The sequence below is a fragment of the Thioalkalivibrio sp. ALJ16 genome (assembly GCF_000377345.1).
GTDB lineage: Bacteria > Pseudomonadota > Gammaproteobacteria > Ectothiorhodospirales > Ectothiorhodospiraceae > Thioalkalivibrio.
Genome location: NZ_KB898037.1, coordinates 111,342 through 167,420, shown reverse-complemented (window position 1 = coordinate 167,420; position 56,079 = coordinate 111,342). Strand labels below are relative to the sequence as shown.

Sequence of the window (56,079 nt, the reverse complement as noted above, 5' to 3'; positions counted from 1 at the left end):
CCGGGTGGGCCAGGGCGGGGCTGCTGGCGAGCGCAAGGAATGCGGGAATCAAGGGGCGCATCGACATCGTGGGTTCCTCCTGATTGAACCGTGAGTTTCACCATAACGTCCGGCGGGCGCCGCCGTCATGCCCGTCATCCCGTATCTCCGTCAGCACTCCATCGGGCGGTTTCCGCGATCCCTCAGCAGATGCGGGGCAACTGCTCACCGGCCGGCAGGATCACGCGGCGCTCCACGCCGGTCGCGAGGCGTCGGATCACCGCGGGCTCGCCCGCCTCGGCCTGGCCGATGGCGACGGCACCGGCCGTCTCCGGTCTTGACCGCAGCACGCTCAGGGCACGTTCGGCCGCGGGTTCCGGCACGGCGGCCAGGAAGCGCCCCTCCGAGGCGCTGTGCAGCGGGTCCAGCCCGAGGATCTCGCAGGCCCCGCGCACGTCCTCGCGCACCGGGATGGCCGCATCGTCCAGCACCAGGCGGAAGCCGGAGGCGTCGGCCAGTTCCTGCAGTGCAGCCACTGCGCCGCCGCGGGTGGGGTCGCGCAGGGCGTGTACGGGCACATCGGCCGCCAGCAGCTCGGCCACCGCCCCGGCGACCGGGGCGCTGTCGCTGGGGATCGGCGGGTTCAGCCCCAGTCCCTCGCGCGCGGCGAGGATGGCAACGCCATGCCGGCCCAGGTCACCGCTGGCCAGCAGCATGTCGCCCGGCCGGATCGCGTCCGGTGCGATCCGCACCCCCTCCGGCACGATGCCCACCCCGCTGGTGTTGAGGTAGGCCCCGTCGCCGCGCCCCGCCTCGACCACCTTGGTATCGCCGGCCACGACGCGGACGCCACATTCTTCGGCGGCCGCACGCACGGAGGCGAGGATGCGCCGCAGGTCCTCCAGGGGCAGCCCCTCCTCGAGGATCAGGCCCAGCGCCAGCCACAGCGGCCGCGCCCCGGCCATCGCCAGGTCGTTGACCGTGCCGTGTACCGCGAGGCGGCCGATGTCGCCGCCGGGGAAGAACAGGGGGCGCACCACGAAGCTGTCGGTGGTCATAGCCAGGCGCCCGTCCGGTGCGTCGAGCACGGCCGCATCGGGGGCGCCGCGGGCCGGGGTGCCCAGCGCCGGCAGGATCACCTCGTCCAGCAGCTTCGCCTGCAGCCGGCCGCCGCCGCCATGCGCGAGGCGGACCACCTCCGTGGTCATGCCCCGCCCCGGTAGTGCAGGTAGGCGGCGCAGGCCCCTTCGGAGGACACCATCGGTGCGCCCAGCGGGGTGTCCGGGGTGCACTCGCGGCCGAAGGCCGGGCAGTCGGTCGGCCGACGCAGCCCGCGCAGGACCTCGCCGGCAATGCAGGGCCCGTCCGCGCCGGTCGCGGGGGCCGCGATCCCGAAACGCGCGACCGCATCGAAGCGAGCGTAGGCCGGGCGCAGGCCCAGCCCGCTGGCGGGCAGGCGGCCCATGCCGCGCCACTCGCGCTCCACCGGCTCGAACACGCGGGCCACCGCATCGCGCGCGGCGGCGTTGCCGTCGTCGCGGGCGGCCCGGTCATAGCGGTTCTCGACCCGGGCCTCGCCGCGTTCCAGCTGCTCCACGCAGGCCCGAATCCCGGCCAGCAGGTCCACCGGCTCGAAGCCCGTCACCACGATGGGCACCCGGAAACGCTCGGCCATCGCCTGATAAGCCGCGGCCCCCTCCACGGTGCAGACATGCCCGGCGGCCAGAAAGCCCTGGATGCGGTGGGCCGGGTCCGTGAGCAGGGCTTCCATCGCCGGCGGCACCAGCGAGTGCGAGACTAGCAGCGACAGGTTGGACAGCCCCAGGGCCTCGGCCTGCAGTACCGCGATCGCGGCGGCCGGGGCGGTAGTCTCGAAGCCTACCGCCAGCAGCACCACCTCGCGCTGCGGGTGTTCGCGCGCCAAGGCGACCGCATCCAGCGGCGAGTAGATCACGCGCACATCGCCGCCGGCCGCGCGCGCGGCGTTCAGGTCGCCCAGCGCGCCGGGTACGCGCAGCATGTCGCCGAAGGTGCACAGCATCACCTCCGGGCGGCGGGTCAGGAGCACGGCCTGGTCCAGGGTCTCGGTCGGGGTCACGCAGACCGGGCAGCCGGGGCCGTGGAGCAGTTCGACTGCGTCCGCCAGCAGGTCGTCCAGCCCATGGCGCAGGATCGCGTGGGTCTGGCCGCCGCAGACCTCCATCAGCGTCCAGCGCCGGGTGCAGGCCGCCCGGATCGCGTCGACCTGTTGCAGGATCAGCGCCGGATCGCGGTATTCGTCCAGGTGCCTCACGGGCCCTCCGGGGTGCGCGGCTCGTGCTCGGGAATCGCGCGCAGCGCCGCCAGGGTGCGTTCGGCGGCGGCCTCGTCGATGGTGGCGATCGCGATGCCGGCATGTACCAGCACGTAGTCGCCCGGCCCGGCCTCCGGCGTGCAGGCCAGCGAGACCGTGCGGGTGACGCCGCCGAAGGCCACGCGCGCCTGGCGGAACAGCGGGTCGTCACCTTCCACGCTGTCGATACGGCCGGGGATCGCAAGGCACATGGGTCAGTCTCCTCCTTCCAGTCGGGCCGGGTGCGCGGCGCGGCGCGCGAGCGCCGCCTGGCCCAGGGCCAGTCCGCCATCGTTGGGCGGCACGGCCCGCGGCCACAGCGGGTGAAAGCCGGCGTCGCGCAGGGCCACCACGCAGCATTGCAGCAGATGCCGATTCTGGAAGCATCCGCCGGTCAATGCCACGGTCTTGCGGTCACCCACCCGGGCGGCGACGACCGCGAACCGCGCCAGCGCGACATGCAGCTGCGCGGCGATCCCCCCGGGGGATGCACCGGCCGCCTGCGCCGCCAGCAGGGCGGCGATCAGCGGGCCCCAGTTCGCCTGCCAGGGCATCGCGACATCCAGGACCAGGTCCGGGGCATCCACTACGCCGGGTTCGGCCTCCGCCGCCTGCTGCACGAGCATCGCGGCCTGCCCCTCGAAGCCGGCACTGGTGCGCAGCCCGGTCAGGGCGGCCACCGCATCGAACAGACGCCCGACGCTGCTGGTCCAGGGCGCGTTGACCCCGCGATCCAGGGCGCGGAGCAGCGCTGGCCACTCGGCGTCGTCAAACAGTGCCCTTGCCGGGCTGGCCGCCAGGGCCGCCGTATCGCCCGCGAAGTGCGCATGCAGCAGCCCCAGCAGCGCGCGGCGCGGCTCGCGGATTGCGGCCTCGCCCCCCGGCAGCCGGAACGGGCGCAGGTGACCCAGGCGCTGCCAGTCGCCATTGGCGGCCACGGTCAGGCACTCGCCCCCCCAGAGCGTCCCGTCGGTACCCAGCCCCGCGCCGTCCCAGACCAGCGCCAGGACCGGGGCCTGCACCCCGTGCTCGGCCAGAAAGGCCGCGGCATGGGCGTGGTGGTGCTGCACGGGGAAGACCGGCACGCCCGCGCCCTCGGCGAGCGTGGTGGAGGCATAGTCCGGGTGTCGGTCGCAGGTGATGCGCTCGATCTGCACGCCGCAGAGCCCGGCCAGCGCGCGGGCCTCGCTGTCGAGGCGGCGCAGGGCCGCATCGCTGTCGAGGTCGCCGACATGGGCGCCGACCACGACCTCGCGGTCCAGGGCCAGCGCCGGTGCCGCCTTCAATTGGCCGCCCAGCGCCAGCGTGACCGGGCCGGGCTGCGGCAGCGGGATGCGCAGGGGCAGGGCTCCCCGTCCCAGGCGCAGGCACTGCGGCCGCCCGGCCGCGATCTGGAACACGCTGTCGTCCAGCGGCCGCGCGATCGGCCGGTCGTGGTCGAGGATGGCATCCGCGATCGCGCCCAGCCGGGCCACCGCCTCCTCGCCGTCGATACAAAGCGGTTCGCCGCTGCGGTTGCCGGAGGTGCAGACCAGCGGGGTCGCGAATGCGTCCAGCAGCAGCTGGTGCAGCGGTGTGGCGGCCCGCATCAGCCCGAGGCGGTTCAGCCCCGGGGCGATGTTGTCGGCCAGCGGCGCGCCAATCTTGCGATCCACCAGCACGATCGGGGCCTCCGGGCTGTCCAGCAGTGCCCGTTCCGCATCGGAGATGTGCGCCAGACGCCCCAGCCAGTCGCCGTCCGGCAGCAGCACCGCCAGCGGCTTTTCCGGGCGCTGCTTGCGCGCGCGCAGGTGGGCGATGGTCTCCTCGTGGGTGGCGTCCGCCAGCAACTGGAACCCGCCCGCGCCCTTCAGGGCCAGGATCTGCCCCGCGCGCAGGGCCGCCACAGCGGCCTCCAGTGCCGCATCGCCGGTGGCCTGTTCGGTGCCGTCCGGCGCGCGCAGCAGGAGCCGGGGCCCGCAGTCCGGGCAGGCCATCGCCTCGGCATGGAAGCGCCGATCCCCGGGGTTCCCGAACTCCGCCTGACAGGCCGGGCACAGCGGGAAATTGCGAAGGGTGGTGCGGGCACGATCCCAGGGCAGTGCGGTCGTGATGCTCCAGCGCGGGCCGCAGGCCGTGCAGGCGGTGAACGGATAGCGATAGCGCCGCGCCGTCGGATCGCGGATCTCGGCCAGGCAGTCGGGACAGGGTGCGCGGTCCGGGGTCAGGGTCGGGGCGCCGCCTCGGTTCGGCCCCGTAGTGAGCCGGAAGCCGGCCGCGCCGGTGGGGGTTACGGGGCCGACGGAAATGCCATCGACGTGCGCGGCTGCCGGCGCCTCTTGCACCAGTGCCGAACGAAACGCATACAGGCGGGCCGCGTCGCCCTCGGCCTCGATCACCACGCCCTCGGGCGTGTTGCCGACCGTGCCGGCCAGCGCCAGCCGCTTTGCCAGCGCCGCGACGAAAGGGCGAAACCCCACGCCCTGCACCCGGCCGGTGACGACCAGGCGCCAGCGCTCCCGCGCCGGGGTGCGTGTCGCGGGCGTGTTCACGCCACGTCCAGGCTCCGCAGCAGGATCTGTTGCGCCTCGGGGTGGGTCTCGTCGTCGGAGGTCTCCACCTCCAGCTCGGCGCCCTCGGCCAGCGTGCCGCGGGTGCCGTCCTCGAAGTGCTCGCGAAAATGCTCCGGCGTGATGTGCGACAGCGCGCCCAGCCAGACCCGCACCCGGGTCACCCGCTCGGCGTTATTGTCCGCGGCCACCTGTTCGATCTTGCGCATCAGGTCGGCCATCAGCGAAAACTCGTGCATCTCGACTCCTTGGATTGGGTGCGCCATTGCAGTCGGTGTCAGTTACCAGCTTCCTCCAACCCGGGAGCGCGCTCAACCGCACCGGCGCGGATGAGACAACGCCGATCACCGAAACCCGACCGGCTTCTAGCCTTGGATCAGCATGTACCCGGCGATGACCACCAGCAAGACACCCACGATGCGCTGAAACAGCTCCCGCGGCAGGCGTTCGATGACCCGTTTGGACACCCAGGTACCCAGGATCATCGCGACACTCAGCACTGCGGCAAGAAGCCAGAATGCCCGGTCCAGCGTGATGTACTGCTGATAGACCACGGTCTTGACGCCATGCATCACCAGCGCCGTCATCGCCTCGCTGGCGATATAGGCCACCGGGGGCAGACCGAGGGAGAGGAAGATGGCTGCGCCGAGGGGCCCGGCACTGCCCACCAGCCCCGACAGGAACCCGACGACCCCGCCGCCGGCCACAAGAAGCACCGGGCCACCCTTGAACTTCACGATGCCGAAAACCTTCAGTGCGACGAACAGCAGGATGGCGGCGCCAATTGCCCGGGTAACCAGCTCCCGCGGCAGCTGAACGAATGACAGGGCCCCCAGAACGCTGAGCGGGACCGCCCCCAGCAGAAAAAGCCCGACGGGTTTCCAGTGGATCTGGCTGAAGCCGAAGCCCACACGGGAGAGGTTGCCCACCAATTGCGCGATGGTCAGCAGGGGAACGGCCTGTGTGACGCCAACGGTTGCGACCAGCAGGGGCAGGAGCAGCAGCGCACCCCCGAACCCGGCAGCCCCGGAAAGGGCCGCGGCGGCGAACGCAGCGGCAAACAGCACGATGTACTCAAGCATCGGGTGTGCCCCTTTAGGTCATGGGGAGACGCGTCGTCCGCAACGATAGCGCAAGGGGTCCGAAACCGCAGCCGGGCACCAACCCCAGTCGCAGCCCCTGCGAGGCCCTGCCGAGGCCACCGTCTTTCGATACCATGCAAGGTGCCTGCGTATGATGCGTGGGCGCCTGTAACCTTCGGCCGGTCGCGACGGCCCGCCCGTGATCCGCGGCCACGTTGCGACGCCGATGGCCAGCAGCGAACCATCCACTCAGCGAACAAGGGGAGCGATTGATGGGTCTGGGTGTGGGGCTCGTGGTGCTGGCGGCCTTCTTCTGGGGGCTGTCCGGCGGAATCGGCGGCATCCTGATGGCCGAGGGCTGGGACGCCTTCGTGGTCTCGTTCTACCGCGGCGCCATCGGCCTGCTGTTCGTGCTGATCTGGCTCGCCTGGCGCCCGGGTGGCAGCGGGCTGGGCAGCCCGCGGATGTGGTTCTGGTCGGCCGTGGCCGGCCTGGGTGTCGCCGGCAACTTCGCGTTCTACTTCCTCAGCATCGCGCATGGCAGTGTGGCGGTCGCCGCCACGCTGATGTACTGCGCCCCGGTGTTCGTCTACATCATCTCCTTCGCCCTGAAGCTGGAGACCCCCACCACACTCAAGCTGGTGGCCATCGCGATGGTCATGGTCGGCATCGTGCTGCTCACCCAGATCTACGACACCGGGGCAGGCGGCGTGACCCTGATCGGCGCCGGTGCCGGCCTGCTGGCGGGCCTGTCCTACGCGATCTTCATCTTCGGCTTCAAGTACGCCGGCCAGCACGGCAGCCCGCAGGCGATCCTCGCAATCGCCTTCGGCGTACTCGTCATCCTGCTGATGCTGCCGGGCGACAACACGCAGATGGCCACCGTGCTGACCACCACCGACTGGCCGCTGTTCCTGGCCCTCGGCATCTTCGGCGCCGGCCTGTCGTTCGCCTTCTACATCAACGGACTGCGGACCACAGCCCCCGCCGTGGCCTCGATCGTCGCGATGATCGAACCGGTCACCGCCACGCTGTTCGGCGTTGCGATCCTGAACGAGAGCCTGGCCCTGATTCAGATCATCGGCATGGCCCTCATACTGGTCACCGTCACCGCCCTCAGCGTGTCCTCGCGCGCCACCCCGCCCCCCGTCCCCGATCCGGTCCCGGACCGCGACCACAAGTAGTCCTCGGGTTCTTAAGCCAGGACCGCCGCTGCCGGGTCTTGGCAACTCGCGCCCCGGCACGACCCCTGACGGACTACATCGGTGCGAGAAGCCTGTGCGGCAGGGCCGCTGCGGCACGCTACTTGCGTTTACGGTCTGACGCGTAAAGATGGACCGGGGAGGTCGATGGTCCCTCCGTCGGCAAGGCGCACGGCGTGCAGGCTGTGGCGCTTGGGGCGGATGGAGCCAAACCAGTTCTGGATGCGGATGCTGTCCTCGCCGTTGCGGTGGACGAGGACCAGTTCGTGGCCTTCCACCTGGATATCGAGGTCTTCGGCGCGGATGCCCGGAGCCACTTCGATCACGCTACGGCCGCGGTCTCCGTACATCTCGATCAGGGTGTTGTGGCCACTGCCGAGGCCGAACCGGTAGGTGTTGTTGCCGGCTCCACCGTACAGGAAGTCATCACCGGGTCCGGGATGCAGGGTGTCGTCGCCCTCCCCGCCGAGCAGCCAGTCCCCGCCGGGTCCGGCCTTCAGCGTTGCGTCACCCTCATGCGCCACCACGATCTCGCGCGCGTCTGTGCCGTGACCGTCCATGCGCACCCCGTCCCAACCCAGCACCACCATTAGCGCGCTCCGTAGAGCTGGGTCGCTCCCCGCCTCGAGCAGCCAGTCGCGCATCAGGCGGTAGGGATCGAAGCCCATTGCCCGCAGCCGCTCGCCGCCAGCGCGTTCAAGCTCGAACAGGTCGGTCAGCCCCCGAGCCGGGTCACGCTCGAAGGTTTCCTGCAGGGTGTTTGTTGTGTCGGCAAAGTCGAAGCCGGGGCCGGACAGGTTCACGCGAAAGGCGATCGCATCGAAATAGGGCGCCAGGTGCGTCTGCCGCATGAGCTGGCTGTACATCTGCGTTTTCAGGATATCGAAGGCCTTGTGCAGCTCGGCCGCACCGCCGGGGCGCGGGTTCGGGCTCCCCTGCTGACGGAAGTCGCGGTCCAGAAAGGCCTCCAGAGTGGCCAGCTTGCGGCCATCGATGTTGGGCCCGCGGCCTTCCGGGTCGACGTCGGCGGCGCCGGCCCACTCGAACAGCAGGTTCTTCATGCGTGTCCGACGCGCCTGCACATCGAGCTCGTCTCGAAAGGCGTCGAGGTGTTCGCGCAAACGCCCGGTCTCGTCATGCTCCAGGGCTTTGCGAAGATCCGGCATTCGACCATAGCCCCGGAGATCCGGCTCGGCCGCGGCGGACTCTAGAAGACCCCGATCGGACCGATCGCCAAAGGGCAACGAATCCGGCTGCCGTTGAGAGTCCCCGGATGCAGGCTCCGGCGAGCCGTCACTCAAGAACCATCCCATCGAGAATGAGCGGCCTGTGGCCGCGTAGTACCCTCGCTCGAACCCGTCGGCAAACTCGACCGCAAACTGGTTCATGCCATTGCGAATATCGGGCACGTACGCGTACCCGGCGCCCATTCCGGCCACCACGAGCAATACCGTAACCAGGGCCAGCTTCATGCTGGCACCTTGCGAGCGACCCGGGCAGTAACAGCCCCGTTCACGTGCGCAGGGGTCGAGTGCGAGGCCCACCGGCCGAGGCTGCGGGGACGAGAAGCTTCAGGCGGGCCGTACGCGAGACACCCGAGCCCACGATAGCAGCCTGCCCATGAAAGGCTGGCGGGGCCTCCGTAGCAGGATTCTTGTCGAACTGCGGACACGCCATTCCGTGGCGGGGTCATGGACAATCCCTTTCCATGAGTAAGGCCCCGGATGCTGAATGGGCTTTCAGTCCGTGTCAATCAGCACCCGGCCCGCGCACAAGCCACCGCGGCCTCAGGTGGCGGCGGGCTCTGGCTGGGCCCGCTCGGTCCGGTTGCGCCCGTGGCGCTTGGCCTGGTAAAGCGCCTGGTCCGCTCGGGTAAAGGCCTCGCGCAGGTGGTTCTCCTCCAGGCTGAGCGCCGGGACCAGACCGATGGAGACCGTGCAGTCCGGCAACAAGTCGTGGGGTGCGGCAAAGCGTTCGCGGATAGTTTCCGCCTGCGCCAGGGGGTTGTCGCTGAAGCTGAGCAGGGCGAATTCCTCGCCACCCAGGCGGACCGGCAGGTCCTCGGGTCCCGCCGCGACCTGAATGGCCAGGGCCAGCCGCTTGAGGACCAGGTCGCCCACGTCATGTCCGTGGTGGTCATTCATCTGCTTGAAGTGGTCCAGATCGAACATCATCAGCGCAAACTGCCGGTTTTTCGCGGCCGGTGACTGCAGGATGGCCTGGACCCGGTTGCGAAAACCCAGCCGATTGAGAAGGCCGGTGAGCGGATCGATGCCGGCCGCAGTGCGCAGCTTGTGCACCACGTGATTGACCAGCAATGCCACGATCAGCATGACCAGAGTCAACAGGCCAATGACCTGGCCAAGAAACAGCGCCATGTGCGGCCAGTCGGGATCGAACACGCTGCGCGCCGGCAACCCGAGGCCGATGGCCACCAGAATGCGCCCGGCCGTCAGCGCCGCCATCGCGAACCCGACCACCGCCGCCACCCGGTACAGGACCTTGCTATACGCGCGGGACGCCACCCGCCAGAGCAGATACGCAAGCCCGGCTAGGGGCAGGAGCATCAGCAGGTTGACGGCCACGGTGCGAACGATGATGTCCGACTGGACCTGCGTAAACCAGTACCCCAGCAGGAGCATCAGGACCGGCAACGACCACCAGGCCCTGTGCAGCGCCTGATGGAAATGCCATTGATGCAGGCCCTGCCACAGCATCAGCATCGAGAGCACGCCCAGGGCATTGGCCACGACGAAGGACAGCAGGGGCGAGACCATGCCCTGGAGGACCACCAGGAAGATGCAGAGGGCACCAGCCAGGGCCCCGACCTGCAGCGACCGGAAGCCCGGCTCGCGATCCAGTCGCTGGATCACCACCGCCAGCAGCAGATAGGTCAGCGCCAGTGCGATGACCACACCCAGAGTGAATGCTCGAAAATCCATTGCGTCTGCAGTGTACGTCAACCGCCGGCCAGCAGGCCCCGGGGGCTCAGGACATGGAGCCTGGCGCGACCACCGCGAGATCGTCCTGGATTCGGGTGACGGCCTGACCAATCACGGCCCGGATCGCGGGCGAGAGGCCGGCGCCATCTTCGAGGCGGGCGGGCTCGATGCCGTGGACGATGAGGGTGTCCGGGAGCTCGCCCAGCGAGCGGGCGAGTTCGACGGCCTCGGCGAGGCCGATGCCGTGGGATGAGTAGCGGGCGCCGCGCGGCAGCGGCTCGCGGGCGTCCAGGCGGTGGAGGGTGCCGGGGGCGGCGCCGGTGACGATGGCATCGACGAGGATCACGGGGTCGTGGCCCTGCCACAGCTCCATCAGCTCAGCGGGCTCGCCCTGGCTTTTCGCGGTGGCGAGGCCCGGGGTGTCGGCCAGTGCATCCACCACGGCGTGGCCGATGCCGTCATCGCCGCGCCAGGGGTTGCCAATGCCGATCACCAACGGCCCTTTGCCGGTGATTGGCATGGCGGGAACCGTAGCCAATACCTTTTGCGGGCGTTTCCGGGCTCCGGGGGTGTTTCGTGCCGCCTGGACAATTGCTTCGCGGCGCTCGTCGCTCAAATCCGATTGCAACGCGTCGGTCGCGAAGGCCGCAGACAGCCGTTGTTGCTGAGGGTTCTGTCCGAATGGTCGTGCCACGGGGCGCTCCCGGTCGATACCTGGCGGTGGCTAACGGGGCGTGCCCTCGTTTTTACGGGCGGCAGTGGTCGTTTCCAGCCGCTCCGCCAGCCAGATCTTGATGATGGATTGGCGGGTGACGCCCAGTCGGCTGGCTTCTCGGTCCAGGGAATCGATCATCCAGTTCGGGAAATCCACGTTTACCCGCCGTTGTTTGCGCAGCGGGCGTTTGGCCCTGGACAGGTTCAGGGCATCGGTCATCTCTTCTCCGCTGTCAAAGCGCCCGTCAAATGTCTTCGCTTTCATACAGCGCAACCTCTTCTTTGCGCGACCTGCGTACCGAAATGATACGGACAAAGGCCTTTCGGTGAGTGACAACGGCGGTCCAGTGCCTTCTTTCAATACGACCGATCACCAGAAAGCGGGGTTCGTCCTCCGTGCGGCCAGGGATCTCCAGCAGATCGGGGTCACGCCAGAGGGCCTGGGCGGTCACGAAGTCGATGCCGTGTTTCTCCAGATTCGATCGACTCTTCCGTTCGTCGAACTCGAATGAATGCATGGTGTAGAAATTATACCTTTATTCTATCAGAGCGACGTTCTTCGCTCGCGTAGAGTCAAGCGTTCCGTTTCGTGCAGGGCCTTACTGGCGGTCGACGGTGAGATCGAGGAAGTGGGTGGCGCAGGAGATGCAGGGGTCGTAGTTGCGGATGGCGACCTCGCAGTGGTGGCGCAGTTCGTCGTCCGGCAGATGGAGATGGGTCTGCACCAGTTCGCGCAGGTCGGCCTCGATGGTGGGCTGGTTGACCGAGGTGGGCGGGACGATCTTCGCGTCGGTGATGATGCCTGCGTCGTCGATGCTGTAGCGGTGGTAGCAGATGCCGCGCGGGGCCTCGGTGGCGCCGAAGCCGGTACCGGCGCGCGGGGTGACCGGCCGCGCGGGTTCGGCCGGCACGGCCCGGTAGCCGTCGACCAGGCGCAGGGCCTCCTCGAAGGCGAGCACGATCTCGATCATGCGCACCTGGATGCTGCGGAACGGGTTGCGGCAGGCCGCGCCCAGCCCGGCGCGCTCGGCCAGTTCGGCGGCACGCGGGGTGAGACGTTCGCGGTTCAGGGCGAAGCGCGCCAGCGGGCCCATGAACACCGGTTCGCCGCTGTCGGAGCGGTGGCTGTGCAGGGCGTTGGAGTGGGCGACGTGTTCCTCGGTGAAGACGTCGTCGTACTCGCGGATGGCGGCGTCCAGGCCACTGCTCGAGCCGAGCCGGCCGTGGGTGATCGGGTATTCGTCCGGGTGCACCAGCGACACGAACTCGTAGTCGCGCTCCAGGTTCGGGTAGTCGAGGGTGGCGAGGAATTCGGCCACCTCGGAGGCAGCCTCCAGGCCCCAGGCCAGGTCCTCGCGCAGCCCGGCGACCTCGTCGGGCGTTGGCGTGCGGTAGAAGCCGCCGACCCGCAGGTTGACCGGGTGGATCTCGCGCCCGCCCAGCAGGCGCAGGATGGCGTTGCCGGTCTTCTTGATGCGCAGGCCGTTGCGCACCATGTCCGGGTGGTCCTTCGCGGCGGTGACCGCGTCGGGATAGCCGAGGAAGTCCGGCAGGTGGAGCATGAACACGTGCAGGGCGTGGCTCTCGATCCATTCGCCGCAGTAGGCCAGCCGGCGCAGGTCCTGCAGCACGCCGTCCACGGTCACGCCGCAGACGTCCTCCATCGCCAGCGAGGCACCCAGCTGGTAGGCGATCGGGCAGATGCCGCAGATGCGCGCGGTGATGTCCGGGGCCTCGCGGAAGTCGCGCCCGCGCAGGAAGCCCTCGAAGAAGCGCGGGGCCTCGAAGATCGACAGCTTCACCTCCTCCACGCGGTCGCCCTCGGTGCGCACGTACATCGCGCCCTCGCCCTCCACGCGGGCGAGGTAGTCGACTTCGATGGTGCGGGTCTCGCTCATGGTCCGTTTCCTGATTCTTCGCGCTCGCTCTCCTCGCGGAAAGCGTCGGCGCCGGCATTGAAGGTGCGGTAGAAGCGCACGCGGGTGGCGCGCTCCATGCCGAGGGCCTCCAGCTGCCCGGACAGGCCGGGCGCGTTGGGCGTCTCCTTGGGGCCGAAGCAGCCATAGCAGCCGCGGTGGCAGCCGGGGCACAGCGCGCCGCAGCCGGCATGGGTGACCGGACCCAGGCAGGGCGTGCCGTGGGCGACCATCACGCAGACCTGTCCGGCGCGCTTGCATTCCTCGCAGACGCTGGCGCTGGAGACCTGCGGACGCCGACCGTAGAGGAAGGCACTGATGACCTCCAGCAGCTGGTACTTGTCGATCGGACAGCCGCGCAGTTCGAAGTCCACCGGCACGTGCTGGCTGATCGCATCCGAGGTGGCCAGGGTCGAGATGTACTCCGGGTGGGCGTAGACCTGGCGGGTAAACTCTTCGACGTCGGCAAAGTTGCGCAGGGCCTGGATGCCGCCGGTGGTGGCACAGGCGCCGATGGTCACCAGGAACTTCGACGCGCGGCGGATCTCGCGGATCTCTTTGGCCGCCTCCGGGGTGGTGATCGAGCCCTCCACCAGCGTCAGGTCCCAGGGGCCGTCGATGCGGGTGCGGGTGGCCTCGGGGAAGTGCGCGATCTGCACCCGGTCGGTCACCGCCAGCAGCTCGTCCTCGCAGTCGAGCAGCGAGAGCTGGCAGCCGTCGCAGGAGGCGAACTTGAATACGGCAAGGGTCGGACGTTCGGTACTCATAGTTCCCGTATCCGGAAGGCCGGCTCCATCACCGGGTAGGGGAAGACCGGGCCGTCGCGGCAGACGAACTGCGAACCGATCTGACAGTGCCCGCAGAAACCCACCGCGCAGCGCATGTTGCGCTCCATGGAGACAAAGATGTCTTCCGGCTTCAGTCCGCGCCGCTCCAGCGAGGACGCGGCGAAGCGCATCATCACCTCCGGGCCGCAGACCATCGCCAGCGTGTTGCGCCGGTCGAAGCCGCCGCGGTCGATCAGCTGGGTGACCACGCCGACATCGCCACGCCAAGCCGCGGTGCCGCGATCCACCGTCACGCGCAGGTCGAGGTCGCCGCGCGCGGCCCAGGCATCCAGCTCGTCGCGGAAGATCATGTCCCCCGGGGCGCGCGCGCCGTAGCAGACCACCACCCGACCGAAGTCCGCGCGGCGCTGAAGCGCCGCATGGATCACTGGCCGCAGCGGGGCCAGGCCGATGCCGCCGGCGACCAGCACGAGGTCGCGGCCGCGCGCCTGTTCCAGCGGCCAGGCCGTGCCGAACGGGCCGCGCAGGCCGACCACCGCGCCGGGTCCCAGCTCCTGCATCGCGCGGGTGACGCTGCCCACCGCGCGGGTGGTGTGCACGATGCCGCCGTCCGCGGTGATCGCGGACACCGAGATCGGCACCTCGCCCACGCCGAACAGGTAGAGCATGTTGAACTGCCCGGGGGTCGGCAGCGGCCCCGGCTCCACCCCCGGTTCGGGGTACAGCGTCCAGCTGAACACCTCGTTGCTGGCGACATCCGGCCGCACCGAACGGATGCGCCAGGGCTGCGGCGCCATCGCCTGTTCCGGCAGGGCGCTGTCGGTGCGGGGCTGCAGGGTCTCAGGTGCCATGCCCGGGCCCTCCGTGGCTGTAGATGTCCAGCGCCTGCAATCGCGCGGCCTGCAGCCGCTGCACGATCAGCCCGGAGAAGTGTTTCATCAGCATGTAGCCGAAGGCCGGGTCGGCCTCCATGTGTTCGCGCAGCACGCCGGCATCGAAGCGCAGGGTATGCAGCTCGGTCAGGGCGCGGGCGTCGTAACTGGCGCGATACGGCGGCAGCAGCCACGACCAGCCGAGGATGTCGCCGGGCCCCAGGGTCTGGAAGGTCACGCAGCCTTCGCGCAACGGGCTCTCCAGCGCGACCTGGCCCTCGCGGATCAGCCAGAAGGTCTCCGCCGGCTCGTGGTCGCGCATCAGCCGCGTGTCCGCCGGGTAGCCGAGCTTCGCGGCGCAGGCCGCCAGCAGGCGCCGATGTTCCGGCTCCATGTCGGCGAAGAACGGCTGGTCTTCGAGGATCGCCAGCAGCTCGTTCATGCCCGGCCCTCCGGGTCGCGGCGCACCGCGGTGACCTCCTCGGTGATGTCGATCCCCACCGGGCACCAGGTGATGCAGCGCCCGCAGCCGACACAGCCGGAGGTGTCGAACTGATCGTGCCAGGTCGCCAGCTTGTGGGTGATCCACTGGCGGTAGCGTGCGGCCACCGAATCGCGGTGGGCGCCGCCGACCAGATGCGAATGTTCCTGGTTGAAGCAGGAGTCCCAGCGTCGCACGCGCTCGGTGCGCTGGCCTTCCAGATCGGGCACCTCCTCGACCTGCGAGCAGAAACAGGTGGGACAGACCAGGGTGCAGTTGGAGCAGGACAGGCAGCGCTCGGCCGTCTCCTCCCAGCGCGGGTGCTCGAAGGCCCGGTTCAGCACCTCGCGGGCGTCGCCGGGCATCTGCCGGCCCATCTTGCCGGGGGCCTCGGCCCAGACGCGTTCGGCCGCCGCCTGCTCGGTGTCCGTGGCCGGGCGCGGCTCCAGCCGGTCCAGCATCGCGTGCCCGGCCTCGCTCCCGGCCTCGACGACCAGGAAGTGCGTGGCGCCGTCGACCACCTCGGTCAGGGCCAGGTCGAAGCCCTCGCGGGCGCGCGGTCCGGTATCCATCGAGGCGCAGAAGCAGGTGCCGCCGGGCTCGGCGCAGTGGGCCGCCACCATGAACACGTCCCGGCGCCGCGCCGCATAGCCGCGATCCTGCACCGCCTGGCCGAGGAACACCCGGTCCTGCACACTGATCGCCGCCAGCTCGCAGGCGCGCATGCCGATGAACGCACGCGGCCGGGCCTCGAATTCGCCCGGTTCGGTCACAAAGCTTCCGTCCGGCTGGCGGGTCAACCGGAACAGGGTCTCCTGCGGGGGGAACAGGTACTTCTTCCAGGAGTGCGGCCCGACCACGTAACCGAACAGGGCACCGTCCCCGCGCTCGCGCAGGCGGTAGTGGCCGGGGGCGTGCTCGTCCCCCCAGCCCGCCGGCAGGTCATCGAGCCCTTGCACGCGATCGTAAACGATCGCCCCGTCGCGCCGCGTCGGACCCACCACCTCGTAGCCATCACCGGCCAGCAGGCGGATCAGCGTATCCACGGCTTGTGGGGCGATCACATGCATGGGTAGCTCCCGAACGCTTGCCGCAGACAGCACCGAACGCGACGCAGGCGGCTTGAAGCATAGTGCGACAATCTCGGGCCACGATCCAACCGGGATGTAACCTTTCCCGGTTATGCTAGACCAGAGTCCGATCCACGTTCGGAGGATACGATGAAGGTCGCCGTCTTCAGTACCCAGCAGCATGATCGCGAGCACCTGATGCCGGCGCTGGTGGCCGCCGGGATGGTGCCGGTGGTGTACGCCGAGCGCCTGACCGCGGAGACCGTGCACCTGGCGCGGGGTGCGGATGCGGTCTGCGTGTTCACCAACGACGACCTGCACCGCCGGGTGATCGACGGGCTGGCGGACCAGGGCATCCACGTGGTCGCACTGCGCTGCTCCGGGTACGACAACCTGGATGTGGCAAGGGCCCGCGAGCGCGGCGTGCGCGTGGGACGGGTTCCGGCCTACTCCCCGAACGCGATCGCGGAGCACGCCGTCGCCCTGCTGATGACCCTGAACCGCCGGGTGCACCGGGCCTGGGACCGGACTCGCCGCGGCGATTTCCGGCTCGATCACCTGACGGGCTTCGATCTGGTGGGGCGGACCGTTGGTGTGGTGGGCACCGGGCGCATCGGCCAGGCCTTCGCGCGGATCATGCTCGGCTTTGGCTGCCGCGTGCTTGCGCACGACCCCTACCCGAATGCGGAGCTGCAGGCTGCGGGGGTGGAGTATCGGGACCTGGACACACTGCTGGCCGAATCCTCGGTGGTCAGCCTGAGCTGCCCGATGACCCCGGAGAACCGGCACCTGATCAATGCCGATACCCTGGCACGGATGCCGCGCGGGGCATTTCTGGTCAATACGGCGCGCGGGGCGCTGGTGGATACCGATGCCGCCGAGGTCGCGCTGGACTCCGGGCAGCTGGGCGGATTCGCGCTGGATGTCTACGAGGCCGAGGCGGGGCTGTTCTTTCACGACTGGTCACTGGCCGGTCTGCCGGACCGGCGCCTGGCGCGGCTGATGCAGCGCGACGATGTGCTGGTCACCGGGCACCAGGCCTTCCTGACCCACGAGGCGCTGACCAACATCGCCGACACCACCGTGGCCAACCTGACGACCCTGCACGAGGACCCGGACGCACGACAGGACAGCCGCGTGGTGTGAGAGGCAAACCCCGGGGCCCGGGAGGCTAGCGCAGCTCGCTCTCGCGCGGGTCGGCGGCGGATTCCGGGGTCTCGCCGAGATCGAGGGTGCGGTCACCCACCGGCGTGGTAGACGGGTCGCCGACCGGCACGGCCTGGTGCTTCATCCGCGCCTCCAGGGAATCGGCCATCACGTTATAGGCCGCGAACACGCGTTCGAAGTCATCGCTTCGGCGCGCGCGGATGCGGGTATCCAGCCGGCCCTGTGCAATCTGGTCCAGCGCGCCGCGCAGGGTATCGAGCGGCGCCTGCAGACGGCGGGCCAGCACATAGGCGCCGAGCAGAACAGCCAGCAGGGTGACGAGGGTCAGCAGCAGCAGGGCGAGGAAGGTCGCACGGTTGGCCTGGCCAAGCGCCGTGGTGGACACACCCACCTGTAACCGGCCGATGTCGCGATCCTGGTAGCGGACAGGGGATTCGAACAGGAACAGCTCGCGACCGTCGGGGCCGGTCACGGACCAGACCGATTGGTCCCCGCGTCGGCTCCGCAGCTGCTCTTCGGGGGGCGGTGCCCACGGCTCGCCCAGTGCCTCCGGGTCGCTGCTCGCGACGATGAGGTCATGACGGTCGGCCACGCTGAGCAGCGCGATTTCGCGATTGTCCTGCATGTCCCGGAGACGGCCCTGGACGGCGATGGCGTCCTCCAGCAGCAGGTCCTCGGCACTTTCGACCGCGATGATCCGGGCAAGGGTGGCGCCATAGTCGAAGGCCAGGTCGTTCATCACGGCATTCTGTTTCTGGTAGACAAGTGCCGAGGCCACCAGCAGGGTGACCGCGACCACGACGCCCATCACGGCCGCCCAGCGCAGGCGCAACGGGATGATGCGGCGGCCGCCCCCGGCGCGCTCGCGCTCCAGGCGCTCGTCCTCAAGGCGCTGCAGATCGACCAGCAGCTCGCCTGCGGTCTGATAGCGGTCATCCGGGTTCTTGGCCAGCAGGCGCATGACCAGCTCGATCAGCTCCGGCGGACAGTCCCTGACGATCGGTCGCGGCGGCGGCACCTCCTCGCGCACCACGCGGGTCAGCAGTTCGTCCACATCGTGCCCGCGGAAGGGCGTAGTGCCTGACAGGAGCTCGTACAGGACCACCCCGACGGAGTAGAGATCGGCCCGCGCATCGGTACCGCGCCCGAGCACCTGCTCGGGCGCCATGTAGTGGGGCGAGCCGGCGATGTAGCCGTCGTCGTCGGCACGCCAGTCCGGGTCGTTCAGGGTGCTCGCGATGCCGAAATCCATCACCTTGATGTTCACCGTGGCGCTGGTGACGATGATGTTCTCGGGCTTGATGTCGCGGTGCACCACTCCGTTACGGTGGGCGTAATCCAGGGCCTCGGTGAGCTGGATGGCGATCTTCAGCACATTGCGCAGCAACAGGGGCCGAAACTGGTCCGCGAACGCGGCCAGCGTGATGCCATCCAGCAGCTCCATGGCGATGAACGGCCGCTGCTCGCTCTCGCCCACGTCGAAGATGGTAACAATGCCGGGGTGGGTCAGGGTCCCCGCCGCGCGGGCCTCGGCGACGAAGCGGCGGCGATACTCGGGGCGGCTGGCGAAGTCGTCCTGCAGGCGCTTGATCGCCAGCGGGCGGCCGATCTCGGGGTCATAGCCGCGGTAGATCACGGCCATGGCCCCCCGGCCCAGCTCTTCGCCTACCCCGTAACGGCCAATGCGCTGCATGGGAAGCGCCCCTGGCGGGGCCTCAGGCGGTCTCGAGCAGGATACGCGCGATCACCGCCAGCACCAGGATCGCGACGGCCACCCCGACCCAGCGCCAGGGCAAGCCGCGGAATCCCCGCTGGCGCGGCAGGACGTCGGAACCATCATCCCTCTGGTGAAACACGAATTCGGCTCGGCCGAAGCGGACATGATCGCCCTCCTTCAGCACGGCTTCGTGGACCTTGGCATCGTTCACCCAAGTGCCATTGGTGGACAGCAGGTTGACCACCCGGCACTCGCCGCGCTCGTTGACCAGCCAGGCATGCTGGGCGGACACGCTGCCATCCTGAAGCACGATGTCATTGTCGGCCTGACGCCCGACCGAGCGCTTGCCCGGACGGAAGCTCAGACGCTGCTGGCGGAAATTGGCGCTGACCCCGACCAGCACCGGGTGACCCCCGGGCGGCGTCTGGTCGGCCGCATCGAGGTCATCCGTGACCGGATCCGGCGTGGTCTGGCCCTGAAAGAGCATCGTGCCCTGCGGGCCACTTCGGCCTTTGTCGCTTTGTCGTCCCTGATCGCTCATTGCGTTACCCCTGTCCCTCGCGCATGCAACCATCCGGAGTATGCACGGCCTGCGAGCGCCAAAACAACGAATGGGTCACACCCCGAAGAGCCCTGCTATGCTGGCCGGGCGGGGTCGACCCGCCTAACCGCAGGGAGCAGACAATGGAACAGGATGGCAATGGAAGCATGGTGTCGCGCGAGCTGATCGAACCACTGGTGCGCGGCAAATTCTGGATGCAGCTGATCGGCGTAATGCTGATCCTCTCGGGCGTGCTGACCGCCCTCTCAATCGTCGGCATCATCGTGGCGTGGATTCCGATCTGGGCCGGCGTGGTGCTGATGCAGGCGGCCGGGGCCACCCAGCGGGCGTTCGACAGCGGGGACGCGCTGGAGCTGAAATATGCCCTCGGGCGACTGCGGATCTACTTCACCATCTTCGGGATCCTGCTGCTGATCTACCTGATCCTGATGGTGCTGGGGCTGATCTTCGGTATCGGTGCCGGCATGATGGGCATCGGCGGGATGAGCGGCGCTATGTAAGTACCCTCGTCCGGGCTCGCTGCTGTGCGGGCCCGGGCCGGCACAGGAGTCAGGGATTGGACAACACCAGGCGTCCGCGGGCCCCCTGGGACCCGCTGCACCGGGAAGACACCGCGGTTCAACAGGCGTTCGACGCCTGGCATCGCCAGGCGCGCATCCCGCAGGTCCGCTATGTCGCGCTGCTGACGGCCCTGATGTACCTCCTGTTCAGCGCCGTCGAACAGTCTGTGGCGGCGGACCTGCACAGCGAACGGCTGATCGCTCACGCGGTGCTGGTGCCCGGCCTGCTGCTGGCCGTGGCCGCGATGAGCCTGCGGGCCTCCCTGCGGCGGCCGATGTGGGCCCTGCTGATGGTGGCGCCGGTGATCGCGAATGGCGCCAGTCTCTATCTGAATACGGGGTCGCCGCAGTTCCTGGTGTTCGCCCCCGAGATCTACCTCAGCATCATGTGGACCTTCGCGATATCGGGCCTGCCGCTGCGCCAGGCCTCGATGGCCGCCATCGCCATCGTCGCGCTGGTGATTGTCGCCGCCTTCCGCAACCCCATGCAGGGCGAACTGATCCAGCTGCATCTCCTGTGGGTGCTGGCCGCCTTTTCCTTCGGCGCGCTGAGTGCCTTCATGCTGGAACAGGCGCGCAAGCACAGCTTCCTGCAGCAACGCCAGCTGGAGCGCGCAGCGCAGATCGACGAGCTGACCTCGCTGTGGAACCGGGCCCATATCGAGCGCCTGTTCGAGGCGGAACGGGCTCGCACCGAGCGCTACGGCGAGCCGTTTTCGGTGATCCTGCTGGACATCGACCACTTCAAGGCGGTGAACGATACCTGGGGCCACAGTGCGGGCGACCGGGTGCTGAAGCAGTTCGCGGACCTGCTGCGCCAGAACCTGCGCAAGGTGGACGCGATCGGCCGGATCGGGGGCGAGGAGTTCTTTGTGCTGCTGCCGCAGACGCCTGTCGCGCAGGCACAGAAGGTCGCCCGTGACCTGCAGGCCCGCATCAATGCCTTCGATTTCGAGACGGTCGGGCGGCGCACCGCGAGCTTCGGTGTGACCGAATACCGGCCGGGCGAAAGCCGGGTCGACACCTTCGATCGTGCCGACCAGGCTCTGTACGCCGCGAAGGAGAACGGCCGCAACCGCATCGAGGTGCGCTAGCGCGGCCTCACCCGGGCCAGCCTCGCTGGCTTACACCTCGCGGTAGATCTTCGCGCCCTTCTCGACGAACTCCACCGCCTTCTCCTGCAGGCCCTTCTTCAGGGCCTCGTCCTCCGAGATGCCCTGCGCCGCGGCGTAGTCGCGCACGTCCTGGGTGATCTTCATCGAGCAGAAGTTGGGGCCGCACATGGAGCAGAAGTGGGCGACCTTGTGCGCCTCCTTCGGCAGGGTCTCGTCGTGGAATTCGCGTGCGCGCTCCGGGTCCAGTGCCAGGTTGAACTGGTCCTCCCAGCGGAACTCGAAGCGCGCCTTGCTGAGTGCGTTGTCCTGCAGCTGGGCGCCGGGGAAGCCCTTGGCCAGGTCGGCGGCATGGGCGGCGATCTTGTAGGTGATGATGCCGTCGCGTACGTCCTGCTTGTTGGGCAGGCCCAGGTGTTCCTTCGGTGTCACGTAGCAGAGCATCGCGGTGCCGTACCAGCCGATGTTGGCCGCGCCGATGCCGGAGGTGATGTGGTCGTAGGCCGGGGCGATGTCGGTCACCAGCGGGCCGAGGGTGTAGAACGGCGCCTCGAAGCAGTCCTCCAGCTCCTTGTCGACGTTCTCCTTCACCTTCTGCAGCGGGACGTGGCCGGGGCCCTCGATCATCACCTGCACGTCGTGTTCCCAGGCCTTCTGGGTCAGCTCGCCCAGGGTCTCCAGCTCGCCGAACTGCGCCGCGTCGTTGGCATCGGCCAGGCAGCCGGGGCGCAGGCCGTCGCCCAGCGAGAACGAGACGTCAAACGCCTTCATGATCTCGCAGATCTCGTCAAAGCGGGTGTAGAGGAAGTTCTCCTGGTGATGCGCCAGGCACCACTTGGCCATGATCGAACCGCCGCGGGAGACGATGCCGGTCACCCGGTCGGCGGTCAGCGGCACGTACTGCAGGCGCACGCCGGCGTGGATGGTGAAGTAGTCCACGCCCTGTTCAGCCTGTTCGATCAGGGTGTCGCGGAACAGCTCCCAGGTCAGGTCCTCGGGCTTGCCGTCGACCTTCTCCAGCGCCTGGTAGATCGGCACGGTACCGATCGGCACCGGCGAGTTGCGCAGGATCCACTCGCGGGTCTCGTGGATGTTCTTGCCGGTGGACAGGTCCATCAGGGTGTCGCCACCCCAGCGCGCGGACCACACGAGCTTCTCCACCTCCTCCTCGATCGAGGAGGTAACCGCGGAGTTGCCGATGTTGGTGTTCACCTTCACCCGGAAGTTGCGGCCGATGATCATCGGCTCGAGCTCGGGGTGGTTGATGTTCGCCGGGATGATCGCGCGGCCGCGGGCGATCTCCTCACGCACGAACTCGGGGGTGATCGCGTCCGGGATGGAGGCGCCGAAGGACTCGCCGGCGTGCTGCCGCAGCAGCTTCTTGTAGCGCGGGTCGGCGCGCAGCGCCTGCAGGCGGTTGTTCTCGCGGATCGCGACGAACTCCATCTCCGGGGTGATGATGCCATTGCGGGCGTAGTGCATCTGCGAGACGTTCGCGCCGGCCTGCGCCCGGCGCGGCGGGCGGATGTGCTCGAAGCGCAGGCTGGCCAGTCCCGGATCGGCGGCGCGGGCGCGGCCGTACTCCGAGCTAGGGCCGTCCAGCCACTCGGTGTCCGCGCGTTCGTCGATCCAGGAGCCGCGCAGGTCCGCCAGCCCCCGGTGGAGGTCGATGCTCGCCTCGGGGTCGGTGTAGGGGCCGGATGTGTCGTAGACCGGGATGGGCGGGTTCTCTTCCGGGGTGCCGGAGGTCATCGTCGGCGTCTGCGCGACCTCGCGATACGGCACGCGGATGTCCGCGCGCGAACCCTCGACGTAGCGCTTCTCGGAGTTCGGGAACGGACGGGTGACCTCCGCGGAGACCTCGGCGGTCTTGCGGGCAAACGATTCGGGGATGGCGCTCATACGATGACCTCTGCAACTCGGGCATGGCGGCAGAGGGGTCGGAACGGGCCGGACAGACTGCGAACGGGTCGCGCGCGGACTGGAACGAGCACCGAGCTTCCCTCCGCCAGTGTGAACTGGTTCAGGTTCAAGGGGACTCTCTCAGCCTGGCGCTCTGGCGCCGGCACCCCCAGCTCTGGTGCCAGAGTGTAGCGCACGCGAACACGGGCGGCACAGACAAGGCCGCGCGAGCTGCGGTGTTTTGCGTTAGATTATCCCTTTGTGACAACCTTCGCGCCGCCATGTCCCCCAAGAACTTCGTCTTCGAGCTGTTTGGCCGCTCCCCGGTGCGCCCGCTGCAGGCACACATGGAGAAGGTCCGTGCCTGCATTGCGGAGTTGCCGCCCTTCATGGACGCCATGGCGCGGGATGACTGGGAGACCGCCCGCAAGCAGCAAAAGAAGATCTCGAAGCTGGAACGCGAAGCGGACCGTCTGAAGAAGGATCTGCGGCTGCACCTGCCCAAGGGCATGATGCTGGCGATGTCGCGCCGCGACGTCCTCGATACCCTGCTGATCCAGGACCGCATCGCCAACATGACCAAGGACATCGCCGGGCTGATGCTCGGGCGCCAGATGCAGTTCCCGGAGAACATGCGCGAGCCGATCAAGCGCTTCCTCGACCGCAGTGTGGATGCGGTCGATCAGGCCGGCCGGGCCATCAACGAACTGGACGAGCTGGTGGAGGCGGGGTTCCGCGGCCACGAGGTCGAGGTCGTCAACGGCATCCTCACCGAGCTGGACCAGATCGAGCACGAATCCGACGAGGCCCAGCGCGAGGTGCGCGAGATCCTGTTCGCCCAGGAGGCGGAGCTGCCCCCGGTGAACGTGATCTTCATGTACCGCGTGATCGACTCGATCGGCGAGCTGGCCGATCTGGCCCAGCGTGTAGGCAGCCGCCTGCAGCTGATGCTGGCGAAGTAACGGGCGATACCAAGTAAGGGACCGAGGACCGCATGGAATACAGCACCCTGTTGCTCAGCCTTGCAGTGATCTTCGGCCTGTTTATGGCCTGGGGCATCGGCGCCAATGACGTGGCCAATGCGATGGGCACCTCGGTCGGCTCGCGCGCGCTGACCATCCGTCAGGCGGTCTTTGTCGCCGCGATCTTCGTGTTCTCCGGGGCCTGGCTGGCCGGCGGCGAGGTCACCCAAACCATCCGCAGCGGGATGGTCGACTCCAGCCTGATGGCGGACAACCCCGAACTGCTCGTGTACGGGATGCTGGCCGCGCTGGCCGCGGCCGGAACATGGCTGCTCGTGGCCTCCTACTTCGGCTGGCCGGTATCCACGACCCACTCCATCATCGGCGCAATCGTCGGCTTTGCCGTGGTCGGGCTGGGCTTTGAGGTGGTGCGCTGGGAGCGCGTCGGGACCATTGCGATGTCCTGGGTGGTGTCGCCAATGGTCGGCGGCATGATTGCGTTTGCCCTGTTCCGCAGTGTGCAGATCCTGATCCTGGACACTGTCGATCCGCTGAAGAACGCCAAGCGCTGGGCCCCGCTGTACATCTTCCTGACCGCCTTCGTCACCGCCCTGGTCACCATGTTCAAGGGGCTGACCCATGTCGGCCTGGAGCTGACGACGGTACAGGCCTACGGCTTCGCAATCCTGGTCAGCGCCGCCGTAGTCGTGCTCGGGATGATGGCGATCCGCCGCCTGCGCTTTGACGATCCCACGGGCGTAGGCGAAGAGGGCTCCCATTTTGCCAATGTCGAGAAGGTGTTCGGCGTCCAGATGGTGGTGACCGGCTGCGCGATGGCCTTCGCCCTGGGCTCCAACGACGTCGCCAATGCGGTGGGGCCGCTGGCCGCGGTCGTGGACGTCATCCAGACCGGCGACGTGAGCGCCGAGACGGTCGTGCCGATGTGGGTGCTGCTGCTGGGCGGGTTCGGGATCGTCTTCGGCCTGTTCACCTACGGCCACAAGGTCATCGCGACGGTCGGTACCGGCATCACCCAGCTCACCCCCAGTCGTGGCTATGCAGCCACGGCCGCGGCGGCAGCCACCGTGGTGCTGGCCTCGGGCACTGGCTTGCCGATCTCCACCACGCACACCCTGGTCGGCGCGATCCTCGGGGTCGGCCTGGCGCGCGGCATCGCCGCGATCAACCTGGGCCTGGTGCGGATGATCTTCCTGTCCTGGATCGTGACCCTGCCGGCCGGTGCGATCCTCGCGGTGGTCTACTTCTACATCCTGCGCGGCATCCTCGGGTAAGCCCGGGGCCTTCCTCGCCGCACGCGCTCCTGCCGGTCAGGACGAACAGCTGAGCCGGATGCCGCTGGCCCACGCCGGGGGCAGATCGGCATAGGCCTCGAACTCGGGCTGCTCGTCGAACGGCCGCGCGAGGATCCGCTGCAGGCGCAGAACCTCGGAGGGATCGCCCGCCTCGGCCTGTTCGATCGCCGCCTGAGCCAGGTGATTGCGCAGGATGTATTTCGGGTTGACCGCATGCATCGCCGCCCGGCGTGCAGCCGGCGTCGCGCCCTCCTGCGCCAGGCGCGCCTGGTAGCCTGACCACCACGCCTGCCAGGCCGGCACATCCTCCAATTCCGACTCCAGCTGGGTGCGGGTCTCCGCCTGCTCCAGATCGGGCAGCTGGCGAAAAAACCGCGTGTAGTCCATGCCCTCGGCGGCCATGCGCGCCAGCAGGTCCTGAACCAGGGCCTCGTCCGGTTCCTGTGCCGACTGCAGCCCCAGCTTGGCGCGCATGCGCGTCAGCCAGGCCTGGCGATACTGCCGTGGGAAGTCTTCCAGCAGGGCCTTGGCGCGCTCGATCGCGGCCTCGCGGGTGGCATCGGCGAAATGGATCACCAGGGTCTCGGCCAGACGCACCAGGTTCCACTGCGCAACCCGCGGCTGCTGGTCAAACGCGTAGCGGCCACCCTGATCGGTATGGTTGCAGATGTAGCCGGGGTCGAAGGCGTCCATGAACGCGAACGGGCCGTAGTCGATGGTCAGCCCGGCCAGGCTCATGTTGTCGGTGTTCATCACGCCGTGACAGAACCCGACCGCCTGCCAGTCCGCGATCATCTCCGCGGTGCGGGCGATCACCGCCTCCAGCATGGCCGCCACCGGATCTTCGGCGTCCGCCAGCTCGGGGTAGTCATGCGCCCGTGCATAGTCGATCAACTCGCGCAGACGCTCGCTGTAGCCGTTGTAATGGAAGTATTCGAAATGCCCGAAGCGCAGGAAGCTGGGCGCCGCACGCAGCACGATCGCCGCCGGCTCCACGCGTTCGCGGTAGACCGGCAGGCTGGAGCCGAACAGGGCCAGTGCCCGGGTCGTGGGCACGCCCAGCGCTGCCATCGCCTCCGACGCCAGGTATTCCCGCACCGACGAGCGCATCACCGCTCGGCCATCGGCCCCGCGCGAGAAACGGGTGGGACCGGCACCCTTGAGCTGCAGCTCCCAGGTCTCGCCCTGCGCGGTGCGCACCTCGCCCAGGAGCTTGGCCCGGCCGTCGCCCAGTTGCGGCACGAACACCCCGAACTGATGCCCCGCGTATACCGAGGCTCGCGGTTCGGCCCCGGGCAGGGCGCTGCCGTGGGTACAGGCCCCCAGCCACGGATCCCGCTCGAACAGCGCGGCTTCCACGCCAAGGCGATCGCACATCGCCGGGCTGGTGGCGAGACAGGTGGCATCCGGAAACGGCGCCGGTGCGGGCGTTTCGTGGAACGCCCCGGGCAGACGGGCGAAGCGGTTGATCCACTCCAGTCCGGGGTCGGTGCGCTGGGCTGCGCGGGGGTCGGGAACCGACATGGCGGCCTCTCGGCAGGTTACGGTGACAGGGGTTATCATGCGCCTCGCGCTGCCCCCGGTTCAGGAACCCACGGTGGCCGCACGTTCATTTCCTGGCCGGCACCCCGCGCACGCCGGCCCCGCGTATTCCGGAGGCAGACCCGTGTCCGAACAAGAAAACCCCAAGCCGCAGAACCTCAAGACCAGTGAACGCCTGGTCTGGGTGGGCTTCATGCTGTTTTTCGTGGTCGCTCTGGCGATCTATATCGCCCGCGGCGATGGCCTGGAACAGGACCTGGCCGAGGCCAACCGCGACCTGCTGCAGGCGCAGATGCAGCTGCAGCAGTACACCCGGCACGAGGTCCCGCGCCCGGTAGTGCTGGGCCTGACCAATGCCCATATTCAGGACCTGCAGCGCCGCGGCATGACCCGCGCGGACGAACGCCTGGCCGCTGACCTGGTACAGCGCACCGAACTGATCCCGCACGAGGCCCCGGACGGCGAGACCTTCAGCTTCCGCCGCGATGGCATCCACGTGCTCAATCATCAGTGGGTACTGGCGAATTTCGAGAGCGATTCCACCCACGGCCAGCTGCTACTGGCCTACGAGGTGATTCACGGGAACGTGCACTGGGAATTGCTGGAGTCCACCCTCGGCCGCATCTGAGGGCTGCGCCGACCGCTGACGAGCCGAGACTAGCGGCCGGCGCTCAGGCCGCGCAGGCGCTCACGGGCCGCGGCCACCTGCCGGCGCACCTGTTCCGGGGCCGTGCCCCCGGTAAGATTGCGCGCGGCGGCGGAGCCTTCCGGGGTCAGAACTGTGTAGACATCGTCGCCGACCGCCGGGCTGATCGCCTGCAGCTCCGCCAGCGCCAGCTCGGCCAGGTCCACGCCCTGTTCCTGCGCCACGCGCACCGCGCGCCCGACGATCTCGTGGGCATCCCGGAAGGCGACACCACGCCCCACCAGATAGTCGGCCAGGTCCGTGGCCGTGGCGAAGCCCCTGCGCGTCGCGGCCAGCGTATTGGCGCGACGCACCTCGAGGTTCGGAACCATGTCGCCGAAGGCCCGCAGTGAGCCCAGCAGGGTGTCGACGGTGTCGAACAGCGGTTCCTTGTCTTCCTGATTGTCCTTGTTGTAGGCCAGCGGCTGGCTCTTCATCAGGGTCAGCAGCGACATCAGGTGGCCATAGACCCGGCCGGTCTTGCCGCGCACCAGCTCGGGCACGTCCGGGTTCTTCTTCTGCGGCATGATCGAGGAGCCGGTGCAGTAGCGGTCCGGCAGTTCGATGAAGGCGAACTGCGCGCTGGTCCAGAGGACGAGCTCCTCGGCCTGGCGCGACAGGTGCATCATCAGGGTGGCCGCGGCGGCGGTGAATTCGATCGCGAAGTCGCGATCCGAGACCGCATCCAGCGAGTTGCGGCTCACCCCGTCGAAGCCGAGCAGTTCGGCCGTGTATTCGCGATCCAGCGGGTACGGGGTGCCGGCCAGGGCCGCGGAGCCCAGGGGCAGGATGTTCACCCGGCGCCGGGCATCGCACAGCCGCTCGGCGTCGCGTTCCAGCATCTCGTACCAGGCCAGCATGTGGTGACCAAAGGTGACCGGCTGGGCGGTCTGCAGGTGGGTAAAGCCGGGCATCACCGTATCCGCCTCGCGCTCGGCCAGATCCACCAGGCCCTCCTGGTAGGCCCGGATCAGGCGCAGGATGTCGTCGATGCTCGCACGCAGCCACAGGCGGATATCGGTGGCGACCTGATCATTGCGCGAACGACCGGTGTGCAGCTTCTTGCCAACCTCACCGATGCGCTCGATCAGGCGCGCCTCGATATTCATGTGTACGTCCTCGCGGCCGACCTGCCAGTCGAACGCATCGGCGGCGATCTCGTCGCGGATGGCATCCAGCCCCTGCAGGATCTGCTCGGCCTCAGCCTCGGTCAGCACCCCGACCCGGGCCAGCATGCGGGCATGGGCCTGCGACCCCTGGATGTCCTCGCGGTACAGGCGCCGGTCGAAATCCACCGACGCGGTGAAGCGTTCAACGAAGGCGTCGGTCGGCTCGGAGAAGCGCCCGCCCCACAGCTTGGCCTCGCCGGTGGCGGCGCTGGTGGTGGCAGCTGGCTTGTCGTGCGCGGAATCCTGCGTCATGGTGCATCCTGGAGCGGCTTGGAAAGACACGGAAGTATACGGGCACAAAGGGGGGGGAGAACATGGCGCGACCACGCTCCCGGAACGCGGCCCGGTATCAGGGGAGCAAGTGACGCATGGCCCAAGGGGACACCGCCAGGGAGAGCAACGGGGAACTGTCGCCACTGCCGGACTTCTGCAGTGCCGAGACCCTGCTGCGCGTGCTCATGGTGGCCGTGCTGCTGGCGCTGGCGGTCGCCCTGCTGCGCGGCGGCGGCCAGAACTGGCACTCGGCCCTGGCGCTGCATGCGCTGTTCATCTTCTGGGTCGCGCTGACCAGCCTGCTGATCCTGTGCGGCCTGCGCGGCTGGCTGCGGGGCCGGCCGCTGGCCGCCCAGATCGTGCTGCCACCGCTGGTGCCGATCATCAACACCGCGATCGTCTATCGTCTGGCCGAGACCCTGGTGCTGGCCGACCCGGCGCTGCGCTGGCCGGTCATCGGGGTGGCGACGATCCTGAGCCTGATGGCGATGCACTACCTGTACCTGCAGGCCGCCTGGCAACGCGAGACCCGGGCCGTGGCCGCGGCCCGGGAACAGGCGATGCGCGCGCGCCTGCGGCCGCATTTCCTCTACAACAGCATGAACACCATCGCCGGGCTTTGCCGCAGCGATGCCGCCCGCGCGGAGCAGATTACGCTGGACCTGGCGGACCTGTTCCGCGCGACCTTCGCCAGCGGCGACCGCCACTCGCTGCGCGCGGAGCTGGATCTGGTGCGCGCGTTTCTCGGCATCGAGCAAACCCGCTTTGGCGAGCGCCTGAACCTGGATTGGGACTGCCCCGACCACCCGGGCCTGGAGATCGAGGTCCCCACCCTGGTGCTGCAGCCGCTGGCGGAAAACGCGATCCAGCACGGGATCGCCCCGGCACGGGGCGAGGGACGGGTCTGGGTGCGCTGCCGCATGGACTCCGGGCGGGTCACGGTGGTCATCGGCAACAGCGTGGAACCCCAGGCACGCAGCGAGGGGACCGGGACCGCGACCGAGGCCGTGCGCCTGCGCCTGCAACACGCCTTCGGCGGCCAGGTACACTTCCAGTCTCGTCACGAACCGGACTGCTTCGAGGTCAGCATCCGCTTCCCGCTGGCGACCAGGGAGGGTGCCCAATGAAAACCGCGCAGCTGAATCTGCTGATCGCCGACGACGAACCCGTCGCCCGGCAGCGCCTGGCGGCACTGGCCGCGGAACTGGGCCACCGAGTGGTCGCACAGGCCGCCCATGCCGGCGAGGTGGAACAGGCCCTGGGCGAAACCGAGCCCGACGCCCTGCTGCTGGATATCGACATGCCAGGGGAGAGCGGTCTGGAGCTGGCGCGGCGCCTGCACGCGCAGCGCCCCGGGCTCACCATCATCCTGGTCACCGCCCATGACCGCTTCCCGCTGGAGGCGTTCGAGGCCGGGGTCCGCGACTACGTCCTGAAACCGGTGCGGCGGGAACGGCTGGCGCAGGCCCTGGAACGGGCGCTGCTGCAGAGTCCCGGCGCGCCCGTGTCGGGGCCTGCGGAGGTCCACATCACCGTGGGGCGACGCGAGGAGCGCGTCCCGCTGGAACAGGTCGACATCTTCATTGCCGAGGGGGGCTACGTGATGGCGCGCTCGGCCCGACTGGCCGGCTTCGTGAACGCCCGCCTGCGCGATCTCGAGGACCAGTACGGTCCGGCGCTGCTGCGGGTGCACCGCGGCTGCCTGGCGGTCAAGAGTGCGATCAAGGGGATCGAGAGCCTGGGCCAGGCCGACCACCGCCTGCTGTTCCACGACGATCTCGAACCGATGCCGATCAGCCGCCGCCAGCTGCCGCGCGTACGCGACTACCTGCGCAACGGCCACTGATCCGGTCGCCCGCGCGACGCGGGATTCGCCGTTATACTGGCGCGTTTTGAACGCCCGGTTGCCGCGACCGAGGCCCGCCCGGAAGACGCATGAAGCCAGTACGCATCGCCACCCGAAAGAGCCCGCTTGCCATGTGGCAGGCGGAACACGTCGCCGCCCGCCTGCGCGCACGCGAGCCGGAACGCCCGGTCGAGCTGGTGGGCATGACCACCCAGGGAGACCGCGTGCTGGACTCGCCGCTGGCACGCATCGGGGGCAAGGGCCTGTTCGTGAAGGAGCTGGAGATCGCGCTCCTCGAGGATCGCGCCGATATCGCTGTGCACTCGGTCAAGGACGTGCCGATGGAGCTGCCGGAGGCGCTGGAGCTGCCGGTGATCCTGGAGCGCGAGGACCCGCTGGATGCGTTCGTCTCCAATCGCTACGCCGATGTCGACGCGTTGCCGGAAGGGGCCCGGGTCGGGTCCTCCAGCCTGCGCCGACAGTGCCAGCTGCGCGCGCGGCGCCCCGATCTCGAAGTGCGCGACCTGCGCGGCAACGTGAATACCCGCCTGGCAAAACTGGACGCGGATGAATACGACGCCATCCTGCTGGCGGCGGCCGGACTCAAGCGCCTCGGCTTCGACGATCGCATTCGGACTTGCCTGCAGCCGGAGGTCAGCCTGCCGGCCGTCGGCCAGGGCGCCATTGCCATCGAGTGCCGCGCCGGCGATGCCGCCATCCACGAACTGATCGCGCCACTGAACGACGCCGACACCGCCGATCGCGTGCGTGCCGAACGCGCCTTCAACCGCCGCCTGGAAGGCGGCTGCCAGGTACCGCTGGCGGCCCATGCCTCCCTGGTCGGCGAGCGCCTCCAACTGGACGGGCTGGTCGGGGCCGTCGACGGCAGCCGGCTGCTGCGGCGCCAGGTCGAGGGCGCGCGCAGCGAGGCGGAGGCCCTGGGTACTCGCCTCGCGGACATGCTGCTGGAACTGGGGGCGGGCGAACTGCTCGCGGCCGCCCATCGCGAACACGGCCAGGACACGAAGAGGTAGACGCATGACGGCATCCGCAGACGACCACCGCGCCGAGCCCGGGGATCCGGAAGCACTCGCCGGTCTCGGTATCCTGGTGACCCGCCCGGCGGCCCAGGCCGAACCCTTCTGCGCGGGCCTGGCGGCTGCGGGCGCGCACGTGATCCGGTTTCCCGTGCTCGAGATCCTGGCGCCCAGTGATCCGACCAACCTGCGCGCCGTGCTGGAGCGGCTGGACACATTCGACATCGCCGTGTTCATCAGCCCCAATGCGGTCCAGCGCGTGCTCAATCTGGCGCTGGCCGAGCACGACTGGCCCGCAGGCACCCGGATCGCGGCGATCGGCAACCGCACCGCACAGGAACTGAAGAGCTTTGGCCGCCCGGCCGACATCCTGCCGCCGCGGCGCTTCGACAGCGAGGCGCTGCTGGCGCAGGAGGCCATGCAGGACGTGGCCGGCAAACGCGTGGTGATCTTCCGTGGTGACGGCGGCCGCGAGCTGCTGGGCGACACCCTGAAGGCGCGCGGTGCCGAGGTCACGTTCGCCGAGGCCTACCGGCGTGGCCGCCCTGAAGGCGACACCGGCGAACTGATGTACGCGTTCTCGCGCGGGCAGATCGACATCATCACCATCACCAGCGGCGAGGGACTGCGCAACCTGTACGAGATGGTCGGCAAGCTGGGTCGTATGTGGCTGCGCAAGACACCCCTGGTGGTGGGCAGCCCGCGGATCGCCGAGATCGCGCAGGAACTGGGCTTCAAGTCCGCAGTGGAAACGGCCGAGGACCCCACCGACGCCACCATGCTGGCCGCCGTTCATCGCCTCGCGGATCAGCTGCGCAGCGAACGCGCCTAGCAAGCCGCCACGGCGCACTGGAAGAAGGTCAAAGGCAGTTAACAGGAAGGGGGGAAGGCTGGAAGATTTCTCGGTTGGCGGGTCTGTGGATGCCCTGCCACCCGCGCACCGACGGCGCGGCATCCGATCAATCCGTACCTTCCCATCTTCCAGACTTCCTGTGCACGCTTTTCGCCCTTGTCCATCTGCGCGCAGCTGAACGACCGCCGACGACGAGACTACGTGGCCGGGGTGGCCGGTTCGAAGCTGTCGTAATAGAGCTGTTCCGGCGGCAGGCCGGCGCCCTGGAAAGCGTCACGGGCGGCCGCGATCATCGCCGGCGGGCCGGCCATGTAGACATCGAAACCGGACAGATCCGGGTATTCGGCGAGCACCGCATCATGCGGCCAGCCGCTGACCGCGGCAAAACCGGCGGCCGTCTCGGCCGGGGTATCGGACAGTACCGGCGTGCAGCGGAAGTGTTCGCCCTGCTCGCGGGTCATTCGCGCGAGCCAGTCCGGGGCGTAGATACCCTCGACCGTGCGCGCACCCCAGAACAGGTGGTGCGCGCGATCCAGCCCCTCGGCAGCCAGGTGATCCAGCATCCCCTTCAGCGGTCCGAAGCCGGTACCCCCGCCCACGAACAGGCGCGGCCGTGGCGATTCCTCGTCGACAAAGAAGCTGCCCAGCGGCCCCTCGATCCGCAACAGGGCCTTGGGCGCGAGTTCCTCGAACACCATGGTGGAAAAGCGCCCGCCCGGCAGGTGGCGCACATGCAGCACCAGCTGGTCGTCGTCGTGAGGCGCGTTGGCCAGGGAATAGCTGCGGCGTTCGCCGCCCTTGAGCAGGATATCCAGGTACTGCCCCGCCAGGAACTGCAGGCGCTCGGTGGCCGGTAGCTGCAGGCGCAGCTCCATCACGTCGTCCGCGAGGCGATTCAGCGCGGCCACCCGGCAGGGCAGGGTCTTGACCACGATGTCGCGCGCGGCGCCGATCTCGCGCACCTCGATCTCCAGATCGTCCACCGGCACCGCCTGGCAGAACAGGGCCATGCCATCCGCCAGTTCGGCCTCGCTGATGCCCGGCGGACGCTTCGGGCCATGATCGACCTCGCCCTGCAGGACCCGCCCCTTGCAGGAGCCACAGGCGCCGTTGCGGCAGCCGTAGGGAAACGCGAACCCCTGGCGCAGGGCCGCCTCGAGGACGGTTTCATCGTCCTCGACCTCGAAGGTATGGCCACTGGGCTGAATGGTGACATCGAACGCCATCGGGAACCCTCATCTCGCGGAAAGCCGGTTATTCTCGCTGCTGCCGGCGCCAACGCAAGCACCCGCAGTCCAGGCAGGTCGAGGCCCGCGCCTCAGGGTGCGCAGGAGCCTTGGTGCGGCTGCGCATGCAGCGCCAGCTCGGGACCCCCGGTCTGCACGCGCTGCATCCAGTCGAGCAGGCGCTGCGCGGTCTGCGGCCAGTCCGGGGCATGCAGCAGCAGATGTGGCCAGTCGGGATCGGTCCATACCTCCGCCTGGCCCCCCGGATGGGCGCGGGCCGCCAGGCATACCGATTCGCGCTGGATGGTGCCATCCTGCTCGCCCCACAGATAGACCACCGGCACCGTGACGCGGTCGATGTGATCGGTCGCGTACTGGGCCAGCCAGACCACGCCGGCGTAGGTATCCATGCGCACGCGACGCAGGATCGCGGGATCCTCGCGGAAACGCGCGACCGCCGCCGGCGTCAGGCTGTCGGAGTAGTCCGGGTCGATGGTAAGCGCAAGACCGCCCGCGATGCGTTCGCCAGTCCAGACCGCGGCGTCCCAGAGGCGGCGCGCGGGGATCCCGCCGCGCAGACCGGGGGCCACCGCGATCACGCCGTCGACATCGAGTTCCGGGTGCGTGGCGACAGCTGCCAGTGCGGCGGAGCCACCCATGCTCTCGCCAAGCAGGAACAGCGGTTTCTGCGGGTGCTCGCCGCGCACCTGCTCCACCATCGCAACGACATCGGCAAGCATCGGCTCGATCCCGGGCCAGCGGCCGTGATCCTCGCGGCGGCCGTGTCCGCGCTGGTCCAGCGCATGCACGGAATAGCCACGCGCGGCCAGCCAGGGGCCCAGCTCCGCGTAGGCCCCGGAGTGATCGCGGAAGCTGTGGAGGGTGATCACCACCCCGTCCGGTGCCTGCGCCGGCCACACACGGACGTCCTCCAGCCCCGCGACCGGTACATCGGTATTAAGGGGGTCGCTGCTGGCGCGCACGGCCTCAGGTTCCGGGGTCACCGCGCAGGCCGCTGCCAGCGCCGCGGCTACCAGCATCGGGGCGAGCACGCGCCACCGGGGCGTCACAGGTCATAGCCCCAGTTCATCCCAGATCTCATCGACGCGGCGCTTGACCGCTTCATCCATGGCGATGGGCCGGCCCCACTCGCGGTCGGTCTCGCCCGGCCACTTGCTGGTGGCATCCATGCCCATCTTGGAACCCAGGCCGGAGACCGGCGAGGCGAAGTCGAGATAGTCGATCGGGGTGTTCTCGACCAGGGTGGTGTCGCGCGCCGGGTCCATACGGGTGGTGATGGCCCAGATGACGTCGTTCCAGTCGCGGGTGTTGACGTCGTCGTCCACGACGATCACGAACTTGGTGTACATGAACTGGCGCAGGAAGCTCCAGACGCCCATCATCACGCGCTTGGCGTGGCCGGGGTACTGCTTGCGCATGGAGACCACGGCAAGGCGGTAGGAACAGCCCTCGGGGGGGAGGTAGAAGTCCACGATCTCCGGGAACTGCTTCTGCAGGATCGGGATGAAGACCTCGTTCAGCGCCACACCCAGTACCGCGGGCTCGTCCGGGGGGCGGCCGGTATAGGTGGAGTGATAGATCGGAGCGTCACGGTGGGTAATGCGGTCGATGGTGAAGACCGGGAATTCGTCCACCTCGTTGTAATAGCCGGTGTGGTCTCCGAACGGGCCCTCGGGTGCGGTATCCCCGGGGTGGATGTGGCCCTCGAGTACGAATTCGGCGGAGGCCGGCACCTCGAGGTCGGAGCCGATGCATCGGGTAACCTCGGTGCGACTGCCGCGCAGCAGGCCGGCGAAGGCGTATTCCGACAGGCTGTCCGGTACCGGGGTCACCGCGCCCAGGATCGTGGCCGGATCGGCGCCCAGGGCCACGGCAATCGGGAACGGCTCGCCCGGATGGGCGCGGCACCACTCCTGGAAATCCAGGGCCCCGCCTCGATGCGACAGCCAGCGCATGATCACCCGATTCGGGCCGATGACCTGCTGGCGGTAGATGCCCAGGTTCTGGCGCGACTTTTCGGGGCCGCGCGTGACCACCAGACCCCAGGTGATCAGCGGGCCCGCGTCGCCCGGCCAGCAGGTCTGGACCGGCAGGCGGGCAAGGTCCACCGCCTCGCCCTCGAGGACGTGCTTCTGGCAAGGGGCGCTTCGGGTCTTCTTCGGGGCCATGTCGAGGACCTTGCGAAAGACCGGCAGCTGCTCCCAGGCCGCCTTCAGGCCCTTGGGCGGGTCCGGCTGCTTCAGAAAGGCGAGCAGACGGCCGACCTCGCGCAGGGCCTCGACGCTGTCCTCGCCCATACCCATGGCCACGCGTTCCGGGGTCCCGAACAGGTTTGCGAGGACCGGGATCTCGGAGCCGGTCGGGTTCTCGAACAGCAGAGCGGGACCGCCGGCACGCAGTACGCGATCGGCGATCTCGGTCATCTCCAGGTTGGGATCGACCTCGCGCGTGATGCGGCGCAGTTCGCCGCGCTGTTCCAGACCGGCAATGAAGTCGCGGAGATCCTTGTATTTCACGGGCGCTACCTAGTCGGAGAATTCGGCCCACACCGGGGCATGGTCGGAGGGACGTTCCCAGGCGCGCGGTTCGCGGTCGATCCCGGCGGCAGTGAGCCGGGACTGCAGGGCGCTACTGGCCAGGATCAGATCGATCCGCAGGCCGCGGTTGCGCCGGAACGAGGCCGCCCGGTAGTCGAACCAGGAATACTCCGCCTCCGGCTGTTCGAACGCCCGGAAGGTGTCGGCGAGGCCCAGGTCGGTCAGTGCGGCGAGTGCTTCGCGTTCGGGGGTGGAGCACAGGATACGCTCGTGCCAGGCCTCGGGGTCGTGCACGTCGCGGTCGTCGGGGGCGATGTTGAAGTCGCCCAGCACGACCAGGTTGGGGTGGCGCGCGACCTCATCGGCCAGCCAAGCCCGCATGCGCCCCAGCCAGTCGAGTTTGTAGGCGTACTTTTCGGTGCCCACGTTCTCGCCGTTGACCACATACAGATTGACCATGCGCAGGTCGCCGTAGGTGGCGGCGAGGATGCGGCGCTGGGCGTCCTCCAGACCCGGAGGATCGGTGATCACTTCGCTGGCCGCGCTGCGTGCCAGTATGGCCACGCCGTTGTAGGTCTTCTGGCCGGAGTACACCACCTGGTAACCGGCCTCCTCGATTGCGGCCGCGGGGAAATTTTCGTCGGTGAGCTTGGTTTCCTGCAGGGCCAGGATGTCGGTGCCCGACTGCTGCAGCCAGTCCAGGACCTGTGGCAGGCGCACCTTCAGCGAATTGACGTTCCAGCTGGCGATCTTCACGCGGCTTCCCCCTCCAGACCGCTATGGCGCAACAGGGCATCGATACGCGGCTCGCGACCCCGGAAGGCGCGGAACGACTCGGCAGCCGGGCGCGAGGCCCCGGCCTCGAGGATCTCTCGCAGGTAGGCCGCACCCACCTCGGGGGAGAACAGGCCTTCCTCCTCGAAACGGCCAAAGGCGTCGGCGGAGAGGACCTCGGCCCACTTGTAGCTGTAGTAGCCAGCGGCATACCCGCCCGCGAAGATGTGACCGAAGCCGTGCGCGAAGCGGTTGAACTCGGGCGGGTGGACCACGGCGACCTCGTTGCGCACGGCCGCCAGCTGCTGCTGGATGGCGGCGGCGTCTCTGGGCGCCGGCGCGGCGTGCAGGCGCATGTCGAACAGCGAGAATTCGACCTGGCGCAGCAGCTGCAGCGCGGCATGGAAATGGCGGGTTCCCTGCAGGCGCTGGAACAGATCGTCGGGCATGGGCGCGCCGGTCTCGTGGTGGCGGGCAAACAGGTCCAGGGCCTCGCGCTCCCAGCACCAGTTCTCCATGAACTGACTGGGCAGCTCCACCGCGTCCCATTCCACCCCGTTGATGCCGGCGATCTCGGGTTCGTCGACCCGGGTCAGCATGTGGTGCAGGCCGTGACCGAACTCGTGGAACAGGGTGATCACCTCGTCGTGGGTGAACAGGGCGGCCTTGCCGTCCACCGGCGGGGTGGAATTGCAGGTCATGTACGCGACCGGGAGCTGGGCATGGTCCGCGCTGACGAAACGATTGCGGCAGACATCCATCCAGGCGCCGCCACGCTTGTTCTTGCGGGCGTAAAGATCGAAGTAAAAACCCGCCCGTTCGACACCGTTGGCGTCAAAGATGCGGTAGAAACGCACATCGTCATGCCAGGTCTCGACGGTCGAGTCGGCCTCGAAACGCACCTGGAACAGGCGCTGGACGAGACCGAACAGACCATTGATGGCCCGATCGGCCGGGAAATACGGCTTCAGCATCTCCTGGCTGAGACCCAGGCGGCGCTCGCGCATCTTCTCCGCGGCATAGGCCATGTCCCAGGCCTCCAGCGTGGGCAGATCGAGTTCCTCGCGGGCGAATTCGCGTAGTTCCTCAAGGTCGCGCTCGGCACGGGGGCGCGCCCGCCGGGCCAGGTCCTGCAGGAAGGCCTCGACCTGCTCGGCGCTGGTGGCCATCTTGGTCGCAAGGGAACGTTCGGCGTAATGGGCAAATCCGGTCAGCTTGGCCTTTTCCTCGCGCAGCTGGAGGATCTCCACCATGATCTCGCTGTTGTCGTGGTTGCCGGCGCCGGGCCCGCGATCGGACGCCCGGGTGGTAAAGGCCTCATACACGCGATAGCGCAGGTCGCGATCGCGGGCATGCGTCATCACCGCCAGGTAGCTGGGGAAATCCAGCGTGACCACATAGCCGGTCTGATCATGGTCGCGGGCATTCTGGGCCAGCAGGGCACGGTCGGAGTCGGGAATGCCCTCGAGAGCGCCCGCATCGTCCGTCTGCCAGGTCCAGGCCTGGGTGGCGTCGAGGACGTTCTCCTCGAAACGCGCGGTCAGCTCGGACAGGCGCGCATTGATCGCGCGCAGGCGCTCGCGCTCGGGCTCGGCAAGGTCCACGCCGCTGAGGTGAAAGTCGCGCAGCATGTCGTCAATGACCTTGCGGCGGGGCGGCGTCAGGCGAGGGTATTCGTCACTGTCGGCAAGGCGGCGGACCGCCTGGTACAGACCCTGGTGCTGCGAAACCCAGCTGGCGTAGTCGGACAGCAGCGGAAGGCACGCATTGTAGGCCTCGCGGATGGCCGGGCCGTTCATCACCGCGTTCAGGTGACCGACCGGGGACCACATCGCATCGAGGCGGGCATCCAGGCGCTGCAGCGGGAGCACGAGGCTGGACCAGGACGGGCCGTCACCGACCGCAGTAACGAGGGCGTCGATTGCGGCCCGGTTCTCGACCAGCACGGTCTCGAGGGCCGGCAGGACATGTTCGGGTTCGATGGCGCGAAAGGCGGGCAGGCGATCCGTCTGCAGCAGGGGGTTGGACACGGGTTCTCCGGGGCTCGGGTCAGCGGGCAATTATGCCATTCGGACCGGAGAGCCGGGAGCGTGTTCCCCCGCAGTAGGGCTGTTGTGCTGGATTCGAGCGCTACCGTCGCGTGGGTGGCTCAATCGGCCGGAACCGGCTATACCCGGCGATGCCGGCGAGCAGGGCAAACACCGGCCGCCGCCGCAGGGCGGCTGCGGCGTCCACCGCGGTGTTGTAGGCGGCCAGCGCATCGTTGATGGCGAGGTCCAGACCCTGAACCCGGCCGACCACGGGTTTTTGGGACCATTTTTGAATTAAATCAGTATGTTGAGAGACGAGTCCATCCCACCCGTCGCGGATACGCTGCTCGTTCACAGCCAGGGTGGGAAGGTCGCCCTTGCGCCTCGCGGTTTCCTGATGCTGGATCGCCTGGTGGAGATCATCCAGAGAGGATGCGGGCAGGCCAGGCAGTCGCGGAACCTGATCGAGCTCGCCATTGCGTTGTGCGAGCAGGGTGTCGAGGCGATGCCAGGACGCGACCACCCGGCGCTGATGGACCGCCAGGTGGGTGTACAGGCGCAGCGCCATCAGGGTCAGCCCCGCGAGTGCGAGGATGATGAACAACACCGCCATGCGTGCCTCCGCCCCGCAGGCCGGGACTAGACGTCGACGTTCTCGGCGCTCAGTGCCCGGCTCTCGATGAAATCGCGGCGCGGTTCGACCTGGTCACCCATCAGGGTGGTGAAGATCTCGTCGGCGCGGATCGCATCCTCGACGCGGACCTGAAGCAGGCGCCGCGATTCCGGGTTCATGGTCGTGTCCCAGAGCTGGTCGGGGTTCATCTCGCCCAGGCCCTTGTAGCGCTGGGTCGCCAGACCGCGGCGCCCTTCCTGAAGCAGCCACTCCATCGCCTCGGAGAACCCGACAATGGTGTGAACACGTTCGCCGCGCTTCATGTAGGCTCCCTCGTCCAGCAGGGCGTTCAGACGAGCCGATAGGTCGAGGACGGCCTGGAAATCCCGGGAAGCAAGGGTATCGTCGCTGATGTACTGCGACAGCGGCGCGCCGTGCTCGATTCGGTCGAGGCTGAGCTGGGCACTGCCTTCGTGATCCGTCACCGGGCCCAGGCTGTAGCGGGTGGCACCCGCCTTGTTGCTGGAGAGGCCGTCGAGGATGCGGCCGAACCAGGCCTGAACCTCGGCGTTGCTGACGCTGCGCGGCTCCGGCATCGCATCGGCCTCCAGCATGGCCCAGAGGATGCGCGAGTCATACATGCGTCCCAGGCGTTCCACCGCGCGGGCCGCCTTCTGGTAGCCCTTCACCAGATCCTCGAAGGCCTCGCCGGTAATCGGCGGGGCATCCGGGCTGGGATAGAGCGCGGCGCCATCGAGGGCCAGGGAGATCACGATCTCGCCCATCTCGGCCTCGTCACGCACGTACTGCTCGCGTTTGCCTCGCTTGATCTTGTACAGCGGCGGCTGCGCGATATAGACGTGGCCACGCTCGATCAGCTCGGGCATCTGCCGGAAGAAGAAGGTCAGCAGCAGGGTCCGAATATGCGAACCGTCCACGTCCGCGTCGGTCATGATGATGATGCGGTGGTAGCGGAGCTTGTCCGGGTCGTATTCCTCCTTGCCGATCCCGCAGCCGAGCGCGGTAATCAGGGTGCCGACCTCGGCGGATCCCAGCATGCGATCGAACCGGGCCCGCTCGACATTGAGGATCTTGCCCTTCAGCGGGAGGATGGCCTGGAAATGGCGATCGCGTCCCTGCTTGGCAGAACCGCCCGCGGAGTCACCCTCCACCAGGTACAGCTCGGACCGAGCGGGGTCCTTTTCCTGGCAGTCGGCCAGCTTGCCCGGCAGACCGGCCACATCGAGGGCCCCCTTGCGCCGGGTGACCTCGCGGGCCTTGCGCGCCGCCTCGCGCGCGCGCGCCGCATCCAGCACCTTTTCGGTAATGGCCTTGGCCTCCTGCGGGTGTTCCAGCAGGAAGTTGTTGAGGGCGTCGGACAGCACACTTTCGACAATCGGTTTGACCTCGGACGAGACCAGCTTGTCCTTGGTCTGCGACGAGAACTTGGGATCGGGGACCTTCACCGAGAGTACGGCGGTCAGGCCCTCGCGCATGTCATCGCCGGCAGTCGCGACCTTGGCCTTCTTGATCAGGCCCTCGTTCTCGAGGTACTGGTTGATGGTCCGCGTCAGGGCCGCCCGGAAACCCGCCATATGGGAGCCGCCATCGCGCTGCGGGATGTTGTTGGTGTAGCAGAAGATGTTCTCCTGGTAGGAGTCATTCCACTGTAGCGCCACCTCCACCGAATAGTCCTCGCGCTCCTGGTCGGCATAGACCACGGTGGGGTGCAGGGCGGTCTTCTTCTGATTCAGGTGTTCGACAAAGGCGCGGATACCGCCTTCGAACACGAACGTTTCCTCGCGGTTGTCGCGGTAGTCCCGCAGGGTGATGCGGACGCCGGAATTCAGGAACGACAGCTCGCGCAGGCGCTTGGCCAGCACTTCGTAGTGGAAGTTGATATCGGTAAAGATCTCCGCGCTGGGTCGGAACCAGACCCGGGTGCCATGGCGATCGGTGGTGCCGGTCGCGGCCAGGGGCGCGTCGGGCACCCCCATGTGGTAGGTCTGCTCGTGGCGCTGACCGTCGCGATAGATCTCCAGGCGCAACTCCTCGGACAGGGCGTTCACGACGGAGACGCCAACACCGTGCAGCCCGCCGGAGACCTTGTAGGAGTTATTGTCGAACTTCCCGCCGGCGTGGAGGACAGTCAGGATCACTTCGGCCGCGGATGTGCCCTCTTCCTCGTGGATATCGACCGGAATCCCGCGGCCGTTATCGCTGACCGATACCGCGTTATCTTCGTGGATCGTGACCTCGATGGAGTCGCAATGGCCGGCGAGGGCCTCGTCAATCGAGTTATCGACGACCTCGAAGACCATGTGATGCAGGCCGGTACCATCGTCGGTGTCACCGATGTACATGCCGGGTCGTTTGCGGACGGCATCCAGCCCCTTGAGGACGCGGATCTGACTGGAGTCGTAAGCAGTGGGGTCGTTCGTTTCGGTATCGGACATGCGAGGGGTATTCCGGACAGGTACAAGCCTCGCAGTATAGCGCAAAGGCAGCAGGGTCCGGTGTATTCAGGAATGGGCGCAGTCGGGCGCGAGGCAGGATGCGTCAGGGGGTTACGGAGCCAAAGGGTCGGGGGACAGTCGACCATGTTTCACGTGGAACAATTGACCTGCCCCACCCCGATCCAGCCCCGGGATCGAATCCTCCACCGCCGTGACCAGGATCTGCCAGCCGCTGTCCGCGAGGCCGGCCATCAATCCCTCCACCACCACGCGGTCCAGCTCGGACACCACATCGTCCAGCAACAACACCGGTGCCCGACCGATCTCCTTCTCCAGCATCCGAGCCTGCCCCCCCACCAGCGCCGTCACCAGCCGCTTCTGTTCGCCGCGCGAGGCCTCGGCCGCTGGCCGCCCATCCAGACGCAGGTCGAGATCCGCTCGCTGCGGCCCGACCTGCGCGAACCCGCGCTCCTCGTCCGTGGGGCGACTGCGTTCCAGCGCCTCCTCCAGGCTGCGCTCCCGATCCCAACCCGCACGCAGCGAGACCTTCAGGCCTCCAAGCCGTTCCGAAAGCCCGAACGCGCCCGCCGCCTCCCGGGTTGCGGCGTCCCACTGGGCCACATAGCGCGCCCGCGCCTCACTGACCTGGACGCCAAATTCCACCAGTGGCCGCTCGAATTCGCGCGCCCCCCTGCGGTCGCCATTCCGCAGTGCCGCATTCCGCTGCTCGTGGGCCCGCCGCCAGCGTTGCCAGGCCTGTCGATACCCGACAATCGCATGGAAGCCGCCCCAGTCGAGCAGCCGCCGGCGTTCGTCCGGCCCGCCAGTCAACAGATCGAAGGAGCCCGCATGCAGCACGCGAACCGGTAACCACTCCGCGACGGCGGCGTGCCCCTCCATCCAGCGTCCATCCAGCCGCGAGCGCCGCGCCCCATCCCAGCAGACCCCGATCCGGTGAGCCCCCGAACCCTGTTCCCGCACCTCGCCACCGACCCAGAGCCCCTCCGCCCCGGTAGCCACGACTCGGCGCAATTGCTGGGTACGAAACGAGCGACCCGCGGCCAGGATATGCACCGCTTCCAGCACCGAGGTCTTCCCGGCACCGTTGGGACCAACCAGGCGGTTAATGCCGGGGGCCAGCCGCAGTTTCTGTTCCTGAAGATTGCGTACGCCCTGCCACCAGAGCGAGTCCAGCACGCCCGCCTCGCCCTACAGGCGCATCGGCATCACGACGTAGCGCGCACCGCCCGGAGGCTCGGCCTGGATCAGGATCGACGAGTTGCCGTCGCGCAAGCCGATCCGCACCTGCTCCGTCTCGAGCACGTTGAGGACGTCCGCCAGATAGCCCAGGTTGAACCCGATCTCCAGCGGACCGCCGTCGTACTCGGCCTCGATCGTCTCCTGTGCCTCTTCCCGGTCGGCGTTGTGCGTCATCACCTGGCAACCATTCTCGCCCAGCACCATGCGCACGCCGCGATACTTGTCACTCGCGACGATCGCTACGCGACCCAGTGCCCGCTTCAAGAGCTCGCGATCCACCCGCAGGGTCGCCGGGAGATCGGACGGGATCACGCGTTCGTAATCCGGGAAGCGGCCTTCGATGACCTTGCTGCGCAGGACCGCATTGCCCAGTTCGAATACGACCTGGTCCTCGCCGAAGCCAATCCGCAGCGAGCTCTCGTCATCGGCCAGATTGCGCCGAAGCTCGGCCACCGCCTTGCGTGGCACGATCCGCTCCACCCGACCTTCCACCGGCGACTCCAGCTCGACCTCGGCGAGCGCCAGCCGATGCCCGTCGGTCGCGACCGCCCGCAGACTCGTGCCGCTTGCCACCAGCAGCAGACCCTGCAGGTAGTAGCGCACGTCCTGCTGTGCCATGGAGAACATCGTCGCCTCCAGCAATCGCCGCAGCCGGTTTTGCGGCACGTCCAGCACGACCTCCGACCCGCGCGCCTCCCAGTCCGGGAAGTCGGCGCCCGGCAGGGTGGCGAGGCTGAAACGGGAACCGCCAAACCCCACGGTCATGCGCTCGCCCTCGACCCGTGCCCGGATCTCGCTGTCCGCCGGGGCGGCCTTGACCACATCCAGCAGCTTGCGCACCGATACTGTCACATCGCATTCACCCGGAATCGTCCCTTCCGCCCCGGCCTGCCAGGCCAGCTCCAGGTCCGTCGTATCCATGCGGATCGCGCCGTGTTCGTCCGGGCGTAGCCGCACGTTGCCGAGAATGGGCATCGTCAAGCGTTTCTCGGCCGCGCCTACAATCCGTTGCAGCGCTTCGGTCATCGTCTCGCGGTTGAAAGACAGTTCCATGGCGATGTCCTGTATCTAGAGTATTTAGATATTCAATTCGTAGTAATAAAGGGCCGACCGGCCTGTGCAGAAGTCCAATAAATCACTTTTTTATCAATTGCTTGCCGTATCCTTTTCGGCTCCGCGAACCTCTGCGAACCCTGTTGCCAACCTGTGGACAGTTTTGGCCCATCCGTTTTCCCCGGTTTCATACCGCGTTTGCACCCAGCTTATCCACAGGCTTGTGCACCCATGCGGTTGACGGCCTCAGCTGCTCAATGTTCGCAGCAGATTCGAGTAGTCCTCGTCCAGGCTGGCGTCGGCTTCACGCAGCTCGGCGATCTTGCGACAGGCGTGCAGCACGGTGGTGTGATCCCGCCCACCAAAGGCCTGGCCGATCTCCGGCAGGCTGTGCTGGGTCAGTTCCTTGGCCAGGGCCATCGCGATCTGCCGGGGCCGGGCGATCGAGCGGCTGCGGCGGGTCGAGAGCAGATCCGCCACCTTCACGCGATAGTAGTCGGCCACCGTCTTCTGGATATTTTCCAGTGTAATCAGCTTGTTCTGTACCGCCAGCAGGTCGCGCAGCGCATCCTTGGCAAAATCCAGCGTGATCGGCTTTCCGGTGAAATGCGCATTCGCGATCACTCGCCGCAGCGATCCCTCGAGCTCGCGGATATTCGACCGGATGCGCTTGCCCATGAAGAACGCGACCTCCGAGGGCAGCTCGATGCCGGCCTGCTCCGCCTTCCGCTGCAGGATCGCGACCCGCGTCTCCAGCTCCGGCGGTTCGATCGCGATTGTGAGGCCCCAGCCGAAGCGCGACTTCAGGCGTTCCTCCAGGCCCTCGACCTCCTTCGGGTAGCGATCCGAGGTCAGGATGATCTGCTGCTGGCCTTCGAGCAGGGCATTGAAGGTGTGAAAGAACTCCTCCTGCGAGCGCTCCTTGCCGGCGAAAAACTGGATGTCGTCGATCAGCAGGGCATCGGCCGACCGATAGTGCTGTTTGAATTCGTCAATCGCGTTGTGCTGCAGCGCCTTGATCATGTCGGCCACAAACCGCTCGGAATGCAGATAGATGATCCGCCCCTCCGGATGGCGCGCCAGGATACTGTGGCCGATCGCGTGCATCAGATGGGTCTTGCCAAGGCCCACACCGCCGTAGATGAACAGGGGGTTGTAGGCCACACCCGGGTTTTCCGCGACCTGAAGGCTGGCCGCCCGCGCGAGCTGGTTCGACTTGCCCTCGACAAAGGTGTCGAAGGTGAACGCCGGGTTCAGGTTACTCACTGGACCCTGCGGACGGGGCGTGGCCCGACGTGGCTCGGCGGCCGCGGGTCGCTCGCGCCGGCTCGCGACCGCCTCCTGCGGCCATTCCGCGCCGCCGATACCCAGCCGCACCTGGCAGCCGCCTTCCGCGGGCTGCAGTTCGTTCACCGTGCCCTCGATCGCGTTCAGCAGGTGATCGCGCACGTGCTCGAAAACGAACTGGTTGGGTGCCAGCAGGCGCAGGGTGCCCTCCGACTCTTCGGCGTGCAGGGGCCGCAGCCAGGTGTTCAGCTGCTGCTCGCTGACCTTCCCCTGCAGGCGATCCAGACAGGCTGTCCACAGGGTATTGGCTGACACGCGACGGTCTCCTGGGTGGCGGGGAATCGAAGCTCCCGAGTCTACGCCGATGCGCCCCCCGGGTGCCAGCGGCCTGGCCACACCGGGATTGACTTTGCGCCCGGATAACGCTAGTTTTCACCGCCCTTTCACCAACGCGTCACGGGAACTCACATGAAGCGCACCTTCCAACCCAGCCGGCTCGTTCGCGCCCGCACGCACGGCTTTCGGGCCCGCATGGCCACCCGCGGTGGCCGCAAGGTCCTGAACGCCCGTCGTGCCAAGGGCCGCAAGCGCCTCTGCCCGTAACCCGGGCAGTGCGCCGGCTCCCGTGACCGCGGCGCCTGCTGTACAGACCTTTCCGCGCCACGTCCGCCTGCTGACGGGCGCGGACTATCAGCGTGTGTTCGAAGATGCCGGTCGCCAGCGCGGCCGCCACCTGACGCTGCTCTACCGACCTGCCGAGGGCGCCGAGGCCCGGCTGGGCCTGGCGGTCGGCAAACGCCACGTGCGGCGCGCCTGCGACCGCAATCGCATCAAGCGGATCGTGCGCGAGGCCTTCCGCCAGTGCCGAACGGACCTACCGGCCCTGGATCTGATCGTGCTGGCCCGGGGCAGCGCCGTGACCGCCGACCGCCACGCGCTGCGTGCCGAGATCGACCGCCTGCTGGAACGTTTGCAATGAGCCTGCTTCGCAAGATCGCCCTGCTGCCCGTGCGCGCCTACCAGTACGGTATCTCGCCGTTCATGGCCCCGCATTGCCGGCATTATCCGACGTGCTCGGCGTACACCGTCGAGGCCGTGGAGACCCACGGCGTTCTGCGCGGCTTCTGGCTCGGCCTGCGCCGTATCCTGCGCTGTCATCCGTGGTCCCCGGGAGGCTATGATCCGGTCCCGGCTCCGCGCTCCGATTCCACCAGTACCCGACCTTCAAAGTAGTCGCGCCCATGGATAATCTTCGCCCCCTGTTGTGGCTGACCCTGGCCTTTGTCCTATTCCTGATGTGGCAGGCCTGGAACCAGGATTACGGCACCCCGTCACAGGCCGATCGCGCCGCCGAACAGGCCGAGGATGATCCCGACGCGCGTCCGGAGGATGTCCCGGACGCCCCGCAGTTCGAGACCGACGCCGAGACCGACCCGGCCGCGGTCGATGGCCCCCGGGTGACCACCTTGCAGGAGCCGGATCGTCGCCAGATCACGGTGCGTACCGATACCCACGAGATCCTGATCGACAGCCGAGGCGCCACCCTGCTGCGCGCCGATCTGCTGCAGTATCCGCGGGACCTTCAGGATGACCCGCTGGTCCCGGTGCGCCTGTTCGATCACCGTCTGCGCGGCTATGTCGCCCAGAGCGGGCTGACCCATGACCGCGTGAACGACCGCTCCATGGAAGGCCGGGCCCCCTCGCATCACGCCAACTTCCAGGTCGATCAGGACCGGTTCGAGATGGCCGAGGGCGAGGACACCCTGGAGGTCCCGCTGCGCTGGACCTCCGAGGATGGCGATATTGACGTCATCAAGACCTACACCTTCACCCGCGGCTCGCACCTGATCGAACTCGACTACCAGGTCCACAACCGCTCGGATTCGACCTGGAGCGGCCGCCAGTATCGCCAGCTCCGCCATGGTCCCACGCCGGATCGTGAATCCTGGTGGCTGTACACCTTTACCGGCGCGGCCTATTTCGATGGCAGCTACCAGCGCGAGCGTTTCGAATCCCTGCGCGACGATCCGATCCAGCAGCGCCTGCAGGGCGGCTGGGTCGCGATGATCCAGCACTATTTCGTCTCCGCCTGGGTGCCGGGAGAAGACGAGGTCAACGCCCTGTATGCGCGGGCCGTTCCGGGTGAAATCGGTGACGAGTACCTGATCGGTCTGCATTCCGAGTCCCTGCAGATCCCAGCTGGCGAGACCGGTTCGTTCTCCACCCGCCTGTGGGTCGGGCCCAAGCTGCAGGACGAACTCTCCCAGATTGCCCGCGGCCTCGACCTGACCGTCGATTACGGCATCTTTACGTTCCTCTCCAAGCCGCTGTTCTGGCTGCTGGACAAGATCTACGCCGTGGTCGGCAACTGGGGCTGGGCGATTGTCCTTCTGACCATCCTGATCAAGCTGGTGTTCTTCAAGCTGTCCGCGACCAGCTACCGCTCGATGGCGCGCATGCGCAAGGTTGCGCCCAAGCTGCAGGCCCTGAAGGAGCGCTACAAGGACGACAAGCAGCGCATGAACCAGGCGCTGATGGACCTGTACAAGAAGGAGAAGATCAACCCGCTGGGCGGCTGTCTCCCGATCCTGGTGCAGATCCCGGTATTCATCGCCCTGTACTGGGTGCTGCTGGAGAGTGTCGAACTGCGCCAGGCCCCGTGGTGGCTGTGGATCCAGGATCTGTCCTCGCGTGACCCGTACTTCATCCTGCCGATCCTGATGGGCGTGTCCATGTTCGTGCAGTACAAGCTGAACCCGCCGCCGATGGACCCGGTGCAGCAGAAGATCTTCATGGCACTGCCGTTCGTGTTCACCGTGTTCTTCGCCTTCTTCCCGGCGGGCCTGGTGCTGTACTGGTTCACCAACAACCTGTTCTCCATCGCCCAGCAGTGGTACATCACGCGCAAGATCGAGGCTGGACAGGACCCGGAAAAGAAGAAGGAGTAGGCGCCGCGTGACCGTGACGGACACCATCGTCGCGGTCGCCACCCCGCCGGGGGTCGGCGGTATCGGTGTCGTGCGCCTGTCGGGCCCCGAGGCGCTGACGATCGCGCGGCGTCTGACCGGCCGCGAGCACCTGCGGCCGCGCCACGCCCACTACGGCCGCTTCACCGATCCGGCCAGCGGCGAGGCGATTGACGACGGCCTGATCCTCTATTTCCCCGCGCCCCATTCTTACACCGGCGAAGACGTGGTCGAGCTGCAGGGCCATGGCAGCCCGGTGCTGCTGGAGGCGCTGGTCGCGGCGGCGGTCAGCCTGGGCGCCCGCCGTGCGCGGCCGGGCGAATTCACCGAACAGGCCTTTCTGAACGGCCGCCTCGACCTCGCGCAGGCCGAGGCCGTCGCCGATCTGATCCATGCCCAGACGGCCGCAGCCGCGCGCCTGGCCCGCTCCAGCCTCGACGGGGCGCTGGCCGCGGAGCTGGAGCCGGTCTCCCGCGCGATCCGCGACATGCGGGTGATCATCGAGGCCGAGATCGACTTCGGCGAGACCGACCTCGAATCCGAGGCCGCCCCGGACATCGCCCGGCGTACGACGGATCTGCACACGACCATCCGTGCGCTCCTGGAGCGCCTGCGCCCGGCCCGGTACTTCGCGCACGGCCTGCGTCTGGCCCTGGTGGGCGCCCCGAACGTCGGCAAGTCCAGCCTGATGAACCGCCTGGCGGAGAGCGAGGTGGCGATCGTCACCGACCGCCCCGGGACCACCCGCGACGTACTGCGCTCGCCGATCGCCATCCACGGTATCCCGGTGGAGCTGATCGATACCGCCGGACTGCATGCCAGCGATGACCCGGTGGAGCGGATCGGCATGCAGCGTGCCCGCGAGGCCGCCACAGGGGCCGACCTGATCCTGGAGCTGCGGGACCTGACCCGGCCCGAGGCCGCCGCCGATCTGGAGGCCCCGCCCGAGATCCCGCGGCTCACGGTCTGGAACAAGCAGGACTGCGTTGGACAGGATTCCCGGGCCGGAGAGGGGATCGTCATCTCGGCGCGCACGGGTACCGGCATTGATGAACTCAAGCAGTCGATCGTCGCGCGCCTGGGTGCCGGGGAGGGCGGGCAGCAGCGCTTCAGCGTGCGCGCTCGCCATCTCGACGGCCTGCGCCGGGCGGCGCAGCATCTGGGTCGCATCGAGGCCAGCGCCGCGCCCGACATGATCGCCGAGGAGCTGCGCCTGGCCGAGGCCGCGCTGGATGCCCTGCTGGGTCGCCAGGACCACGAGGCCCTGCTCGGCGAGATCTTCGCCGGTTTCTGTATCGGTAAGTGATGGCGCAGGGAAACACTGATCCCGTTGCGGCCGCTTCGACGCCGCCGCCACTCCTGCTAAACTGCTGATTTTACGTTTTCGGGCCGTCCGGCGGCCGGGTTTCCAGAGGTCATGGCAGAAGAATTCGATGTCATCGTGATTGGCGGCGGACACGCCGGCACCGAGGCCGCCCTGGCCGCGGCGCGCGCGGGTGCGCGCACGCTGCTGCTGACGCACAACATCGAGACCATCGGCCAGATGAGCTGCAATCCGGCGATCGGCGGCATCGGCAAGGGTCACCTGGTCAAGGAGATCGACGCCCTTGGCGGCGTCATGGCGCGTGCGGCCGATGCCGCCGGCATCCACTTCCGCACCCTGAACAGCCGCAAGGGCCCGGCTGTCCGAGCGACGCGGGCGCAGTCCGATCGGCAGCTGTACCGGGGCGCGATCCGGCGCTTTGTCGAGGCGGAGCCCAACCTCCAGGTCTTCCAGCAACCCGTCGCCGATATCCGCATGCATGGCGATCGCGTGACCGGTGTGGTGACCGAGGGTGGAATTGCCTTCACCGCCGCGGCCGTAGTGCTGACCGTGGGCACCTTCCTCAACGGCCAGATGCATACCGGCCTGCAGCAGCAGCCGGGGGGCCGCGCCGGGGACCCGCCCAGCGTGCGGCTGGCCGCGCGCCTGCGCGAGATGGCGTTCGCCGTCGGCCGACTGAAGACCGGTACACCGCCGCGTGTTGACGGACGCAGTGTGGATTTTTCCCGCCTGGAGCTGCAGCCGGGCGACGAGCCAAGGCCGGTGTTCTCGTTTATCGGTACGCGCGCCGAGCACCCGGCGCAGCGGCCCTGTCATATCGCCCGTACCACCGAGGCGACCCACGAACTGATTCGCCAGAACCTCGATCAGGCCCCGATGTACTCCGGCCAGATCGACAGCACCGGCCCGCGCTACTGCCCGTCGATCGAAGACAAAGTGGTCCGTTTTGCTGACAAGACCAGTCACCAGGTCTTCGTCGAACCGGAGGGCCTGGATACCCACGAACTCTATCCGAACGGCATCTCGACCAGTCTCCCGTACGCGATCCAGATCGCGCTGGTGCGCAGCATCCCTGGCTTCGAGCAGGCCCGCATCACCCGCCCGGGCTATGCGATCGAATACGATTACTTCGACCCGCGCGGTCTGCGCCCCAGCCTGGCCACGCGCGCAGTGGGCAACCTGTTCTTTGCCGGCCAGATCAATGGCACCACCGGCTATGAAGAGGCGGCCGCCCAGGGCCTGGTTGCGGGTCTGAACGCCGCCCGCGAGGTGCGCGCCCGCGAGCCCTGGATACCGCAGCGCTCGGAGGCCTATATCGGTGTGCTGATCGATGATCTCGTCACCCGCGGCACGCAGGAGCCCTACCGCATGTTCACCTCGCGCGCGGAGTACCGCTTGCTGCTGCGCGAGGACAATGCCGACCTGCGCCTGACCCCGGTCGGCCGCGAGCTCGGGCTGGTCGGCGCGGCGCGCTTTGCCCGTTTCGAGCAGCGGGCCGCGGCGATCGAGGCCGAGCGCGAGCGCCTGGCCCGCCTGCGACCCGACCGCGACCAGCGCACTCGCCCGGCGCTGGTCGAGCTCCTCGGCTCCGCCCCGGACCCGGAGGCCACGCTGCTGGACCTGCTGCGCCGTCCGCAGGCCGACTATGCAAGCCTGATGGCCGCGCTGCCCGAATGCAGGGCCGAGTGCTCCCCCGACGTGCGCGAGCAGGTCGAGATCCAGGCCAAGTACGCCGGGTACATCGAGCGTCAGCAGGCCGAGATCGAACGTCAGGCGCGGGCGGAGCAGACCGCGCTGCCGGAGGCGCTCGACTATGCGCAGGTGCACGGCCTCTCCAACGAGATTCGGCAGAAGCTCGCGGAGTTTCGCCCGCATACGCTGGGCCAGGCCCAGCGCATCCCGGGCGTCACCCCCGCGGCGCTGTCGGCCCTGGCTATTCACCTGAAGCAGCGCGCCAGTGGCGAGTGAGGTCTGGGCCACCCGCCTGCAACCCTACGCCGAGGCCTGGGGGCTGGATGCCCGTGCCTGCGAGGTCCTTGCGTTCTACCTCGACGAGCTGTTGCGCTGGAATCGGGTGCACAATCTGACGGCGGTGCGCGACCCGGCCCAGCTGATCCCGCGCCACGTGCTGGACAGCCTGACCCTGAGCCCCTATCTCCACGGTGACCGGGTGCTGGATGTCGGCACGGGTGCCGGCCTGCCCGGTTTCGTGCTGGCCGTGGTCGAGCGGGAACGCAGCTTCTGCCTGCTGGACAGCGCTGCCAAACGCATCCGTTTCCTGCGCAACGTGATCGGGCGCACCGGCCTCCACCACGTCGAGGCGATTCACGCGCGGATCGAGGACTTCCATCCCGACGCGCCCTACACTACGGTGCTGTCGCGCGCCTTCAAGGCCCCGGCCGACATGCTGGCGCGGGTCGAGCATACCGTGGCCCCCGGCGGCCGGGTGCTCGCCATGCTGGGCCAGCGCCGGGTGGTGGACGAGCCCCTGCCGGGGCCGTGGTCGTACCAACGGGTGGACCCGGTTACCATTCCCGGCGAGACGGCCGAGCGCCATGTCGCCATCATCGAGAGAACCTGACCCGTGACCGACATACTCGCGATCACCAATCAGAAGGGCGGGGTCGGCAAGACCACCACCTGCGTCAATCTGGCCGCATCCCTGGCGCGGCTGGGCAAGCGCGTGCTGGTGGTGGATATGGATCCCCAGGGCAACGCCACCACCGGCTCCGGGGTGGACAAGCACGCCGACGATCCCACCTCCTGCGAGGTCCTGCTGGGCGAGGCCACCGTTGCCGCGGCCGCCCACCGCGTGGAGGCCGGCTACGACCTGATCCCCGCCAATGGCGATCTCACCGTGGCCGAGGTCCGCCTGATGGAGTCGGAGCGCCGCGAATACCGGCTGCAGGATGCCCTGACCCCGATTGCCGGCGACTACGACCACATCCTGATCGACTGTCCGCCGTCGCTGAACCTGCTCACGGTCAACGGCCTGGTCGCGGCCGATGGCGTGGTGATCCCGATGCAGTGCGAGTACTACGCCCTCGAGGGGCTGACCGCACTGATGCGTACCATCGAGAGTATCCAGCGCGGGCCGAATCCGAACCTGCGCATCTCCGGCCTGCTGCGGACCATGTTCGACCCCCGCAACCGCCTCTCCGGCGATGTCTCGGCGCAGCTGACCGGGCACTTCGGCGACCGCGTCTTCCGCACGGTGATCCCGCGCAACATCCGCCTCGCCGAGGCGCCCAGTTTTGGCCAGCCAGCCTTGTTGTATGATGCCTCCTCGCGCGGAGCGGTGGCGTACCTGGCCCTGGCCGGCGAGATGCTGCGGCGCTGAGCGTCGCTATCCTAATGAGTCCCAGCAGGAACGACTGACCATGGCGAAACGAGGATTGGGCCGCGGCCTGGACGCCCTGCTCTCCGGTGCCCAGACGGGCGGTGACGACAGCGACAGCCTCGACCAGCTGCCGATCGAACAGATCCGGCGCGGCAAGTATCAGCCGCGCGTGCACATGGCCGAGGCCGCCCTGGCGGAACTCGCCGATTCCATCCGCGCCCAGGGTATCGTGCAGCCGGTCGTGGTCCGGCGGCTGCAGGACGGCTACGAGCTGATCGCAGGGGAGCGCCGCTGGCGCGCGGCCCAGCTCGCCGGGCTGGAGACGGTGCCGGCCGTCGTCCGCGACATCCCCGATCAGGCCGCCGCCGCGATGGCCCTGATCGAGAACATCCAGCGCGAGGATCTGAACCCGCTGGAGGAGGCGCAGGCCATCCGCCGCCTGATCGCGGAATTCGAGATGACCCACCAGGCCGCGGCCGACGCGGTGGGCCGCTCGCGGACGGCCGTTACCAACCTGCTGCGCCTTCTGGAACTGCACGACACCGTGAAGGACCACGTGAATGAAGGCCGCCTGGAGATGGGCCATGCGCGCTGCCTGCTGGCACTGGCGCTGGATGATCAGCCGGGCGTCGCGGCCACGGTCGTCAAGCGCGGTCTGTCCGTCCGTGCCACCGAGCAACTGGTGAAAAAGGTCCTCGCCGCCACCCCCGAGCCACGCCGGGACAGCGCCCCCCCGCCGGAGGTACGCCAGCTCGAGACGCGGCTGTCCGACCAGCTTGGGGCCCCGGTACAGGTCCGTTACAACCGCCAGGGCAAGGGCCGGCTCGTCATCGAATACAACAGTCTCGACGAGCTGGACGGCATCCTCTCCCATATCCAGTAGCCGCCCGCGCGGCCTGGCGTCCCGCCCGCTGGCGGTTTGACGCGGTCCAGGGCCGCTCTTATACTACGCGCACTTTTTGGGAGAGGGGTGGGTGTGCCCATCCGCTGAATGACACCGCGACGCTTCAGACACGCCTTACAATCGCTGGGTCTGCAGCTCGCCTTAACGCTGATACTGTCGGGCCTGCTGCTGGCCCTGTTCCCCCCAATCGTGGCGATCTCGGCCGCGGTGGGCGGCATGACCGCGACCCTCGGCAACGCCGTGGCCGCGGTCGTCGTGTTTCGCGCCTACCGCTCGGATCAGGTGGGCGCGCTGACGGCCCGCATGATGGGCGCCCAACTGGGACGACTGGTTATCATCGCGGTGGCTTTCGGGGTGGCGTTCGCTTACCTGGACGAGCCGGACCTGCTGGCCTTGTTCGGCATCTTCCTCCTGGTGCATCTGGCCCCCTTGTGGTGGCTGCACCGGGTTTCTGATCAAGCAATGACGAGATAACTGCATGGCTTCAGAAAGCGAACTGCCCACCATGGAAGAGCATATCGCTCACCATTTGACGAACCTCACCTTCGGGCTTCATCCCGAGAAAGGTATGAGCTTCGCCTCCACCAGCACCGAAGCCGCCGAAATGGGCTTCTGGGCGATTCACGTCGACTCCATGCTCTGGTCGATTGCGCTCGGCCTGCTTTTCGTCCTGACGTTCCGGGCCGCTGCGAAGAAGGTCACCGCCGGCGTTCCGGGCGGCTGGCAGAACTTCGTCGAAATGACCATGGACTTCGTTAATGACAACGTCCGTGGGTCCTTCAAGCACAAGAATGACATGGTCGCGCCGCTTGCCCTGACCATCTTTGTCTGGATCTTCCTGCTCAACCTGATGGACCTGGTGCCGGTAGACCTGCTGCCGCACATCGCCTATCTGCTGGGCATCCCGTACTTCAAGATCGTGCCGACGACGGATATCAACGTGACCGCCGGGCTGGCGCTGGGCGTGTTCGTCCTGATCATCTACTACTCGTTGAAGATCAAGGGCCCCGTCGGCTTCATCAAGGAACTGACCGGCATCCCGTTCCAGACCAACATCGTCTACATCAAGCCGATCTTCTGGGTGATCAACTTCGTACTGGAGTTCATCAACCTGCTGGCCAAGCCCGCATCGCTCGCCCTGCGACTGTTCGGCAACCTGTACGCCGCCGAGATGATCTTCATCCTGATCGGCGTCATGTACTCCGCGGGCCTGATCCTGGGTCTGGCCGGCGGCGTGCTGCACGTGGGCTGGGCGATCTTCCATATCCTGGTGGTCCCGCTGCAGGCCTTCATCTTCATGGTGCTGACCGTTGTCTATCTGGACATGGCGTACAGCGAAGATCACTGATCCCGACTTCACTTCAAACTGACCGTTTCAACACTCGACTGGAGATACAAAAATGGAAATGGCAAACGCTCTGATCGTTCTGGCTGGCTCTCTGCTTCTGGGTCTGGCCGCTGTCGGCGCCGCCATCGGCGTGGGCACCCTGGGTGGTCGCTTCCTGGAAGGCGCCGCGCGTCAGCCGGAACTGATCCCGATGCTGCGTACCCAGTTCTTCATCGTGATGGGTCTGACCGACGCCGTGCCGATGATCGGCGTGGGTATCGGCCTGTACGTCCTGTTCGCCCTGGGCTAAGAGGCTGACCGAGTCCCGAGGATC

General features: G+C 68.0%; 55 protein-coding genes and 1 riboswitch (1 of these 56 cut by a window edge). Of the genes, 23 read left to right on the top strand and 32 right to left on the bottom strand.

The features are described 5' to 3' along the window. From D000_RS0100885 to D000_RS0100855, 7 genes are all read right to left on the bottom strand, one after another. On the bottom strand, window positions 1-67 hold the beginning of the coding sequence (locus tag D000_RS0100885; RefSeq protein ID WP_018871662.1) for a hypothetical protein. It extends 146 nt beyond the left edge of the window; the window shows 67 of its 213 coding nt (coding positions 1-67); the start codon lies at window positions 65-67; the stop codon falls past the left edge of the window. A 115-nt stretch (window positions 68-182) separates the two neighbouring features. Beyond that, on the bottom strand, window positions 183-1,187 hold the full coding sequence (gene hypE / locus D000_RS0100880; RefSeq protein ID WP_018871661.1) for a hydrogenase expression/formation protein HypE: 1,005 nt from the start codon (window positions 1,185-1,187) through the stop codon (window positions 183-185). Then, window positions 1,184-2,272 (bottom strand): hydrogenase formation protein HypD, encoded by a 1,089-nt coding sequence (gene hypD / locus D000_RS0100875; protein WP_018871660.1) that lies wholly within the window; start codon window positions 2,270-2,272, stop codon window positions 1,184-1,186. The genes hypE and hypD overlap by 4 nt, the downstream gene beginning before the upstream one ends. Next, on the bottom strand, window positions 2,269-2,523 hold the full coding sequence (locus tag D000_RS0100870) for a HypC/HybG/HupF family hydrogenase formation chaperone (protein WP_018871659.1): 255 nt from the start codon (window positions 2,521-2,523) through the stop codon (window positions 2,269-2,271). The genes hypD and D000_RS0100870 overlap by 4 nt, the downstream gene beginning before the upstream one ends. A gap of 3 nt (window positions 2,524-2,526) precedes the next feature. Next, complete coding sequence (gene hypF, locus D000_RS0100865; RefSeq protein WP_018871658.1) at window positions 2,527-4,842, bottom strand: carbamoyltransferase HypF; 2,316 nt, start codon at window positions 4,840-4,842, stop codon at window positions 2,527-2,529. Beyond that, the gene (locus tag D000_RS0100860; protein ID WP_018863238.1) at window positions 4,839-5,099 is read right to left on the bottom strand and encodes a hydrogenase maturation nickel metallochaperone HypA; all 261 of its coding nucleotides are present in this window, start codon (window positions 5,097-5,099) and stop codon (window positions 4,839-4,841) included. Before D000_RS0100860 ends, hypF begins: the two co-directional genes overlap by 4 nt. A 126-nt stretch (window positions 5,100-5,225) precedes the next feature. Further along, on the bottom strand, window positions 5,226-5,942 hold the full coding sequence (locus D000_RS0100855; RefSeq protein ID WP_018871657.1) for a sulfite exporter TauE/SafE family protein: 717 nt from the start codon (window positions 5,940-5,942) through the stop codon (window positions 5,226-5,228). A 272-nt stretch (window positions 5,943-6,214) separates the two neighbouring features. On the opposite strand from D000_RS0100855, the gene D000_RS0100850 reads away from it, so the two are divergent. Beyond that, on the top strand, window positions 6,215-7,126 hold the full coding sequence (locus tag D000_RS0100850; RefSeq protein ID WP_018871656.1) for a DMT family transporter: 912 nt from the start codon (window positions 6,215-6,217) through the stop codon (window positions 7,124-7,126). Between the two features lie 128 nt (window positions 7,127-7,254). On the opposite strand, the gene D000_RS0100845 is transcribed toward D000_RS0100850, so the two are convergent. The 10 genes from D000_RS0100845 to D000_RS0100800 all read right to left on the bottom strand — a co-directional run bounded on the left by D000_RS0100845 (window position 7,255) and on the right by D000_RS0100800 (window position 15,927). Next, the gene (locus D000_RS0100845) at window positions 7,255-8,616 is read right to left on the bottom strand and encodes a calcium-binding protein (protein ID WP_026279660.1); all 1,362 of its coding nucleotides are present in this window, start codon (window positions 8,614-8,616) and stop codon (window positions 7,255-7,257) included. A 315-nt stretch (window positions 8,617-8,931) separates the two neighbouring features. Continuing rightward, window positions 8,932-10,086: a diguanylate cyclase gene (locus tag D000_RS0100840; protein ID WP_026279659.1), complete on the bottom strand. Its 1,155-nt coding sequence runs from the start codon at window positions 10,084-10,086 to the stop codon at window positions 8,932-8,934. 46 nt (window positions 10,087-10,132) lie between these two features. Further along, window positions 10,133-10,606, bottom strand: coding sequence for a hydrogenase maturation protease (locus D000_RS0100835; protein WP_018871653.1), 474 nt, complete (start codon window positions 10,604-10,606; stop codon window positions 10,133-10,135). 204 nt (window positions 10,607-10,810) lie between these two features. Further along, the gene (brnA, locus tag D000_RS0100830) at window positions 10,811-11,020 is read right to left on the bottom strand and encodes a type II toxin-antitoxin system BrnA family antitoxin (RefSeq protein WP_018871652.1); all 210 of its coding nucleotides are present in this window, start codon (window positions 11,018-11,020) and stop codon (window positions 10,811-10,813) included. A 25-nt stretch (window positions 11,021-11,045) separates the two neighbouring features. Continuing rightward, entirely contained in the window at window positions 11,046-11,318 is a 273-nt protein-coding gene (locus D000_RS0100825) for a BrnT family toxin (protein ID WP_018871651.1), read from the bottom strand. Window positions 11,319-11,399: 81 nt separating this feature from the next. Continuing rightward, window positions 11,400-12,698 (bottom strand): Ni/Fe hydrogenase subunit alpha, encoded by a 1,299-nt coding sequence (locus D000_RS0100820; RefSeq protein WP_018871650.1) that lies wholly within the window; start codon window positions 12,696-12,698, stop codon window positions 11,400-11,402. After that, window positions 12,695-13,483 (bottom strand): oxidoreductase, encoded by a 789-nt coding sequence (locus D000_RS0100815; protein ID WP_018871649.1) that lies wholly within the window; start codon window positions 13,481-13,483, stop codon window positions 12,695-12,697. The genes D000_RS0100820 and D000_RS0100815 overlap by 4 nt, the downstream gene beginning before the upstream one ends. Then, window positions 13,480-14,355 (bottom strand): FAD/NAD(P)-binding protein, encoded by an 876-nt coding sequence (locus D000_RS0100810; RefSeq protein WP_018871648.1) that lies wholly within the window; start codon window positions 14,353-14,355, stop codon window positions 13,480-13,482. Before D000_RS0100810 ends, D000_RS0100815 begins: the two co-directional genes overlap by 4 nt. Then, entirely contained in the window at window positions 14,345-14,818 is a 474-nt protein-coding gene (locus D000_RS0100805) for a cyclic nucleotide-binding domain-containing protein (RefSeq protein ID WP_018871647.1), read from the bottom strand. The genes D000_RS0100810 and D000_RS0100805 overlap by 11 nt, the downstream gene beginning before the upstream one ends. Then, window positions 14,815-15,927, bottom strand: a complete 1,113-nt coding sequence (locus tag D000_RS0100800) for a sulfite reductase subunit A (protein ID WP_018871646.1) — start codon at window positions 15,925-15,927, stop codon at window positions 14,815-14,817. Before D000_RS0100800 ends, D000_RS0100805 begins: the two co-directional genes overlap by 4 nt. A gap of 150 nt (window positions 15,928-16,077) precedes the next feature. On the opposite strand from D000_RS0100800, the gene D000_RS0100795 reads away from it, so the two are divergent. Beyond that, entirely contained in the window at window positions 16,078-17,073 is a 996-nt protein-coding gene (locus D000_RS0100795) for a 2-hydroxyacid dehydrogenase (protein ID WP_018871645.1), read from the top strand. A gap of 25 nt (window positions 17,074-17,098) precedes the next feature. Here D000_RS0100795 and D000_RS0100790 read toward each other — a convergent pair whose 3' ends face one another. Both D000_RS0100790 and D000_RS0100785 read right to left on the bottom strand, forming a co-directional pair. Further along, window positions 17,099-18,787: a serine/threonine-protein kinase gene (locus D000_RS0100790; protein ID WP_018871644.1), complete on the bottom strand. Its 1,689-nt coding sequence runs from the start codon at window positions 18,785-18,787 to the stop codon at window positions 17,099-17,101. Window positions 18,788-18,809: 22 nt separating this feature from the next. Next, entirely contained in the window at window positions 18,810-19,298 is a 489-nt protein-coding gene (locus D000_RS0100785) for an FHA domain-containing protein (RefSeq protein ID WP_018871643.1), read from the bottom strand. A 197-nt stretch (window positions 19,299-19,495) separates the two neighbouring features. Between D000_RS0100785 and D000_RS0100780 the strand changes: the two genes are divergently transcribed. Together D000_RS0100780 and D000_RS0100775 are read left to right on the top strand one after the other, a co-directional pair. After that, window positions 19,496-19,873 carry a DUF5362 family protein gene (locus D000_RS0100780; protein ID WP_018871642.1) on the top strand — a complete coding sequence of 126 codons (378 nt, stop codon included), beginning with the start codon at window positions 19,496-19,498 and terminating at the stop codon, window positions 19,871-19,873. Between the two features lie 56 nt (window positions 19,874-19,929). Further along, window positions 19,930-21,027 carry a GGDEF domain-containing protein gene (locus D000_RS0100775; RefSeq protein WP_018871641.1) on the top strand — a complete coding sequence of 366 codons (1,098 nt, stop codon included), beginning with the start codon at window positions 19,930-19,932 and terminating at the stop codon, window positions 21,025-21,027. Window positions 21,028-21,057: 30 nt separating this feature from the next. On the opposite strand, the gene thiC is transcribed toward D000_RS0100775, so the two are convergent. After that, entirely contained in the window at window positions 21,058-22,947 is a 1,890-nt protein-coding gene (gene thiC, locus D000_RS0100770; protein ID WP_018871640.1) for a phosphomethylpyrimidine synthase ThiC, read from the bottom strand. A gap of 81 nt (window positions 22,948-23,028) precedes the next feature. Continuing rightward, window positions 23,029-23,128, bottom strand: a riboswitch (TPP riboswitch). Window positions 23,129-23,228: 100 nt separating this feature from the next. Here thiC and D000_RS0100765 point away from each other — a divergent pair. Further along, the gene (locus tag D000_RS0100765) at window positions 23,229-23,909 is read left to right on the top strand and encodes a TIGR00153 family protein (protein WP_018871639.1); all 681 of its coding nucleotides are present in this window, start codon (window positions 23,229-23,231) and stop codon (window positions 23,907-23,909) included. A 32-nt stretch (window positions 23,910-23,941) separates the two neighbouring features. Beyond that, window positions 23,942-25,201 carry an inorganic phosphate transporter gene (locus D000_RS0100760; protein WP_018871638.1) on the top strand — a complete coding sequence of 420 codons (1,260 nt, stop codon included), beginning with the start codon at window positions 23,942-23,944 and terminating at the stop codon, window positions 25,199-25,201. 36 nt (window positions 25,202-25,237) lie between these two features. Here D000_RS0100760 and D000_RS0100755 read toward each other — a convergent pair whose 3' ends face one another. Continuing rightward, window positions 25,238-26,746, bottom strand: a complete 1,509-nt coding sequence (locus tag D000_RS0100755) for a YdiU family protein (RefSeq protein WP_018871637.1) — start codon at window positions 26,744-26,746, stop codon at window positions 25,238-25,240. A gap of 142 nt (window positions 26,747-26,888) precedes the next feature. On the opposite strand from D000_RS0100755, the gene D000_RS0100750 reads away from it, so the two are divergent. Further along, window positions 26,889-27,392: a hypothetical protein gene (locus D000_RS0100750; RefSeq protein WP_018871636.1), complete on the top strand. Its 504-nt coding sequence runs from the start codon at window positions 26,889-26,891 to the stop codon at window positions 27,390-27,392. A gap of 29 nt (window positions 27,393-27,421) precedes the next feature. On the opposite strand, the gene argH is transcribed toward D000_RS0100750, so the two are convergent. Continuing rightward, a complete protein-coding gene (gene argH, locus D000_RS0100745; RefSeq protein ID WP_018871635.1) occupies window positions 27,422-28,870 on the bottom strand; it encodes an argininosuccinate lyase in 1,449 nt (482 codons plus the stop codon). Window positions 28,871-28,986: 116 nt separating this feature from the next. On the opposite strand from argH, the gene D000_RS0100740 reads away from it, so the two are divergent. From D000_RS0100740 to D000_RS0100725, 4 genes are all read left to right on the top strand, one after another. Next, a complete protein-coding gene (locus D000_RS0100740) occupies window positions 28,987-30,018 on the top strand; it encodes a sensor histidine kinase (protein WP_018871634.1) in 1,032 nt (343 codons plus the stop codon). Further along, on the top strand, window positions 30,015-30,737 hold the full coding sequence (locus tag D000_RS0100735; RefSeq protein WP_018871633.1) for a LytTR family DNA-binding domain-containing protein: 723 nt from the start codon (window positions 30,015-30,017) through the stop codon (window positions 30,735-30,737). Before D000_RS0100740 ends, D000_RS0100735 begins: the two co-directional genes overlap by 4 nt. An 89-nt stretch (window positions 30,738-30,826) precedes the next feature. Continuing rightward, a complete protein-coding gene (gene hemC / locus D000_RS0100730; protein ID WP_018871632.1) occupies window positions 30,827-31,771 on the top strand; it encodes a hydroxymethylbilane synthase in 945 nt (314 codons plus the stop codon). 4 nt (window positions 31,772-31,775) lie between these two features. Then, the gene (locus tag D000_RS0100725; protein ID WP_018871631.1) at window positions 31,776-32,606 is read left to right on the top strand and encodes a uroporphyrinogen-III synthase; all 831 of its coding nucleotides are present in this window, start codon (window positions 31,776-31,778) and stop codon (window positions 32,604-32,606) included. Between the two features lie 218 nt (window positions 32,607-32,824). Here the strand turns inward: D000_RS0100725 and D000_RS0100720 are convergent, their stop codons facing one another. The 10 genes from D000_RS0100720 to dnaA form a co-directional block, all read right to left on the bottom strand. Next, complete coding sequence (locus tag D000_RS0100720; RefSeq protein WP_018871630.1) at window positions 32,825-33,853, bottom strand: CDP-6-deoxy-delta-3,4-glucoseen reductase; 1,029 nt, start codon at window positions 33,851-33,853, stop codon at window positions 32,825-32,827. Window positions 33,854-33,945: 92 nt separating this feature from the next. Then, window positions 33,946-34,893 carry an alpha/beta fold hydrolase gene (locus D000_RS13275; protein ID WP_018871629.1) on the bottom strand — a complete coding sequence of 316 codons (948 nt, stop codon included), beginning with the start codon at window positions 34,891-34,893 and terminating at the stop codon, window positions 33,946-33,948. Between the two features lie 33 nt (window positions 34,894-34,926). Next, window positions 34,927-36,390: a 4-hydroxy-3-polyprenylbenzoate decarboxylase gene (gene ubiD, locus D000_RS0100710; RefSeq protein WP_018871628.1), complete on the bottom strand. Its 1,464-nt coding sequence runs from the start codon at window positions 36,388-36,390 to the stop codon at window positions 34,927-34,929. 9 nt (window positions 36,391-36,399) lie between these two features. Next, window positions 36,400-37,167 (bottom strand): exodeoxyribonuclease III, encoded by a 768-nt coding sequence (gene xth, locus D000_RS0100705; protein WP_018871627.1) that lies wholly within the window; start codon window positions 37,165-37,167, stop codon window positions 36,400-36,402. Beyond that, window positions 37,164-39,215, bottom strand: a complete 2,052-nt coding sequence (locus D000_RS0100700) for a M3 family metallopeptidase (protein WP_018871626.1) — start codon at window positions 39,213-39,215, stop codon at window positions 37,164-37,166. Before D000_RS0100700 ends, xth begins: the two co-directional genes overlap by 4 nt. Window positions 39,216-39,315: 100 nt before the next feature. Next, a complete protein-coding gene (locus D000_RS0100695) occupies window positions 39,316-39,828 on the bottom strand; it encodes a hypothetical protein (protein ID WP_018871625.1) in 513 nt (170 codons plus the stop codon). Window positions 39,829-39,854: 26 nt separating this feature from the next. Continuing rightward, on the bottom strand, window positions 39,855-42,284 hold the full coding sequence (gene gyrB / locus D000_RS0100690; protein WP_018871624.1) for a DNA topoisomerase (ATP-hydrolyzing) subunit B: 2,430 nt from the start codon (window positions 42,282-42,284) through the stop codon (window positions 39,855-39,857). A gap of 111 nt (window positions 42,285-42,395) precedes the next feature. Continuing rightward, on the bottom strand, window positions 42,396-43,481 hold the full coding sequence (locus D000_RS0100685; RefSeq protein ID WP_018871623.1) for a DNA replication/repair protein RecF: 1,086 nt from the start codon (window positions 43,479-43,481) through the stop codon (window positions 42,396-42,398). 12 nt (window positions 43,482-43,493) lie between these two features. Beyond that, complete coding sequence (dnaN, locus tag D000_RS0100680; protein WP_018871622.1) at window positions 43,494-44,597, bottom strand: DNA polymerase III subunit beta; 1,104 nt, start codon at window positions 44,595-44,597, stop codon at window positions 43,494-43,496. Window positions 44,598-44,843: 246 nt separating this feature from the next. After that, on the bottom strand, window positions 44,844-46,199 hold the full coding sequence (dnaA, locus tag D000_RS0100675) for a chromosomal replication initiator protein DnaA (RefSeq protein WP_018871621.1): 1,356 nt from the start codon (window positions 46,197-46,199) through the stop codon (window positions 44,844-44,846). Window positions 46,200-46,352: 153 nt separating this feature from the next. Here dnaA and rpmH point away from each other — a divergent pair, with 153 nt between their 5' ends. The 12 genes from rpmH (at window position 46,353) to atpE (ending at window position 56,055) form a co-directional block, all read left to right on the top strand. Next, the gene (gene rpmH, locus D000_RS0100670) at window positions 46,353-46,487 is read left to right on the top strand and encodes a 50S ribosomal protein L34 (RefSeq protein WP_018141118.1); all 135 of its coding nucleotides are present in this window, start codon (window positions 46,353-46,355) and stop codon (window positions 46,485-46,487) included. 22 nt (window positions 46,488-46,509) lie between these two features. Next, window positions 46,510-46,863 (top strand): ribonuclease P protein component, encoded by a 354-nt coding sequence (rnpA, locus tag D000_RS0100665; RefSeq protein WP_018871620.1) that lies wholly within the window; start codon window positions 46,510-46,512, stop codon window positions 46,861-46,863. Further along, the gene (yidD, locus tag D000_RS0100660; protein WP_018871619.1) at window positions 46,860-47,117 is read left to right on the top strand and encodes a membrane protein insertion efficiency factor YidD; all 258 of its coding nucleotides are present in this window, start codon (window positions 46,860-46,862) and stop codon (window positions 47,115-47,117) included. Before rnpA ends, yidD begins: the two co-directional genes overlap by 4 nt. Window positions 47,118-47,125: 8 nt before the next feature. After that, on the top strand, window positions 47,126-48,832 hold the full coding sequence (gene yidC, locus D000_RS0100655) for a membrane protein insertase YidC (protein WP_026279657.1): 1,707 nt from the start codon (window positions 47,126-47,128) through the stop codon (window positions 48,830-48,832). A 7-nt stretch (window positions 48,833-48,839) separates the two neighbouring features. Then, window positions 48,840-50,156, top strand: a complete 1,317-nt coding sequence (mnmE, locus tag D000_RS0100650) for a tRNA uridine-5-carboxymethylaminomethyl(34) synthesis GTPase MnmE (protein WP_018871617.1) — start codon at window positions 48,840-48,842, stop codon at window positions 50,154-50,156. Window positions 50,157-50,267: 111 nt separating this feature from the next. Continuing rightward, a complete protein-coding gene (gene mnmG / locus D000_RS0100645) occupies window positions 50,268-52,142 on the top strand; it encodes a tRNA uridine-5-carboxymethylaminomethyl(34) synthesis enzyme MnmG (RefSeq protein ID WP_018871616.1) in 1,875 nt (624 codons plus the stop codon). Next, entirely contained in the window at window positions 52,132-52,755 is a 624-nt protein-coding gene (rsmG, locus tag D000_RS0100640) for a 16S rRNA (guanine(527)-N(7))-methyltransferase RsmG (RefSeq protein ID WP_018871615.1), read from the top strand. The genes mnmG and rsmG overlap by 11 nt, the downstream gene beginning before the upstream one ends. 3 nt (window positions 52,756-52,758) lie before the next feature. Then, window positions 52,759-53,514, top strand: a complete 756-nt coding sequence (locus D000_RS0100635; protein WP_018871614.1) for a ParA family protein — start codon at window positions 52,759-52,761, stop codon at window positions 53,512-53,514. Window positions 53,515-53,554: 40 nt separating this feature from the next. Continuing rightward, on the top strand, window positions 53,555-54,397 hold the full coding sequence (locus D000_RS0100630; RefSeq protein ID WP_026279655.1) for a ParB/RepB/Spo0J family partition protein: 843 nt from the start codon (window positions 53,555-53,557) through the stop codon (window positions 54,395-54,397). 108 nt (window positions 54,398-54,505) lie between these two features. Then, window positions 54,506-54,892, top strand: coding sequence for an ATP synthase subunit I (locus D000_RS0100625; protein ID WP_018871612.1), 387 nt, complete (start codon window positions 54,506-54,508; stop codon window positions 54,890-54,892). Between the two features lie 31 nt (window positions 54,893-54,923). Beyond that, window positions 54,924-55,766 carry a F0F1 ATP synthase subunit A gene (gene atpB / locus D000_RS0100620; protein ID WP_026279654.1) on the top strand — a complete coding sequence of 281 codons (843 nt, stop codon included), beginning with the start codon at window positions 54,924-54,926 and terminating at the stop codon, window positions 55,764-55,766. Window positions 55,767-55,818: 52 nt separating this feature from the next. Further along, window positions 55,819-56,055 carry a F0F1 ATP synthase subunit C gene (atpE, locus tag D000_RS0100615; RefSeq protein ID WP_012983953.1) on the top strand — a complete coding sequence of 79 codons (237 nt, stop codon included), beginning with the start codon at window positions 55,819-55,821 and terminating at the stop codon, window positions 56,053-56,055. The last annotated feature ends 24 nt before the right edge of the window (window positions 56,056-56,079 follow it).

Bases quoted from the DNA above. Each gene is read 5' to 3' on its own strand.
- D000_RS0100805 (WP_018871647.1), bottom strand. From the start codon at position 14,818: ATGAACGAGCTGCTGGCGATCCTCGAAGACCAGCCGTTCTTCGCCGAC.
- D000_RS0100860 (WP_018863238.1), bottom strand. From the start codon at position 5,099: ATGCACGAGTTTTCGCTGATGGCCGACCTGATGCGCAAGATCGAACAG.
- D000_RS0100790 (WP_018871644.1), bottom strand. From the start codon at position 18,787: ATGCAGCGCATTGGCCGTTACGGGGTAGGCGAAGAGCTGGGCCGGGGG.
- D000_RS0100810 (WP_018871648.1), bottom strand. From the start codon at position 14,355: ATGGCACCTGAGACCCTGCAGCCCCGCACCGACAGCGCCCTGCCGGAA.
- yidD (WP_018871619.1), top strand. From the start codon at position 46,860: ATGAGCCTGCTTCGCAAGATCGCCCTGCTGCCCGTGCGCGCCTACCAG.
- D000_RS0100870 (WP_018871659.1), bottom strand. From the start codon at position 2,523: ATGTGCCTTGCGATCCCCGGCCGTATCGACAGCGTGGAAGGTGACGAC.
- D000_RS0100630 (WP_026279655.1), top strand. From the start codon at position 53,555: ATGGCGAAACGAGGATTGGGCCGCGGCCTGGACGCCCTGCTCTCCGGT.
- D000_RS0100740 (WP_018871634.1), top strand. From the start codon at position 28,987: ATGGCCCAAGGGGACACCGCCAGGGAGAGCAACGGGGAACTGTCGCCA.
- D000_RS0100845 (WP_026279660.1), bottom strand. From the start codon at position 8,616: ATGAAGCTGGCCCTGGTTACGGTATTGCTCGTGGTGGCCGGAATGGGC.
- D000_RS0100850 (WP_018871656.1), top strand. From the start codon at position 6,215: ATGGGTCTGGGTGTGGGGCTCGTGGTGCTGGCGGCCTTCTTCTGGGGG.
- D000_RS0100760 (WP_018871638.1), top strand. From the start codon at position 23,942: ATGGAATACAGCACCCTGTTGCTCAGCCTTGCAGTGATCTTCGGCCTG.
- D000_RS0100735 (WP_018871633.1), top strand. From the start codon at position 30,015: ATGAAAACCGCGCAGCTGAATCTGCTGATCGCCGACGACGAACCCGTC.
- D000_RS0100840 (WP_026279659.1), bottom strand. From the start codon at position 10,086: ATGGATTTTCGAGCATTCACTCTGGGTGTGGTCATCGCACTGGCGCTG.
- D000_RS0100765 (WP_018871639.1), top strand. From the start codon at position 23,229: ATGTCCCCCAAGAACTTCGTCTTCGAGCTGTTTGGCCGCTCCCCGGTG.
- atpE (WP_012983953.1), top strand. From the start codon at position 55,819: ATGGAAATGGCAAACGCTCTGATCGTTCTGGCTGGCTCTCTGCTTCTG.
- gyrB (WP_018871624.1), bottom strand. From the start codon at position 42,284: ATGTCCGATACCGAAACGAACGACCCCACTGCTTACGACTCCAGTCAG.
- D000_RS0100625 (WP_018871612.1), top strand. From the start codon at position 54,506: ATGACACCGCGACGCTTCAGACACGCCTTACAATCGCTGGGTCTGCAG.
- rpmH (WP_018141118.1), top strand. From the start codon at position 46,353: ATGAAGCGCACCTTCCAACCCAGCCGGCTCGTTCGCGCCCGCACGCAC.
- D000_RS0100855 (WP_018871657.1), bottom strand. From the start codon at position 5,942: ATGCTTGAGTACATCGTGCTGTTTGCCGCTGCGTTCGCCGCCGCGGCC.
- dnaN (WP_018871622.1), bottom strand. From the start codon at position 44,597: ATGGAACTGTCTTTCAACCGCGAGACGATGACCGAAGCGCTGCAACGG.
- D000_RS0100695 (WP_018871625.1), bottom strand. From the start codon at position 39,828: ATGGCGGTGTTGTTCATCATCCTCGCACTCGCGGGGCTGACCCTGATG.
- thiC (WP_018871640.1), bottom strand. From the start codon at position 22,947: ATGAGCGCCATCCCCGAATCGTTTGCCCGCAAGACCGCCGAGGTCTCC.
- hemC (WP_018871632.1), top strand. From the start codon at position 30,827: ATGAAGCCAGTACGCATCGCCACCCGAAAGAGCCCGCTTGCCATGTGG.
- mnmG (WP_018871616.1), top strand. From the start codon at position 50,268: ATGGCAGAAGAATTCGATGTCATCGTGATTGGCGGCGGACACGCCGGC.
- hypE (WP_018871661.1), bottom strand. From the start codon at position 1,187: ATGACCACGGAGGTGGTCCGCCTCGCGCATGGCGGCGGCGGCCGGCTG.
- D000_RS0100755 (WP_018871637.1), bottom strand. From the start codon at position 26,746: ATGTCGGTTCCCGACCCCCGCGCAGCCCAGCGCACCGACCCCGGACTG.
- D000_RS0100795 (WP_018871645.1), top strand. From the start codon at position 16,078: ATGAAGGTCGCCGTCTTCAGTACCCAGCAGCATGATCGCGAGCACCTG.
- D000_RS13275 (WP_018871629.1), bottom strand. From the start codon at position 34,893: ATGCTGGTAGCCGCGGCGCTGGCAGCGGCCTGCGCGGTGACCCCGGAA.
- atpB (WP_026279654.1), top strand. From the start codon at position 54,924: ATGGAAGAGCATATCGCTCACCATTTGACGAACCTCACCTTCGGGCTT.
- D000_RS0100825 (WP_018871651.1), bottom strand. From the start codon at position 11,318: ATGCATTCATTCGAGTTCGACGAACGGAAGAGTCGATCGAATCTGGAG.
- D000_RS0100785 (WP_018871643.1), bottom strand. From the start codon at position 19,298: ATGCTCTTTCAGGGCCAGACCACGCCGGATCCGGTCACGGATGACCTC.
- yidC (WP_026279657.1), top strand. From the start codon at position 47,126: ATGGATAATCTTCGCCCCCTGTTGTGGCTGACCCTGGCCTTTGTCCTA.
- D000_RS0100800 (WP_018871646.1), bottom strand. From the start codon at position 15,927: ATGCATGTGATCGCCCCACAAGCCGTGGATACGCTGATCCGCCTGCTG.
- D000_RS0100780 (WP_018871642.1), top strand. From the start codon at position 19,496: ATGGAACAGGATGGCAATGGAAGCATGGTGTCGCGCGAGCTGATCGAA.
- brnA (WP_018871652.1), bottom strand. From the start codon at position 11,020: ATGACCGATGCCCTGAACCTGTCCAGGGCCAAACGCCCGCTGCGCAAA.
- D000_RS0100725 (WP_018871631.1), top strand. From the start codon at position 31,776: ATGACGGCATCCGCAGACGACCACCGCGCCGAGCCCGGGGATCCGGAA.
- argH (WP_018871635.1), bottom strand. From the start codon at position 28,870: ATGACGCAGGATTCCGCGCACGACAAGCCAGCTGCCACCACCAGCGCC.
- D000_RS0100835 (WP_018871653.1), bottom strand. From the start codon at position 10,606: ATGCCAATCACCGGCAAAGGGCCGTTGGTGATCGGCATTGGCAACCCC.
- D000_RS0100720 (WP_018871630.1), bottom strand. From the start codon at position 33,853: ATGGCGTTCGATGTCACCATTCAGCCCAGTGGCCATACCTTCGAGGTC.
- D000_RS0100815 (WP_018871649.1), bottom strand. From the start codon at position 13,483: ATGAGTACCGAACGTCCGACCCTTGCCGTATTCAAGTTCGCCTCCTGC.
- D000_RS0100820 (WP_018871650.1), bottom strand. From the start codon at position 12,698: ATGAGCGAGACCCGCACCATCGAAGTCGACTACCTCGCCCGCGTGGAG.